The following is a 40,430-nucleotide window of genomic DNA, read 5'->3' as shown; positions in this document are numbered from 1 at the left end:
TCCCTGAAAAATTCCCCGCATTGCCATTGCCAAGGGTCAGATCCCCAATGTCGAATCCGGTTACCGACTCATCAAAGGTGATAGTCACCGGGACAGGGGATGTATTGGTAGGACTGCTCTCTGTGGAGCTGATCACAACACTAGGCGGGGTAGTATCTCCACCAACAGGTACAATAGAAATATTATCAACTTCAACAGTATTGCCCGCTACACCGCCAGAATTGGAATTACCAGTATAGACCCTGATCCGTGGAGTTGTTGAAGTCGCCGTTACATTGAATACATATTCGGTCCAGTTGGTTCCGATAATCCTGGTAGTAAAAAAACCGGACAATCCATTCCAGACCGCAAATGCCGGTCTTGGATCCGCGGAAACCTGTGCACCTTCTCTGGCCCAAATTCGGATGGTGTAATCCTGCCCAATATCGGCATTAAAGAAATAATCCATAGTCCGTCCACCTGCCGCACTTGAAACAAGTCTTAAAAAGAAATTCCCCAATTGAGGGTCCCCCGATTCTGAACTCAAGATTGCGCTACCCGAAGTCCATCCTGTTGTAGCATCTGCTTCATTGATAACTGAAGCTGCATTCGAATCATCATGTAAATCTTGTGACTGTGAATTCCAGATAAGACCGAATAGGAGAATCACTACAAGAGATTGCGTAATATTTTTGCCCAATACAATAAATAATTTTAATTAGTAAATCAGTATGTTTTAACATCAATTAGGTCTGTCTTTCAGATTGGGAAGAAATATTAATTTGAAATTAAGTGAATTAAACATCAAGCAGAGTATCTGGGATCATATTTTCTACGAAATGCAAAAATATCCTATGAAATACAATTTAGATTATGACCATCCTTTTTCAAGTTTTAAATTATCGGGATAATCAAAAGACCGCTTAAACTTTAGTAATCATAAACACTCTCTACGATTGAGACAAATAATATTATTGCTATCGTTCCTGCTGCTGCTGTAATTAAGAAAGTCATATCAAATGGTTTTTAATATTCCTACAAAATTGATGCTACAATTAATTGAATCCTATGAATTAAATCATAGTTCATTAAAACACCAAAAAAGGCCATAAAGTGGCCAAACACTTTTAACACTATGGACTGAATACAGAAGACATGGGTCATTTAATTCAAAATATTGGTGATACTGAGTTTCACTCCTTACTTATCGAATTTAACGGATGAGATTTCTCAAGATATAATGTGATATAAAATAGGATGAGATAATTGATAAAGGAGCGTTTAAATGCGATAACAACTTGGATAGGTATAGTAATGTTCCTAAGGTGATTTAATAGGTTCCGTAAAATGAATGTTAGGTAGCTGAGGCATTCGCTGTTCTAAATTCAAAGTAATACAAGTAAAAAACATATTTTTTCTGTATTTGTGTGGAAAATATGTGGAATAATTAAAATTTAAAAAACACAAGAACCTAATAAATAGATGCTTACTTTTTCATTAAGCAGTCTGGACGGGATTGCTTTCTCGTTCGCACTTGAAACCGGCTATTTTCAGGGCCTGCCAAAGAGTACTATTGGGGGCTCACCACTGGGCTCACCTTTTAATATAAATTAACATCTGTGAAAATTCTGAATTCTAATTATTAACAAAACTGATTAAAAGCTATCCTTTATTTGAACTTTATCGTCAGGCGTATTAAGCGTTTTAATCCTCTGTATTTATTTTTACTTTCAGTGCTGTTTAAATAACTTCTTTACATATTGCCTAGTTGCATTCCAAACTTTTTGACTTTTTCCCAATTGGTATATTCAATTTCTGTATTAACATTTGTTGGCCCTTTGGTCATCCACATAATAAATTGAATCATAATTCTATCAAAATACGGATATTTTTTATAGTCTAGTTTTCCTGCAAATACTTCAACTATAGTAGGTGTCCAATCAATGGTTTTAAAAAATTTTATCACATACGGGTTTGTGGCTGGTGTGCTTTTTTCAGATTTTCTTGCAACCAGATTAACTGAAAAGAAAGCTGTTTTTATACTATCAAGTTGTTTTTTATGGGTGTTTATAAAGTCAATTACTTTTTTATTATGAACTCCGTATCTAATGCTTGCTCCAATAATAAGCTTATCATAATAGGATACATCTTCATTGAAATCATCAATTGAAAATAGAACAATGTTTGGGTTGCTTTGTTGCAAACTGTTTTTAAGCTTGTTGCAAATTTTTAGAGTTTGTCCATCTACGGAAGAATATATTATCGCAGTTTTATCATTCATCTTAATATCAAATAATAGTGAGCTATAAGTATTTACGCCCATCAAATATAACAATTGTGTAAAGGTAATATTTCATTTATCCTGTAAACACTACCAACTGTTTATTTAAACTTTGATTTTATTAGAATTACTTAGTAATAATAATTCAAAAAAAATTTAAGTAGGCTTCTCCTGTTACTTTAAATATAGTCACGGAAGTAAGTACCCTATAAAAAAATATAATAATATCGCTTCAAAAGCAATTTTTGACTATTGAAAAGGAAAAGGATTTGTAAAGTTAAGTAAGGATGAAAACCTGGTTTCGGAGAAAGTACAATTGGTTAATAATAACTATCTCAACACACAAAAAGAGACTTTTACATTTAATCGTTTCACTGATTTATTCTACATAAAATTGGAAAATAAATGTATTAGCTGCGTACAATGTAGCCTATGATATAAATCATCAACCTTCTGAAATCAACGGTTTAACTTAGTACCCTAAAAGAGCAAACAGGATGATCGTATTTGTTTTTGGTTTGCCAGGTACGGGCAAAAGCTATTTTGCTTCAAGACTTGCAAAAATGATAGAAGCCAGCTATGTGAATAGTGATAAGTTAAGGAAGGAATTATTTGCACAAAGAACATATTCCCATAATGAGAAAAAAGTGGTTTATGATACCATGCTCGGCAAGATGAAAGAAGCAATAGCCACGGGTCAAAATCTGGTACTCGATGCCACATTCCATAAAAAAGAAACAAGAGATACTTTTATTAAGCAATTATCAGATCAGGGCGAGGTTTTTTTTATCGAATTACATTCTGCCGAAAGTACGATCAAGGAGCGATTAAAAGAAAGCAGGTCTTATAGCGAAGCTGATTTTGAAGTATATAAACTAATCCAGCAACAATGGGAACCGTTTAATGAGCACCATTTGGTGTTGGAATCAACGAATAATAATATTGAAGAAATGTTGCTAAAAGCTGCACAATACCTAGGTTGGAAGAATGATACAGGAACAGATAAATAGCTTGCTCTTAGAAGGGGAATTTCCGGAAGTTTCAGCAAAAAGAGAATTGATTGAAACCCATATATCTTGGGTGTTTCTTTGCCACCGATTCGTTTATAAAATCAAAAAGCCCATTAAATATTCATTCCTTGATTTTTCTACCCTTGAAAAGCGTGAAAAATATTGCAAAAGGGAAATTGAATTGAACAAGCGGCTAACCAAAGCCATTTACCTGGATGTAGTTCCGATAAATAAATTGAATGACCATTACAAAATTGGAGGAAATGTGGGAACGGTAATCGACTATGCCGTGAGAATGCATAAAATGGATAGGACTAAACAAATGGACCGGCTTTTGGTTCAAAATAAAGTTACGAAATCCGACATTAAAAACCTGGCTAAAAAAATCGCCCTCTTTCATGGGAATACTGTTATAATCTATCAAAAAGACGTGCTGGATATTCAGGGAAAATTCAATGATTTGGAAGGGGAAAAGAAGTATCTGGCAGCGCAATCAGACGGCGGCAAATATGTAACTATTATTGCCAATGCCATAAAAACCTCAAACACTTTTTTAGAGAAAAACAAGGAGTTGTTAGCAGGCAGACTCAGGGCCGGTTTCTTCAGGGATTGCCATGGAGACCTTCATTCAAGGAATATTTTTTTATTACCATCGCCTCAGCCTTTCGATTGTATTGAATTCAATGATGATTACAGGCAAATCGATGTTTTGAACGAAGTGGCCTTTCTATGTATGGATCTCGATGCATTTGGCAAAAAAGATTTATCCGAGCTATTTCTTGAATATTACAATCAATTTTTCCCCTCAATGAAATCGCCGAAAGAGCATCATCTTTTTGTTTTTTACAAGGCCTATCGCGCCAATATACGTGCCAAGGTCAACAGTTTACGGGCAAAGAGTGCGGTGAACAAAAAAGAAAGAACAAAAGCATTGTCTGAAGTAGATAAATACCTTCGGTTAATGGAAAGCTATTTGAAAACCCTTAGTTTATAATAAGGCGTTTTTTAAAAAAGCCCCTCACACTTTTGTGTGAAGGGCTTTATGTTTGCGGTTCGGTCGGGATTGCTTGCGCGCTCTCACTGGAAAGCGGATTAAGGGTTGACCCTGCAAATCAACCACCCTTCGCAAATTGTGGTGGCAGGTTTTTTATTACCTCCTTACAATAAAAAGGCAAACTTTTACATTTAGAAATTAAGAAAAGTTCTTCAGGGCGTATTTTAGACTTAAGATCTATATATTACTATCCCTGCCCTTATACTATAAAGCTTAATACAAATTAGTAGGCGCCCAAATGTTTAAAATAGATAATGGACTCAGCATGCCTAGCACTTTTTTTAGCTTTAAACTTGTTTGTTGGATGCCAATTTTAAATAAGCCATCAAAGTGTTGAGGGTAGTTATTTTTCCATAGTCTTCTTCAGGGGTCGTGATGCCAAATTCCTCATCAAGACCAATTATGAATTGTAGAAAGTCAAATGAGTCGATACCAAATACTTCCCTTATATTGGCATCCATTTCCAATTCCTGTGGATCGATATCAGGTGCGATCTTACTAAGCAATTGAAGAATAGTCGTTTTTAATTCCTGATCTTTCATAAAGCTGCAGGATTTTGTAGATTCTTTTTTAAAGCCATTAAAAACCTTCCTCCCAGATAACCATCTATGGCCCTGTGGTCTGCGGCGAGTGTAACATGAACAACCGGGCGGGTACTTAAGGCACCATTTTCGGCCCAGGCCTCTTCCACGATATTCCCAAAACCTATAATCGCGACCTGAGGCGGGTAGATAATTCCAAATACTTTATCTGTACTTCCTTCCCCGATATTGGTAAGTGTAATGGTGGATTGGCTTAATTCTGAACTTCTCAATTGCAATGCCCTTGCCCGCGGTATCAAATCATTCAATAGCGCCATTAGCTCATTCAGGGATTTTTTGTCTGCCTCCGGTATTGCCGGAATCACAACTCCTCCTTCGCGCAATGAAACCGCAAAGCCTATATTGATGACATTTTTCAATTCCAGGCCATTTTTCCAATAAGCATTGACTGCTGGTACTTCCCTGATCGCCTTAGCAGTTGCCTTAATCAGTAGCACAACAGAAAGCAACCTATCTTTAAGTTCTGTCTGCTTATTTGACTGGCTCAACCAATCGAGGGCTTTTGACATATCTATTCTTGTCTCAAGATAAAAGTGTGGAATCTCTCTGTTAGATCTGCTCATGGCCGAAGCTATTGCCGCTCGCACACCTTCTGCAGCTCTTTCTTTTTTGCCCCCGGTAACTTCTACATGCGATTCTGCTTTCATTGCTACAGCCAGGTCAATATCTTTTTTGACAATGCTGCCTTGCGGGCCACTCCCTTTTATGGTTGAGACATCAATTCCTTTTTCCACTGCCATTCTTTTCGCTAAAGGCGAGATTTTCAGATGATCAATTCCTTTTGTTACCACTCTTTTTACCGCGGGTTTTATGGATTCCTTTTTTATCTTGGATTTAGAAGCCGGTGCAGGTGCTGTCTTGACGTCAGCAGATATTTTTTCTTGCGCCGGAATGATAGTGGCCATTACTGTTCCTACAGGTACTTTTTCCCCTTCTTTGACAATAAGCTCATGGATAGTGCCTTCATCAAAGACCTCTATTTCTATCAAACCTTTTTGGGTGTCTACATCTGCAATGATATCACCCCGTTTAACAAAATCACCGGATTTTACCCGCCATTCTGCAAGCGTGCCATCCTCCATATCGGCTCCTAGACTTGGCATTGTAAATTCAATCATGCTGTATCATTTTTAAAACCGAGTCAACAATATCCTGTTTTTGTGGAATCGATGCATCTTCCAGATGTTTGGGATATGGAATAGGTACCTCAATTCCGCAAAGGCGCTCTACCGGAGCATCCAGGCTATAAAAGGCATTCTCCATAATTCTGGAAATGATCTCTGAGGATATGCTGACCGAACGCCATGCCTCCTCTACGATCAATGCTCTATGTGTTTTAACCACAGAATTTATGATGGTGTCATCATCGATAGGATTAAGAACACGAAGATCAATGATTTCCACATCAATTCCGGATGAAGCCAATATTTCTGCCGCTGCCAAAGCTTTGTATACTCCGGGACCATAGGTAATGATCGAAAGATCTTTTCCCTCCCGTCGTATTTTTGCCTTATCAATATCCACAGCGCCTGAACCGGACCGGATTTCCGATTCCATGTTTAGGAGGGATGTATACTCAAAAATCACAACGGGATCAGGACTCTCCAGGGCAGTTAGGAGCATTCCCCTGGCATCTTCATGTGTGCCTGCAGAAACGATTTTCAGTCCCGGAATATGTGCGTAGAATGGTTCCCAACTGTGGGAATGCTGGGCTGCGAGCTGGTTGCCAATTCCCGAATTCATTCGGATAACCACGGGGACATTTATCTGTCCTCCTGACATATGTAGTAAAGTAGCGGCATTGTTAATGATCTGGTCCAGTGCCAGCAGGCTGAAGTTGACCGTCATTACTTCCACTATTGGCCGCATCCCTGCTAAAGCAGCACCTATACCTGCTCCAACAAAACCCGATTCTGACAGGGGAACGTCCATGATACGATCTTCACCAAATTCGGCAAGAAATCCTTTACTGACTGCAAAGGCGCCTCCATATCGCCCTACATCCTCTCCCATAAGGAATACCTTCTCATTATTGATCAGGGCTTCGTGCATTCCCTGTTTTAACGCCTCCCTATACGTAATTTTCAATGTTGCTGTATCAGTCATGTCGTTTTGTGTTTAATGCGTTTTAATGTGCTATACACATTGTTGTAGCCAGTTTTAATTTATCTTTTCAGCGACCGGGGCTTTCCAGGTTTTCATTTTTTCCAGATCAGGTGCATAGATGCGCAAAATAACATCTAGGTTTTGGTCTTCACGGTTGACAGGTAGCCAATTTTCTAATGGTACGCCTGCCGGTCTTCCAGCCGCTACATGGATTTCGATACCTCCTTCCTCATTCAGCTTGAAGCCTGCATTTTCGCCAACACTATATTTCTTGTAGTCATTAGGAATGAAAAAGCCATTTTTCTGGTCGTATAAGGTTACAGACCAAAAGGCTAAGGCTGGAGGCATTTCTTCTTTGGTCATGCGAATCACATAGTCGTTTTGGGCGTTCATTACTGAACCGTCAGCAACATTCACGGGCCGGTACATAGCCTGATCCATGGGCTGGCCAATTGGGCCTATGACAGATAGGGCTACAATTGTCTTAAGATCGGTTTTTCCTTTTGGTTGGAACATTTTAGGTCCCAACAATTCCATCATAGAAGGATCAAGCATCAATGCCAAACTTTCTTCCTTTATCTTATCGGCCATTGTCCTAAACTTTTTGCCATTGATTTTAACCGCTGTATTTGAATCAAAATTATGGCCTGGCATAATTCCCAGCTCTTCATAAGCTGCTAAAACAGCTCTGTCCATAGCATTATTTTCATCGAACGTAGTATGGTTAAAAACAAATTGCATTACTTCCAGTAAATTGTTTTCAAAAATATCCGCGTCAGTCTCTCCAATAGCTGGAAAGTTTACTTCAGGTGTTCTTATAGCTTCTCCACCTTTATATTCAGACAAGGACATTCCTTCAATCGCATTGATTTGCTCAACGATTTGATCATAGCGTTCCTGTTCCACAGCATGAGGCATTACCCGCATGACCACTGATACAAAATCACAAGTGGCCTCAAAAATGTGATCAATTCCTTCCACCGGTTCCCCCTCATATCCTTTGGTTCTGGAAGAATAAATCAGCATGGTGGTTGGTTTATCAAAATCTCCGTAAATGGTGGACAAAGGTATATTCACATAATGATCATAACCTGTGATCATTAGTGATACGTATTTTGAATTAATGGCTGGGAACTTAAACACCACTGCATCATGCTGCAGGTCAAGCATGGCTGCCTGATAAAGGTTGTCATTGTTAGGCCGCGCAATTGCATTCACAGTATGGTCAAGCAACTCGGTATTAGTAAGTCCTTTATTCCAGCCCCCAGTAGTAAAATTGGTTTTAGGGGAGGCCGCGAATTTGTTATTCACATTGTACATGGCTACATACTGATAAGAGCGCCGAACTATATTCTCGACCTGCTCGTCAGTTAAAAGGGCATATCCGTTTTCATCTGTTTCAACGATAGCTTTTTTTTTGGTATTTGAATTACAGCTTGCTAAAAGCAATCCAAAAAGGATTACCATTAATAAATTCATCTTTTTTATAATTTCTTTCATGTTTAGATATTTATTGTTCATACAATGTTTGAATTCGCTATAATTATGGGCTATAAACAAATTTTTCTAATTCTTCGACAGGTTCAAATGTTCCCGCTTCGGCATAAGCAACGGCTTTTTGTACTTCAGCCCTGACCTTGTCCTCAATAGTATCAATATCATCCCGGGAGATCAATTGATCTCTTAATAATTGCTTGGTGAAAGTTGCAATAGGGTCCCGTCCTTTCCATTCATCAACTTCCTTTTTCTCACGATACAGTTGGGCATCGAACATGGAGTGCGCTCTAAAACGATAGGTGTTGCATACCAGAAAATATGGTTTTCCTGTAGATCTTATATAAGCCGTAGCTTTTTCAACCGCATTTTTCACTTCCAGAACATCCATTCCGTTGGTCTTTGCTGATTCAACCCCGTACGCCTCTCCTTTTTTTTCCAGATCCTGGACAGAATGCGAAAAACGGAGCGCTGTTCCCATGCCGTAAAGGTTATTTTCACAGAGAAATAGTACAGGAACTTTCCATAGGGCAGCCAGGTTCATTGATTCATGGAATTCTCCTTCAGCAATTGCTCCCTCACCAAAAAAACAGCAGGTAATATTCTTCAGATGTTGTTTTTTGGATGCTAGTGCCATACCAACTGCCATCGGTAAATGGCCCCCAACAATTGCATTTCCACCGTAAAATTTTTTGGAGGTATCAAATAAATGCATGGAGCCTCCACGACCCATACTACACCCCTCTTGTTTGCCATACATTTCGGCCATGATGCTTCCCGGTTCAAGGCCTCTTGCCAGGGCATGGCCATGTTCACGATAGGTGCTCAGTATATTGTCTTCATCTGTTAATGATTTCATGGCACCAACGGCAACGGCTTCTTCACCAATATAGAGATGCAGAAAACCACGGATTTTTTCTTTCGTATACAGTTCAGCGGACTTTTCCTCGAACCTTCTGATTAGAATCATCTGGTAGAGAAGCTTGAGACCAAGTTCCCTTGTGATTGCCGGATTAACTTTTATTCCTTCTTTTTCCATATTATTCCAATGTTGATTTGTCTCCTTCGGGTAACCCCAGTTCTCTCGCTTTTAATAATCGCCTCAGGATTTTACCACTTTTTGTCTTTGGCAAACTGTTTGTAAATGTTAATTCTTTAGGTGCTACGGCCGGCCCTAATTTTTTACGGGAAAACCCTTTGATATCCAATTTCGTTTTCTCATTCCTTTCATACCCGGGTTTTAAAACCACAAAAGCCTTAACCAGTTCCCCGACAAGGGGGTCTGGTTTCCCTATGACAGCGGCTTCAGACACTGCGGGGTGCTCCATCAAGGTGCTTTCCACTTCGAATGGCCCTACCATATGGCCAGATGTTTTGATAATGTCATCGGCCCTGCCCACGAACCAGAAATAACCATCTTTATCTTTCTTTGCCAAATCACCCGTAACATACCATTCCCCTTTAAAACATTTCTTATAGCGTTCTTCCTCATCAAGATATGCCCTGAACATTGAGGGCCATCCTTTTTGTAGCAAAAGATGTCCTTGTTCCATGGGTTTTGATAAGAGATGTACTTTGTCCTCAACAAGGTTTCCAATTGCGGCATGAATGCCTGGCAATGGTTTGCCCATAGAACCCGGCCGTACTTCCATGGAGGCATAGTTGGAAATCATTATGCCTCCCGTCTCAGTTTGCCACCAGTTATCGCAAACAGGTATTCCAAATGTCTTTTCACCCCAAATTACTTCCTCTGCATGCAGGGGTTCCCCAACACTATGTATTAGGCGGAGGTTAGACAGGTCATATCTTTCCAGGGGTTTAAGATCAAGGCGCATTAATCTGCGGACAGCCGTCGGTGCGGTATACCATACATTTACACGGTGTTCTTCAAGAATGGAATACCAGCGTTCCGCATCGAATTCTTCTTCATCCACAATATTGGTAACCCCGTTGACCAGAGGAGCAATGATACCATAAGAAGTGCCGGTAACCCATCCCGGATCTGCCGTACACCAGAATATATCCCCGGGTTGGAAGTCGAGGACATATTTTCCGGTAACGTAATGTGTAAGGACCGCCTGATGAACATGTAAAGCACCTTTTGGCATCCCGGTGGTACCACTTGTAAAATGCAGTAAAGCAGGATCTTCGGGCTGCGTATTTTTGATTGCATATTCATCCGGAACTTCATCCATTAGCAGGGACAGGGACAAGACCTTATCGTCTAAATGTTGTTTTACATCCGTCAATAAAATATGCCGAAGCAACGGAAGCCGATGCGTCAATTGTTTTATTTTTTGGTGATATAGTTTTTTTGTAGTTATCAAAACCTTAGCCTTCCCCTTATTTAAACGCTGAAAAGCAGGTTCTGGTCCAAAAACTGAAAACATAGGACAAAATACAGCTCCGGTTTTAAGCGTCCCTAATGCAGCAACATATAAAGAAGGAATTCTTCCAACCAGGGAAAAAATGCTATCCTTCTTTTTAATAGCCAGCTTTTCCAGAACATTTGCGAATCTCGAGGTCTCAATTTTTAAATCGGCATAGGTAAAATCTATAAACGATCTATCCTTCCTAATCCATTTAAGGGCAATTGTATTTGCAAGATGGCTATTGGCGTGCCGGTCTACTGCTTCGTGTGCAATATTGAGCCCGCCCCCTGGTAGCCTCTCTAAATTTTTAAATTCATTCTCCCAATTAAACTGATCACACAAAGAATCATAATCCGGCATATTTGGTGATTCCTTCCTTGCGATGTATAAAGTGTCTTTCATGATAAGTGGAATCAAAAACTATTATTAACGCATCCAATATAGTGCGTAGTTATTGGTTTTGTAATGATCTTTATCAGTGAGAGGACTTATTTTTACATCACATTTTATGTAGACAGATTATACTAATGGATAAGATTACATTCAAAAAACATCTGCAGGAATTAAACAGATATAAAATATATGATGTTTTAACAGATAAGATAATACTAATTCCAGACCAGGGTCAAAGTGTGCTCATTAACCCATTTTACTTTGGTGCCAAACTTTTTCCCTTCCCGGTTCAACACCTTCTCTATCCAATCGCAATCGTTTTTATTGGGTTTGCTTATTTGTAATTTCCTGATTTGTGTGGGAACCAATAGCAGCGAAACAAAATCTCGTTTTGTGCAATCCCACTTAACAAAATACATCAGTCCCAGATCACTGCGGTACGATTCATGGCCACTGATTCCTTCATAATCATTGAGAAAATCACCGCAACCATAAATTATCGGCTTGTTTTTATACACTTCCAATCCTTTGAAATGGTGTGAAGAATGGCCATGGATAATATCGACCCCTGCGTGGTCAATCAGCTTATGTGCAAAATCCCTATGTGGTTCCTGAATTTTATAACCCCAATTACCGCCCCAATGCATAGAGGCTACGACAAGGTCTCCCAGCTGTTTTACTTGTCTGATTTCCTTTTCGATCCTTTTGATGGTCTCCATAGATAAATTATCAAGCACATTCAGCCCCGGGACATCCTCAGTTGCTTTCCAATCAGCTGGTATTCCACTTGAGGATAAGCCGAAAGAGAAGACCAGAACCCTGCCCTTGTCCTTTACGGATAAAATAGCCGGCGCATTGGCCTCTCTGATATTCAGCCCGGCACCGGTATATTTTATTTTTACACTTTCTAAAGTCTCCAGGGTCTCTAATAACCCTTTTTGACCCCAGTCCAATATGTGGTTATTGGCTAAGACACAACAATCAATATTGGCTATGGTAAGGCATGCAATATTTTTGGGATGCATCCTATAATTAATGCCTTTGTTAACATAATCCCCGCTTTTGGTAATACTGGTTTCCAGATTTATTAACCTGATGTCAGCCTCTTTCATGGCTCCTATGGCATAACCCCAGATGTAATCAAAATCTACAGATTGTTTAATAGGACCACTTGCTTTTTCGGCAAGTTTTACATAGTCCTTTGCATTTTTCAGATAGCCCTCGTAAATCACAGGATCATTTGGATTGGGCAATATCTGGTCGATGCCCCGCCCGGTCATTACATCACCACAAAGGAATAAAGTAAACGATTGATCCATATTAAAACAGCCTAAAAAGAAGATTAAAAATAGATAAGCAAGAAGAACAATAGAATGATTCAGATCAGGGGACGTGAAAAGTAATGAAGTACTTTCTGTTGAAACAAATGCTTTTAATAAAAGTTATACCGTTTAATTATTTTGTTATTTCAATGATGCCAAAGGTATTGCCTTCAGTGTCCTTGCATCCGGCAATGTATCCTACGGAGGGTATAGCTGTTTTGGATTCCAATATCTGTCCGCCGAGTTCTTTCACTTTGATTATTGATTTATCTAAGGAGTCTACGTGAATAAAATTTGTAATTTTTTCGTGTTCCTTTTGCCTTTTGGCTATACACCACCAATCCCCTTTTCCCCACTTGCTGTACTGGTCTCTATGAGATAATATTCTACCGGACTTGCTGGAAATTTTTCAATTTTCCATCCAAATAATTGCTCGTAAAAATTCTTTGCCCTTTGAACATCTTCTGCAGAAATGTCAAAATGTATGATAGAAGACATTTTTATCTTTTTTAATTATCGGAGTCCTTTTAAAACCGAAACTGCATATGCGCTGATATTTCAATTGTTTGTGCCAATAGTAACGGTGGCAGTACCCTCAGCTACCATAACAACAACCGCTAATTTTCCCTTCTCCGCAGTGAGATGGCCTCCAGATCCGGCCATGGTAGTGTAATTGATTTTGAAGTCATGGTCTTTAAGGTCTTCCTTATATTTTTCCAGCGCCTCTTTTGGGACATCTTCAAAAATGACCACCCAATTATTAGCCTCGTCTATTTCATGAGTAGTAACGCTAACCACTTTCCCTTCTATGAATTCAGGAATATCGGCAGGAATTTCCTTAGGCCAACTATGAATCGTGGCATCGGTAGTAAAGGTGCCTTCATCAGTTTTTATGGTTAACTTGTCCTCTTCAATGTCTACTTCGGCATCATCACCAATTGATTTTTCAATAGCTTTTTCGCTTGTCTTTTCTGCAGCTCTTTTGCAGGAATAAAATATGGCTAATAATGCAAAGGACAGAATTAATAGCATTACGGACTTTAGATGGGATAAATTAGAACATTTCATTGCATTATATTTTAAAAAGTATTTCTATCTGCATGGAGCTAAAATCTTTATTTCTTTGGCGGCAAAATTAATGTGCCAGCCCGGGGTTTGCAATGATCTATGTCATTGCATGGGTTGACCAATGTCATTTTAATTAGAGAATGTTTTTTTCAACTTTACCGGAATAATGGACATCCTTTAAAATTAAAATTAATGGACACTACAAAAAACCAGCTATTCGCTTTAAATTCCAGTAGGGCTTTTGGGGGAAACATTGCCAAACTCATTGGACTTGACTTAAGTGAACATGAAGAACGGGATTTCATGGACGGAGAACATAAAATTCGTTCGTTAGTCAATGTTCAAAACAAAAATGTATACGTGATATGCAGTCTTTATGGGGAGCCGGGTCTTACGGTAAATGATAAGCTCTGCCGTTTGTTATTTTTTATCGGTTCTCTGAAAGATGCCGGCGCGACGGAAGTAACTGCGATAGTTCCCTATTTGTGTTATTCCCGAAAAGACCGAAAGACCAAAAGTCGTGACCCGGTAACTACCCAATATGTGGCCCGTATTTTCGAAGCCATGGGAACCAATCGCTTTGTTACTTTGGATGTGCATAATTTACAGGCTTTCCAAAATTCTTTTCGTATCCCGACGGTGCATTTGGAAGCCAGGGAATACTTTGTATCCTATTTTACCCCTTGGGCAAAAGAAAAAGAAACTGTTGTTTTGTCACCGGATGCAGGAGGAATCAAACGTGCAGCAGCTTTTGCCCAAGCTCTTGAGAGCAATACAAAAACAATAGTTCCTGTTGGGGTAATGCACAAAACCCGAAGCCAAGGAATAGTAGGTGGTACCGAAGCAATATTTGGGGATGTCGACGGCAAAATGGTCATTATCATTGATGACCTGATTAGTTCAGGTACCACCTTGGTAAGAGCTGCAAAAGCCTGTAAACAAGCTGGAGCAGATAAAGTCTTTGCTGCTGCAACACATGGCGTATTTGCAAACAGAGCAAATGAGGTGCTCATGGATCCGGCACTTGATAAGATTATCATTACCAACAGTATACCTCCCATTCGATTGAATAAAATAGTAGTCGATCAGAAGATCGAGTTCATAAATATTGCGCCCCTGATCGGAAAGCTGATCCAAGATATAATAATCAATTCCCCAACTTATGACGTTGTGTAGTTTTAAAACGGAGGGTTCATTTAGGTAGTTAGAGGCTATCCCAATAATATTTAGTTAGCGGTGCCCGCCGGTATTACTGACTTTATAATTTGCTCAGGTCAAGATTGTTCGGTTTCGAAAATCAAAAAATCCTGTAAATTGATTTATTAATATGAAGGTAAAGCCGCTAGTAAGCGTATGATTTTAGAATTAAAATGGGATAAGCATATTAGTCAGAATTAGAATCTTTGATTAAAAAGTTTAAAAACACGATTTAATAAACTCTCCATATTGCCAATCAATTTAAGGCATTAAAGCATTGGAAAAGGTCAATCCGACATAATTCCTTGACTTAGGATGAACAACCAACTATTTCACATGATTAAATTCTTTAGAAAAATACGTTACGAACTAATGACTAAATTATGTTGCTGCACTATACATAAGAAATAGAAAATAAAATACAGATGGAATGGCAATCAGTGTTGAAATAAACAATACTCCAAGCGAAGAAAGAACCATTTTTGTAGTAGACAATTCTTTCTCTTTACTATTCTTTTTTAAGGAATAAATAACCGTTATAATTATACCAACTATTAAACCAACAGGTACAGCAATCAAACCAGCAATAAATCCCATAACAACTATTTTTTAATCTCCAGGCAATGTATGAAAATTTGGTGATAGGGGTCCGATAACTTTAGCCTTCATTATGATCAACCACTATTAATTCTGTGACTCTATCTAATATAAACATTTAAATGACCCTCTAGGAATACAAAATGCTTTCCGAATATGAGCAGTACGACACTTTATTCGCAAAAGGCAAGTTCCTTGATTGTTATTGAAGGAAACTCTAAGTTTGTCCTCTACGCTATTGATAAGTTCTTTGTTGAGGTTATTTGGGACAATGAAAAGGACGAGATAATAGGTAAAGGAGTATTCAAAGAAGGAAATAGCATGGATAAATACAGCAATGTTCCTAAGGAGGTTTGAAGGAGAAAAGTTAGATTTTGTAAATATCTAAAATACAACTACTTACAAAATAGAGCATATCAAAAGTTGGCTCATATGTTGTACACATAATTAAAAAACCCCGTAAACATTCATGTTACGAGGCTTTATGCGGTCGGGACGGGATTGCTTTCTCCTCACTTTCGTTAAAACTTCAGTGTGTTAAAAGCGGCCGTGGGGGTGGGCCCGCCACAAAGTAACCCACTGCCGGCAAAGCTGGCTATGTCTTTTATATCCTTCGCACCTGGAGTAAGCTCCAAGCTTGGAATAAAAAACCCCTCATACTATGTATGAAGGGTTTACCTTGTGGCGGTCCGGACGGGACTCGAACCCGCGACCCCCTGCGTGACAGGCAGGTATTCTAACCAACTGAACTACCGGACCGTGGCGTTTAGCGTGTGCAAATATACGTTGCTAAATGAATTCCACAAACAATTTTTTTAAAATTCCGTTTGGGCTATAAAAAATTCTGACGTTCAATCATAAAAGTATTCAATACCTTAGTAAAGGGTTCCTTGATATCCACCTCCACATATTTTATGCGATATTGGGCGCATTTGAGTTTTAAGTCAGTCAAGTATTCACCAACTCCACTTTCGTAGGCCTCTTTGATGGTATCTGCATAGAGGTCTATATGGCTGCCTGTTTCAACATCAATAAACCTCTTGGGATTATTTTCAAAGTTAAAATGCAGTTCGGTATCACTATCCAGTAAATGGAATAAGACTACTTCGTGTTTGTTGTATTTTAAATGGCGCAGTGCATCAAATAGCTTTTCATCTGAAGTCGCAGTCTGAAACATGTCCGTAAAGAGGAAAACAAGACTTCGTCTTTTAATCTTCTCGGCTATCTGATGTAAATAGGTATACATCTCCGTTTGTTTGGCAGGTTTCCTGTCAAGGCTTATCTCACTTAGTTTGGCCAGTAACATTTGGTGGTGCCTTTCACTCCCTTTCTCAGAAGCAAAAAATGTATAGGCATCTGAAAATACACTCAGGCCAACGGCATCCCGCTGCTTTTTAAGAATGTTCATTAAAGCAGCAATGGCAAGCACCCCGAAACCAATTTTATTTAAATGATTAATAGAAAGTTGCTTTATTTCAGGATAGTACATAGAAGCCGAATTGTCTAAGATCATATGACACCTGAGATTGGTTTCCTCTTCATACCTTTTTGTATAAAGCTTGTCCGTTTTCGCAAACAACTTCCAGTCTATATGTTTAGTACTCTCTCCTGTATTATAAATTTTGTGTTCGGCAAACTCTGCCGAAAAACCGTGAAAAGGACTTTTGTGGATACCACTGATAAAGCCTTCCACTATCTGGTTTGCCAACAATTCCAGGTTTTGAAATAAGGGTGCGCTATGTATTTCTGACCGCAAATCCATAGGACCAAGATAAACTAAAAAAGGTTTAGCAATTGCTAAACCTTTTTTAAAATTGAAGTTTCTTTTTTATTTAAAGTACCGCTTCAATTGCATCGGTATATACTTTTTTTGGAGATACTCCAACCTGTCTTGTTACAATTTCACCATCCTTAAATACAAGAACCGTTGGAATATTTCTTACTCCGTATTTTGCAGCAAATTCCTGATTGGTATCAACATCAACTTTTCCTACTACGGCCTTACCTTCATATTCAGCACTTACCTCATCTATAATAGGTCCTACCATTCTGCAGGGTCCGCACCATGCTGCCCAAAAATCAACCACTACGGGTTTATCACTTTTTAAAACTACCTCGTCAAAAGTAGCATCGGTTATTTCTAAAGCCATATCGTTTTTATTTATAATTACGCAAATTTAGTCAATTATTCTACCTTTTCATTACTCCAATAGTATTCGTTTTTCTTATTACACTATTGGAAATGTTTATTTAATTTAATTTATAGTGTACGTCCTTTTCTTCCAAAGTGTGTAATAGTTCGCTGGTGATCTCTACTTTTTGTTTTCTGCTGGATAGGTTAACTTTAATTTCTTCGTTCATTTCGTAAACAACAAAATTTAGTGGATGTTTGCCCTTATAGGAGATAAGGGTGTCTTTTAGCTCGTGAATATTTTCTTCTTTAAGCTGGTCAATATTCAATTTTATAGTCAATTTTTTAGCAAAGTTTTCCATAGTTTCCTGCAACAACATAAAATTGACAAACTGTAGCCGTGCATCTCCTTTTTTACCGGTTTCGCGGTTTGTCCATCCTTCACGGACAAATACTTTTACAAATACAAAGGAATTAATCATAAAAAAGTGCCGGAATTTTAAATATTCTTCTCCAAAAATGCGAAACTCAAAGGTGTCTGTATAATCCTCCATGGTAAATATGGCCCATCCCTTACCATTTTTAGATACTCTGTGTTGCACATCCGTAATAACCCCGGCAAAGGAAAGCTCCCTGTTTACATAATCTTCCAAATTATTAAAGAAAGAAACGTTGGCATTGCAAAAGGCATTAATCTCTGTTCTGAAATCATCTAGTGGATGCCCTGAGATATAAATACCAACCACTTCTTTTTCTCTTCTGAGTTTTTCCATGGTACCCCATTCTCCACAGGGCGGTACTTCAGGTTCGGGAATCTGTACTTCGCTGGTATCCCCAAACAGGCTTACCTGAGATGAGTTTTCACTTTCCTGAAATTTGGAGCCGTATTTTATAACCATTTCAAGAAAGGTGCTGCCATCTCCCTCCTTGTGAAAATATTGTGCTCTGTGTGTGTCCCCAAATGAATCGAACCCACCGGCCAGAGCAAGGTTTTCAAATGCTTTTTTATTGGCTGCTCTTAAATCAATTCGTTTGGCTAAATCAAATACTGATTTAAATGCGCCGTTCTCTTTCCGGTTTTCAACAATCGTCTCTACCGCTGAACGTCCTACCCCTTTTATAGCACCCATGCCAAAACGAACTGCATTGTCCTTATTCACCGCGAATTTATAATAGGATTCGTTTACATCTGGGCCCAGAACTTCCAGCCCCATTCGTTTACATTCCTCCATGAAAAAAGTAACCTGCTTAATGTCGTTCATATTGTTAGACAAAACGGCAGCCATATATTCAGCAGGGTAGTGCGCCTTTAAATAGGCCGTTTGATAGGCGATATAGGCATAGCAGGTAGAATGACTTTTATTAAATGCATAGGAAGCAAAAGCTTCCCAGTCTTTCCAGATCTTCTCTAAAATTTCTCTTGGATGACCATTTTTTTCACCCCCGTCAAGGAACTGTGGTTTAAGTTTTTGAAGCAAGGCAAATATTTTTTTACCCATTGCCTTTCTAAGAACATCGGCGTCACCTTTAGAAAAACCAGCAAGTTTTTGTGATAATAACATCACCTGTTCCTGATAAACAGTTATTCCGTAGGTTTCTTTAAGGTATTCCTCCATAACCGGGAGGTCATAGGCAATTTCCTCCTCGCCATTCTTCCGTGCGATAAAACTAGGAATATATTCCATTGGACCCGGACGGTAGAGTGCATTCATGGCAATTAAGTCATCAAAGACAGAGGGTTTCAGATCCTTCAAATGTTTCTGCATTCCCACAGATTCATATTGAAATATCCCAACCGTATCCCCTCGCTGAAATAACTCATAAGTGGGGGCATCATCCAGGGGAAAATTATCCGGATCTAATTGTATTCCATGTAGGGCTTTTACAATTTTAACGGTATCCTTTATGAGAGTCAGCGTTTTTAGCCCGAGGAAATCCATTTTCAATAGGCCTGCATTCTCTACCACAGAATTATCGAACTGGGTTACATAAAGGTCTGAATCCTTAGCCGTGGCAACTGGGACAAAATTGGTTATATCATCGGGAGTAATGATAACCCCACAAGCGTGGATACCAGTATTTCGTAAAGATCCTTCCAATATCCGGGCCATATTTACCGTCTGTGCCTCCAGGTCATCACCTTCTGAAATGTTGAGCAGGCTGTTCACTTTTTCCAATTCATCTGACCGAAACCGCTTTTTAAGGTCAGCTTCAGGAACGCCAAATATTTTGCTCAATTTGGACATATTAGGAATCAATTTCGCAATACGATCCGCATCATTTAAAGGCAGGTCTAGAACTCTTGCGGTATCTCTGATAGAAGATTTTGCAGCCATGGTACCATAAGTGATAATCTGAGCTACCTGGTTGGCACCGTATTTATTGATGACATAATCCATGACTTTTCCGCGTCCTTCATCATCAAAGTCAATGTCGATATCGGGCATTGAAACCCTGTCTGGGTTTAGGAAACGCTCGAACAGCAGGTCGTATTTTAGAGGGTCAATATTGGTTATCCAAAGACAGTAAGCTACAACCGAACCGGCAGCAGAGCCTCTTCCGGGGCCTACAGAAACGTCCATATTTCTTGCTTCCCTGATAAAATCCTCTACAATTAAGAAATAGCCGGGATAGCCGGAGTTCTCTACAGTTGTTAATTCAAAATCAATACGCTCCCTTATTTCATCTGTTATCTCGCCATATCTTTTTTTTGCCCCTTCATAAGTGAGATGTCTGAGGTAAGCATTTTCACCACGTTTCCCGCCATCTGCTTCATCTTCTTTAATCTTGAATTCGACAGGAATTTCAAATTCGGGTAAGAGGACATCCCTGGCCAGTTCAAAAGGTTCAATTTTATCTACTATTTCCTGAATATTCAGAATAGAATCAGGAAGGTCTTTGAACAATTCTTTCATCTCAGAACCGCTCTTAAAGTAGTACTCCTGGTTGGGCAGGCCATACCTGTAACCCCGGCCGCGGCCAATTGGGGTGGCCTGTTTTTCCCCATCCTTTACACATAATAAAATATCGTGTGCATCTGCATCTCCCTTTGCACAGTAATAAGTATTGTTGGTGGCTACTAATTTTACCTGATGTTTTTTGGCAAATTCAACCAGTACTTTATTAGCTCTTTCTTCATCTTCCTGACCATGCCTCATGATTTCTAAATAAAAATCGTCTTTAAAAACATCTTTCCACCATAGCAAAGCCTCTTCGGCCTGATTTTCTCCAATATTTAATATTTTAGAAGCCACTTCGCCATAAAGGTTTCCACTCAGGACAATGATATCGTCTTTATATTGCGCTATAATACTTTTATCAATTCTGGGGACATAGTAGAATCCATCGGTGTAAGCAATAGAAGACATTTTTGACAAGTTGTGATAACCATTTTTATTTTTAGCCAGTAACACCATTTGATACCCATAATCTTTTACATTTTTATTAGAATGGTCATCACAAACGAAAAATTCGCAACCAATAATGGGTTTTATAAAATTTCTTTTTACGGTGTCTTCACTATCTGTTTCCTTAGCCCCGGCTTCTTCTACCATTCTATTATGGGCCTTAACCTCTTTAACAAAATGAAAAGCTCCCATCATATTGGCGTGATCTGTCAGTGCTACTGCAGACATCTTGTTCTCAGAGGCGCTTGCAATCAGATCCTTTATTTTAATGGTAGATTGTAGTACCGAAAACTGAGAGTGGTTATGCAGATGTATAAATTCTGCATCTTCAAGTGACTTTATATTATGGCTCAGGTCCTCTTCGGAAATATCTGCTACATCTAAATTTTTCAGATGTTTGGCTATTTTTTCAGAAGCTTTCTTTAAGTTAATATGTTTTAAGCCTATTAATTGAATTTCCTGTGGATTGGCTTCGGTAAATTTTTCAAAATAATCTGGTTGTACATCCAATTGTTCTTTGGTGTACTGCTTTCTTCTTACCAGTTCCAGAAAACAACGGGTAGTTGCTTCAACATCTGCTGTGGCATTGTGCGCTTCTGCAAATGGAGTTTTAAACAAATATTGATGAAGCTCAGTAAGGGTAGGAAGCTTGAATTTACCGCCTCGTCCTCCTGGAAGAGCACAGAGCGTTGCCGTATGTTCCGTACACGTGTCCAGAACAGGCAATTCTCCTAACAACGTTTTTAGATCTGCCCGATAAAATTCAGCCCCCATAATGTTAAGATCAAAACCAACATTCTGACCGACTACAAATTTGGTTTTAGTAAGGGCGACATTAAATTTTTCCAATACTTCGGCCAAAGGAATTCCATTCTCCTGGGCGAGTTCGGTGGAAATACCGTGAATTTTTTCAGCGTCATACGGAATATTGAAGCCTTCTGGCTGAATGAGGTAGTCCTGCCGGTCCAATAAATTTCCCAATGCATCGTGCAATTGCCAGGCAATTTGAATGCAACGGGGCCAATTGTCCGTATCACTTACCGGAGCATCCCATCTTTTTGGCAGGCCAGTAGTTTCAGTATCAAAAATGAGGTACATATCAGTTTGGTTTCAGCTTGAAAAAAAGTAGCTAAAAATAATTAAAAACAAAATTCATAAATAGCAGAGTTGTCACGAGTTATCAACGCCAGTTCAGATATAAATTTTTAAGTTCTTTCCAGATATACATATCTTTAAAACTGATTAAAGCTTTATAAAAATGAATATTAAGATCAACTTATCAGGTTTACTGGTAATTTTTAGTGTATTGGTTAGCTTAACAGCGATCCAAAAAACCCTAGGACAAGATAAGGATAATAAGCCACCGAACTTTATTATAATTTTTGCCGACGATCTTGGTTATGGAGATCTTGGGGTTTATGGCCATCCCTCTATTCAAACGCCAAACCTGGACCAGATGGCATATGAGGGACAAAAATGGACCAATTTTTATGCTGCGGCCAGTGTTTGTACCCCCAGCAGGGCGGCATTACTTACAGGCAGATTAACGGTAAGAAGTGGCATGTCAAGTAATAAAAGAAGAGTGCTTTATCCGAATTCCAGCAGGGGTTTGCCTGCAACTGAAATCACCCTGGCTGAACAGCTCAAAGAAGTGGGTTATAAAACGGCCTGTATAGGAAAATGGCATTTGGGTCATAAAGAACAATACCTCCCAACCAACAATGGTTTTGATTATTATTATGGGATTCCATATTCCAATGACATGGATAAGGTGGTTGATATTCCCTATTGGGAGTATTGGAAACAACCCAATGACGCAATTAAAACAATTCATTTTAATGTTCCTTTAATGCGGGATACAGAGATCATAGAACGCCCGGCCAATCAGAATACCATTACCGGCAGATATACCAATGAAACTATTTCATTTATAAAGAAAAACAAGGGAAACCCCTTCTTTATATATTTGGCACACAACTTACCCCACATACCCTTATTTGTATCGAAAGAATTCAAAGGCAAAAGTAAGCGCGGATTATACGGAGATGTATTAGAAGAAATTGACCATGGGGTTGGTAAAATAATTGCCACGTTAAAGGAGGAAGGCCTTGAAAATAACACAATAGTTGTCTTTACTTCTGATAATGGCCCCTGGCTCAGCTTTAAGCTTAATGGCGGCAGTGCAGGTGTTTTAAGAGCCGGAAAAGGAACAACATGGGAAGGCGGTATGAGGGAACCCGGAATTTTCTGGGGGCCGGGCTTAATTAAGCCCGGATTGGTAAATGGCATTGGCTCTACTATGGATCTTTTTACCACTTTTAGCAGTTTGGCAGGAGCTAAAATTCCGGAAGACAGAATAATTGATGGATACGATTTAAGTGAAACTTTATTACATGGGGCTCCAAGTCCCCGGAAGAAGCTTCTTTATTACAGGGGGACCGATCTTTATGCAGTACGTTTAGGAGATTTCAAGGCGCATTTTATTACCCAGGGAGAATATGGTCAATTTGGTAAAAAGGAAGTGCACAACCCTCCCATTTTATATAATTTAAGTACTGATCCGGAAGAGCGATTTGATATAGCCAATGAAAATCCGAAGCTCATTAAAGCCATTAATTCGCTTGTTTCTGAACACAAATCGAAATTGGTAATAGGTCAGGATCAATTAGTAGAAATAGAATAAAAGGAAATAGTTTAAAAGTATTGGTGGTTTATAGAAAACACTTATATTTGCACCCCATTTTATAGGGAAAAAAATAAAGAATTAATAATCGAGGGTCGGGCACCCTGCAAAATTAATGTGATATGCCAGTTAGAATTAGATTACAAAGACACGGAAAAAAAGGAAAACCATATTATTGGGTAGTAGCAGCAGATGCACGCTCAAAAAGAGATGGTAAGTTTCTTGAAAAGTTAGGGAGCTACAACCCAAACACCAATCCTGCCACCATTGAATTAAACATTGATAATTCTGTTCAATGGCTTGTAAACGGAGCTCAACCTTCGGATACTGCCAGAAGAATTTTATCTTATAAAGGTGTTTTATACAAGCATCACTTATTAGGGGGCGTTCGAAAAGGTGCTTTAACTGAAGAACAAGCAGAAGCAAAATTCAATGCCTGGGTTGAGGAAAAAGCAAAAGCTATTGCTAATAAAGAGGCCGGATTAGATAAAGAAAAGGCTGAAGCAAGAGCAAAAGCATTAGAAGCTGAAAAAGAAGTAAACGAAAAACGAGCTTTAGCGGCTGCAGAAGCGTTAACTGAAGATGCTGAAGCAGAAATAACTGAAGAAGCTATTGTTGTAACTGAGGAGGCCGGAGCTGAAGCGGAAACAACTGAAGAAGCTGCAACAGAAGAGCCAGTAGCTAAAGAAGCCGCAACAAAAGAGCCAGTAGCTGAAGAAGCTGTTACTGAAGAAGTTGTAGAGGAAGCTGCTCCTGTGGCTAAAGAAGAAGTTGTTGAGGAGGCTGCTCCTGTAGCTGAAGAAGAAGTTGCGAAAGAGGCTGCTCCTGCTAAGGCAGAAGATACTGCTATAGAAGGTGACACAGAAGAAAAGCCTGCTGCTTCTGAAAAGAAAAAATAATTTTTAGAACGAGATGCAAAAGGAAGATTGTTTCTACCTGGGCAAAATCGTTTCAAAACATAGTTTTAAGGGTGAGGTACTTGTAAAACTCGATACCGATGAGCCCGGGATATACGAAAACATGGAATCAGTTTTTGTTTCAATAGGAAACAATCTGGTTCCATTTTTTATTGAAAAGTGTTACCTGCATAAATCGAACCTGCTCCGTATTCGATTTGAAGAAATTTCCAGTGAGGCCGACGCAGATCGCATCATAGGTTCTAATTTGTATCTGCCATTGAAATTTTTACCCAAACTTTCCGGAAATAAATTCTATTACCACGAAATTATAGGGTTTACGGTTATGGATAAGCAACATGGAAATATTGGAGTTATTACTGGGGTAAATGATTCTGTTTCCCAGGTGCTCTTTGAGGTTGAAAAGGATGATAAGCAATTGCTGATTCCTGTCGCTGATAATATCATTCAAAAAGTAGACAGGGACGTTAAAACGATTTATGTAACTACCCCTGAAGGCTTGGTGGACCTTTATCTTTCCTAGTATTTTCAATTGAGATTAGAAAAGTATAGTACTTTTAAACTTCTTTCTTTTTTTCTATCTTTCATCATCCTTTTTATTTTGGGTAAAAAAATGAACATCCGAATTGTTTTCTTTCTTCTGGCTAATGCTTTATTTTTTAGCTGCACATTCGAACATTCGAAATCTATTGAAGGTTTTGAAATACACCCTGATTTTAAAATTGAATTAGTTGCTTCTGAACCATTGGTTTATGATCCGGTGGACATGCAGTTCTCTCCAACCGGCAAAGCCTATGTTTTAGAAATGCCCGGATATCCTCTGCGGGATGAACAAAGCCGGATTATTCTTTTGAAAGATAATGATGATGATGGGGTCTATGATGAAAGGAAAGTCTACGCTGACAGCCTGGGAGTAGCTTCCTCTTTTATGTTTTATAAAGGTGGTTTCCTGGTTGCTTCCCCACCGCATCTTATTTGGATTTCGGACCAGGACTTTGATGGGTTGGCCGACGAACGAGTTCATATTATGGATGGATTTAGCAATGAGAATCTTCAGCATAATTTTAATGGATTGACTTATGGATTGGACAACTGGATCTATGCGGCAAATGGGGGAAACTCAGGAAAACCTTATTTTTTCTCTAAACCTGACGCTATTCTAAATTTAAGAGGTGGCGATCTCCGTCTGGATTTGGAAAAGGAAATTGCTGAAAGGGTAGGGGAATCTTCCGGAGGATTTAAAATTACTTTTGACGAATGGGGTCGATTGTACGAAACTCATAACCTGGAACATGTTTCTCAATTGGTATTTGAGGATCGTTATTTTCAAAATTTACCTGTTACTCCTGGCCATGCATTAACAAATATCTCCGATCATGATGAAAACGGTTTGTCTAGAATTTACCCCATTGGTGAGCAGGAAACCAGGGTAAATCACCCTGAGCAATCCGGGTATTTTTCCGGAGCATGTGGAATTACATTTTATGGGGGAGGAATTTTTCCCGAAGATTTTGATTCGTCTTTATTGGTGGCGGATTGCGTTCTAAATCTCGTTCATATGGACCTATTAACGGAAAACAACGCAGCTTCCAAAGCAAGCAGAGTTGGAGATAAAACCGAATTTCTGGCTTCAAGTGACAGGGCATTCAGACCCGTTAATATGACTGTGGGCCCGGATGGGTCTCTTTATGTTTTAGATATGCACAGGGAAGTCATTGAACATCCTGAATGGATTCCGGATGATATTGAGGCCGAATTGGATTTAAATGCCGGGAGAAAGAAAGGAAGAATCTACCGTATTACCGGAATCCAATATAATTATGACAAACCAAAAGATCTGGAAAGCTTCAGTGAAATAGAACTTGTAACGGCCTTGGGGAACAAAAATCAATGGATAAGGAAGACGGCTCAGCAACTACTCGTAACCCAAAAGAACTATAAATCAGTTCCTTTAATTGCAAACCAATTGGACAGCACTAAAAATCCTTTGGCAAGAATCCATAGTTTATGGACACTTGAGGGTCTGGGTAGTCTAAATAACAAACAATTAATGAAGGCTTTAAATGATCCTTATAGCCCTATTGCCGAAAATGCCCTGAAAATTCTAGAGGCAAGACCAGAAGAAATTGACAAGTTTGTGGAACCATTGCTGAGTTTGACACTGGCAAGTAATCCACGCCTTAGAATGCAGGCTGCTCTTACCCTCAGTACTATCTCAGATTCTTTATATTTTGCACATAGGGGTCAAACCGCGTCCTTAATGAGAAAGGCATTAAGAGAGACTCAATCGGATCAATGGAATAGAATGGCAATGTCATTTGCATTAAGCAGACAGGCCAGCAGTTTTGCAGGTGAAGAATTGACTTATAACCAGGTATTAACAGAAGACCAAAAGCAAGTGCTGGAAATTTTGACCGGAATAATTGGAAAAGAAATGGATGGTCTGAGTATCAAATCAGTTCTGGATGGGATCTATAAAAGTAATATACAAAAATCTTTAAAAGCCGAACTTATTGAATCACTTTCCAAAGGATACATTCAAAGGGTAGATCAATTGGCAGACAAAGACAGTAAGAATTCAATCATACAGGCTTTGAGAACTCTGGAAAATACCAATGACCTCGGAATAATAAAAGCCGCTGGAGAACTCCGCCTGGCCATGGGATTCCCTTCTTCTAAAAAGATCAATGAAATAATGGCGAAATCGCAGAAGGATATTTTAGCACAAAAGGGGAGTATAGATGAGCAATTGTTACAATTAAAATTAATTGGCTTATCTGATTTCGAAAACAGGGCTGCTTTACTTTACAAGCTGCTTGATAGCAAAAGGCCTATGGTTTTGCAAAGGGAATCCCTTAAACAATTATGGAATTCTAACGAAAAAGAAGTGGGGCCAAGACTTTTAAGTATGTGGAATTTTTTAGCTCCGGAAGCCAGAAAGCACGCAACCGATATTCTGTTATATAAATCATTTAATCATGATGCACTTCTAACCGCTATGGAAGATGGTACGGTAAACCTCGGTGAATTTAATCTTGATCTGGAACGCAGGAGAGTGTTATTGTTTTCTGATGATGGAGATATTCGAAAACGAGCCGAGGCATTGTTTTCGGATAGTGGAGTTGTTCAAAGGAAACAGGTACTATTAGAAATGCAACCTGCTTTAGCTCTAAATGGAGATTCAGAAATGGGAAGTATTGTATTTCAAAATTTATGTTCAAGTTGCCATATTTACGGAAGTACAGGCAATGAAGTAGGTCCTGTTTTAACCGAAATAAGCAGGAAAAGTAAGGAGTCCCTGATTCATGAAATTCTAGACCCTAATGCCGCCGTGGATACCCGATATTTAAACTACAAAGTAGTCACGACTGGTGGAAGTATCTATTTTGGACTTGTCAGTAATGAAACAGATACAGAACTTACTTTAAAAATGACAGGTGGGGAAGAAGTAATTATTCCAAAAAATACAATTGAAGCCTTTATGTCTACCGGAAAATCTCTGATGCCGGAAGGACTGGAAGCAGGAATAGATAAACAGGACATGGCCGATTTGCTGGCATTTCTGCAACAAGCGCAATAAAGAATTTAAACTTAAAGTTTCCTAGTTTCTTCCTATATGGAGGTTAAAAGTTATACACTAAACAATCGGGAAATGAGTTTCACCAAACTGTTATAATAGGAACAGATATAAAGGCTTTTTAAGCCAGAGACTTTTCACAATACTTCAGACACTTTTTAACCTCCTCTATAGCGTTTGAACCTTCTGGTATATCGTATTCCAGTTCTATGGTTACTGGAAATTTATATTTGTTATCCCTGATTAATTGCAGGGCCTGGGTTATTGGCGTATCTCCGGTGCCCCATGGAACATTACCTTTTCCATGCCCGGGTGTTTGACGATCTTTGGTATGCATGCTCATTATGCGGTCGTGTTTACTTTTTATGATTTCAAGCGGATCCGTATTTCCAGCTGCTACATAATGTCCTAAATCAAGATTCAATGCGTTGTACTTCGATTGTTTCAATGCCGTATCCCAAAAAGTGGGCGTTTGCTGTTCGTGACCATGGTAGGCCACAAAAATACCGTGTTTTTTAGCCATATCTCCCAGTTTTTGGGTATGAGCATCATCTCCCGGGTGTTCCAGTGTAACATGACTAGCCCCAAGGGTTTTAGCTGCCCGCATGCCCCAATCTATTTCAGCATCAGTATTGTCCTTGCCAAAGGCCCTGGGTTTAAAGGCATATATGGTAACCCCGGCATCATTGTATATCTTTCTTAGTTCGGCAAATTTATCCATGGATACTGTTGAACGCCATTGGGCAACTGCTTTATTATATGCCGCCATTTTTTGCTGCATTTCTGTCATTTCTTTTTGTTGCTCATCACTCAAAACGTCCCCATTCCTTTTAGATCTCATAAGTGTATAATAACGACGCCGGTCTGCGCTATTTTCCGGTTTCCCTGCATAAGATTCGGCCGGATCTCCCATAAGTTCAATGGCACTTATACCGCAATCCAAAATATATTTTAAAGTGGCCTCGGCACTTTGATCGGGCATACTCCTAAAAGAATAAGTGATTACACCAATCTGTACGCCGTTTATTATTGAATTTGGGTTGTTGTTGTTTTTTAGTATTGAAGGAGCCGCAAAAAGTGAAGGACCCGTAATGGCCGTTGCGGCGACAAAACTTGCCGAAGTACCAATAAACCTTCTCCTGCTAAAATTACTGTTGTTATTTTCCATAATGTTGTTTGTTAGGTGTTCCTTTAGTTTAGCAACTTCTCATTTTGAAGCAAACCGAATATTTTCATTTGTCGCATAGACCACGGAATTTCACCTTTTTCCTCTATATCATCAGTTAAGATAATACGTAAGAATTTGGCTTCATTTGGTTCAAACGACAGTATTGTATCCGCACTATCGGATTTTCCTGTTTTTATTGTATTCCAATTGGCCCCATCCAAAGAAACTTGCAAGTCATAGGATCTGGGATAGCTCTGGAACGGAGGTATACGGTCACGATAATTTCCCCGACCTTTAGGAGGCGAATTAAAATGGATTTCCGTGATAGTCCGGGCTTCTGGAAATTCGATTTGAAACCACATTCCCTTTTTCTGTGTTTCCCCTGTGGTCCATCCTTCAAAATTAAACGCACTGGAAGGGGAGTCTGTCCCGCCTATTCTTGTTGGGGCTGTGTGACTTGCAGTTACTTTCCAGTGGTCAGATGGGGCAATATTTTGAGGTACGGATGCCAATAGTTCGTGATATTGGTAAGGCCCTATTTTTGCTTTGCTTTTTAAACGTATCTCAGAAACCTGTTCGGGTGAGATTATTGAAGCGTCATTGGTCAAATTCAAGCGAATGTAGCTTGCAATATCAGCGATCCAGCCATCGGACTGATCGCCCATTCCCACCATGATACTTCCGGGATAAGTCTTACCATCTAAAGGACCTTCCAATCCATGCAGTAGTGTTTTTATAACATATTCAGGATGCGACTGAACTCTCGGAGACCCGGTCAGAGGCGGCGCCATAACTGTTCCGTTTCCTAAAGGGGTGCCTGTGCCATCGAGACCATGGCATTGGACGCATAGTTCATTAAAAATAATGGAACCCCTTTCCATAGCCTCCTGTTGGGAAGCCGTTAATTCCGGAGCCTTATCTATCATCCAACCCCTAATTTCTACTGGATTCAGAATTTGTTCTCCTAATACCTGTATCCCTTTGGCACTGTTAGATGCCATCAATTTGGTAACGTCATCCCGTAAAGATGGTATTTTTAGCAAGTTAGCAGTAAGTATGGCCTGCATGGCAACATCTGTATTTGCATCTTTCATCAACAGGCTATAGTTTTTTGCCAATTGCTTGTCACCGTCTTTATATAATGATTCACTTACGCGAATTGCCTGTATTCTCATGCGAGGATTTTGGTCTTTTAGCAATTGACCGACCAACACTTTATCCAGTGCACCTAAACCTTCCAAACTCCACAATGCGTGAAAACGTGCTAAAAGGTTTTTGTTTTCTCTTACCATTTTTTCAAGCTTAGGTACTACACTTCTATCTTGCGACAAAACAATCAATTGCTGGGCCTTATCTCGCCACCAACCATTTGGGTGTTCCAGATGCCTGACCAAATCTGCCGGACTTTCATCAAACATTCTGGGCTGTGTTTTGTCGCGCTCGTTTCCCTCATGGGTAATGCGCCAAATCCGCCCTAAACCTATTACCTTATCTAATTGGTACTGTTCTATTTTAGTTCTGAGATAAGTGCCTTTTTGTGCCCATTGACCTTCCTGGATGATGCCATGGTACATGTCAGTAACATATAGGGTCCCATCTGGGGCGGTTACCATATCCACAGGTCTAAAAAGTGGATCTGTGCTGCGCAGGAATTCCGACTTATCTTCCTGATAAACATTATGCAGTGTGGTTAGGCCCTCACTAACTACCGGTTTAATCTGACGTACTATCCGGGCCACGGGCTCCCCATAAAACAGTTGGCCGTATAACTCCCTGGGCAAACGGTCTCCTCGGTAAATGTCATTACCTGCAGACCCGGTCACCCTGTTCAAAGAGCCATCAGGTTGGCGAACCTCATCCATACCACCCTGCATATCTGCAATTTTTACCGGGGCACCCCAAGGTATCTCAAAGCCCTCTGCAAATTGATTTTCCACCTTGAAAGTGCCATAGTGAATAGGGAATTGAAAATAGGAAGGTACACCGCTGGCCCCCCCTTGAAACCATAGCTTACCATCGTCATCATGGGTAATGCCCCATTGGGCGCGGTTGTACCCCGTTTTCTCACGAATTACGCCACCTGGAGTTTCTTTGACCCTGAAAGCATTTACCGTGCTGTAAAGCCAATTGTCCATACCCCAGTACATAAAAGCCTGCTGATGTTCCACATTTCCGGAGCGGCCATATTTGTTGGTAAAAAATTCCTTTTTGTCTGCCACACCATCCCCATCTGTATCGGTATATTTATAGACATTATCAGCATCAGACTCCATTGTTAAGATACAATCTTTCCCATAGGGTAAAACAAATCTTGGGAAGATAAGGCTGTCCAGAAAAGTGGTTCCGGTTTCATAGACCCCATCGTTATTTTTATCTTCCCAGCGCGATATTCTGCTAACCGGTTCCAGGGTTCCGTCAGAATCAGCGGTCAGCATATAGGTTCGCAATTCCAATACGTACATCCGTCCGTTTCCATCGAATGAAATGGCTCCTGGCTGTTCTATCTGAGGTTCTGTGAGCACATAGTCGATATGATACCCTTCCGGTAACAGAAACTGTTTAGCCTCCTCAGCCGGGTATGACGGTTTTACAGGCGACTTGGGATCCAAATCTATCCCTTTCCAATTCGGTGCTTCAGGATCAGCATCTTCGGGCAAGGAAATTATAGGCAGACTATCGGTCATAGATCCTATTACTTTCGCGACATTATCGGGCGCGTCTTCTTTTGGGACACATCCGGAGATAAAGCAAATAGTTAAGGAAAGAAAGAATAGCAATACACCAAAGGAGCTGGCATTTACATTAAAATCCAAACGGGGATGAGGCATATTTTCAGATTTAAAGATTGAAAATATGAAAAATTAATTAAATTGACTCTCAGGAACATTTCATTCATTAAAAACGAACATACAACGCAGGAAGCATTATGATCCAACATTCCGTTATTTTTAAATTGAAACATGCCAAGGGTTCCAAAGCAGAAAAACGTTTTATGGAGGCGGCCATGCGCTTGGCCTCAATTCCAGGGGTATTAAACTTTAAACGATTTCGACAAACCAGTAAAAAAAACACTTTTGACTATGGTCTGGTCATGGAGTTTGAATCGACTATCGAATACGAGGCCTATAACCAACATCCGGAGCACCAGGGATTCATTAGGGATTATTGGATGGATAGCGTTGACGATTTTCTTGAAATCGATTATGAGCCGTTGCATTGATTATCTAAATGGCCTTTACCATCGGTTCAACATAAACCTATTGATACCCACATTATAATTGTTAATTTAATGGCAAGTTATGTTCAGAAATAGTTTAACCCTACTTTGTATTGTCTGCGTGCTTTCTTGTAAGAATAATAACGTAGAACCCACTTCAAAGAGGGCCGCCCCACCTAATATTGTGCTTATTTTCACCGACGATCAGGGGTATCAGGATGTTGGCGCTTTCGGAGCTGACGACATCTTAACACCCAACCTGGATCAGATGGCAAGTGAAGGCATTATGTTAAGTAGTTTTTATGCTGCCCAGGCAGTATGCTCGGCCTCAAGGGCGGGGCTGTTAACCGGTTGTTATCCAAATCGCATAGGAATCCATAATGCCTTTATGCCGGATAGCAAAATAGGGCTTAATGCTTCTGAAATCACCATAGCAGAAATGTTCAAAGCAAAGGGATATTCCACCGGTATTTTTGGGAAATGGCATTTAGGGGATCATCCGGATTTTTTGCCAACCAAGCACGGTTTTGATGAGTATTTTGGCATTCCCTATTCTAACGATATGTGGCCTTTGCATCCCCAACAGGGTCCGGTTTTTAATTTTGGACCTTTACCATTGTATGAGAATGAAACTATAATAGATACCTTAACTAACCAGTCTCAATTAACTACACAAATCACGGAGAGAAGCGTAAATTTTATAAACAGGAATAAAGATCATCCCTTCTTCCTGTATGTGCCCCATCCGCAACCCCACGTGCCCTTATTTGTCTCCGAAAAGTTTAAAGGCAAGTCGGGAAGAGGATTATATGGTGATGTTATAATGGAGATTGATTGGTCTGTAGGACAGATTTTAAATGCTTTAAAAGCGAATGATCTGGATGAGAATACGGTAGTTATCTTTACTTCAGATAATGGTCCCTGGTTATCATACGGGAATCATGCGGGAAGTGCTTTGCCATTTCGAGAAGGAAAAGGTACGGCCTGGGAAGGGGGTCATAGAGAACCATTTATAATAAGATACCCCAATGGGTTAAAAGGAGGCCGGAATATCGATACTCCGGTTATGGCCATCGATATTTTACCTACGCTGGCCGAAATAACAGGTTCTGCATTACCTGATCGTATTATTGACGGAAAAAGTGTCTGGAAATTACTTAGTGGGGATAGTAAAGAAAGCCCCCAGGAGGCTTATTATTTTTATTACAGAGTGAACGAACTTCACGGTGTCAGGTATGATAAATGGAAACTTTATTTCCCTCATAATTATAGAACAATGGAAGGTCAACAGCCAGGCAAGGATGGTCTGCCCGGTGATTATGTGTATTTAGATTTAAAAGAAATTGAACTCTATGATCTTTCGGTTGACTTAAGTGAAACTACAAACGTAGCAGGTAACTATCCTGAAGTAGTCAAAAAAATTAAACAACTGGCAGATACGATGCGAAATAAATTAGGTGATTCGTTGAGAGAAATGGAAGGAACTGAAATAAGGCCTGCAGGTACCCTTGAATGAAAAAACCTTTTAAATTTAAACAATTCACTGTAAATCAGGATCGCTGCGCCATGAAGATTGGTACAGATGGTGTTTTGTTAGGTGCCTGGGCCAGTATTTCTGATTTACCGGAATCAATTTTAGATATTGGTGCAGGTACGGGCATCATTGCGTTAATGCTGGCTCAAAGAAGTAATGCCGATACAATAGATGCCATTGAAATAGATGCGGATGCTTTTGAACAATGCGTTGAGAATTTCGAGGCTTCGCCCTGGGCAGATAGGCTGTTTTGTTACCACGCCTCTCTGGGCGAATTTCTTGATGAGATTGATGATAAATATGATCTGATTATTTCTAACCCCCCTTTTTATTCTGAAGATGTACCCAGTGGTGATGGTGCCCGCGATTTGGCCAGGCAGAATAGTTCTCTTCCTTTTAGGTTTCTCCTCAAAGGAGTAATAAAATTGCTATCAAAAAATGGCATATTCACGATAATTATTCCTTTTAAGGAGGAAAAGGAAGTACTGAAAGAAGCGGAAAATATTGGGCTTTATCCGGGACGTTTGTTACGAGTAAAAGGCCATCTTGAATCTGAGGTTAAAAGAAGTCTATTAGAATTTCATTTGAAAAAAACCCCGGTATTGAAAAGTGAGCTTACCCTGGAAAAAGCGCGACATCAGTATACTGAAGATTATATAAATCTGACAAAAGATTTCTACCTGAAGATGTGAAAGTTAGTCTGTTCGGTAGATTGGCCTGGTTAGGCAGGTAGGTCCACCCCCGCCTTTATAACTGATTTCTTCTCCCTTATAAGTATAAACGGTACATCCTGCCTTTTTTAAAGCATTTTCAGTAAGCGGATTTCCCGCTACCATTATGCATTGGCGTGCGTCGGTAGCCAGCACATTGCATCCCATAGATTCGAATTCTTGTTCCGGTACCTCTACAAGGGTAAAGCCACGATGAAGTAGGTCATTTCTGAATGAAATGGGCATCAGTGGGGAATAAACGACTGCCAGATCTTTATCTACCGGACTTAAAATAGACATTAAATGAAATACATCGGTAGCGCTTTTGTAATGAGGAAGTTCGGCAACCAGTACTTCAATTTTATAAGGAGCGAGTAGTTCTTTTAGCTGTGCAATGCCTGATGAATTAGTGCGATAAGTATGCCCAACGGCCAAGGTGTTTTTATCTAACCAGGCCACGTCACCTCCCTCAAGAGTACCGGGAGCTTTAATGGTCCCCAGAATAGGAATATTATTAGCTTCAAAGTATTTCATTTGTGCTGCAGGTTCCATAGCCCTTGCCTGCTTGCCCATATTGCAAATAATCATTCCGTAATCTGTAGCTATGCTGGCATCCCTGCAATAGATGGAATCTATAGTAACAGAATCAGATTTGGGGAAGCAACTTATATGGGGTACTTTTTCGGCAATTAAACTTTTGAAGGCCTTATATTCCTCTTTTGCCCTGGTCAGATCCGGTTTGGAAAGGTAATTAAGGGCAGACCATTCATTAGTTAGCTTCTCCTCATTAATAAACGCTTTCTCCACGGTTTTAATGACAACGAATTCCAATTTTTTGTACTCGGATTGACAGGTATATTGCATCGAATTATTACTATTATTATGTGGAATCTTTATTTCTCCATTTCACAAATACATAAAAGGGTATTCCGACCATCAACAAAATAAATCCCCAAAACACAGCCTTTTCACCTGCCCCGAAAATGGCCCAAAGAGAGTAAGAAAAAGCCAAACTACCCATACCATATATTCCCAACCATGGTTGTGAGGGTAGCTTTTTCTCTAAAAGGATACTTACATAGGCCGCGGCGGTAAAGAGATATGGAACCAAGGCAGTCAAGGTACCCAGTAAAATTAGAAACCTAAATTGCTCTACCAGGCCTTCGGTATAATTCATTAGCATTACCCCAGAGGCCAAGGCACTGCCGATCAGCATTCCATAAACAGGGACACCCCGTTTGTTTTCCTTTTTAAAAATTCCTGGAAAGAGTTTATCCTTTGCGGTCGCCCTTGGTAATTGGCCAACAATTAAGATCCATCCGTTAAGGGCTCCAAAGGCAGCAATTGCTGCTCCACCGGCAACCAGCTCACGTCCTAATTTCCCGGTCATAATCCCCATGGCATCCGCAAATGGTGCTGGCGATACCGCAAGTTCCTGAAGTGGAACCATCCCCATGACCGCCATTGTTCCCAATATATAAACCAAAGTAGTTATAATTGTTCCCAACATGGTAGCTCTTGGTATGGTTTTTCCGGGGTCTTTTACGTTATCTGCAGGAATAGTTGCACTCTCAAATCCCAAAAAAGCATAGAGGGTCATAGTTGAAGTTATAGCTATGGCTTCAAAACTTGATGAATCACTTACATTGAAAGGTATAAAGTTGTCAATATTAAAAAAGAAAAAGCCCCCAACAATAATCATTAGTAAAGGGGTTAGTTTAAGTAAGGTCGTTACAACTTGTATTTTTCCTGATTCCCTGACCCCTCTCGTGTTTACCCAGGTTAGTAACCAAATAGCACCTAGGCCGGTCAAGACCGAAGCGATCGAATTTTCCTCTAACATCGGAAACAACACTGTTAAAGCACTTACAAAGGCAATGGCCATTACTGCCATACCAACCCAAATGGAAATCCAATATCCCCAGGCCACCAAAAATCCGGCAAAGTCCCCGAACCCGGCTCTTGTATAAGCATAAGGCCCCCCACTTTTATTGAGGAACAATTTACTGAGCTTACTGAAAACCAACGCCAATACTAGCGTACCCGCTGAAGAAGCCAGCCATCCAACAATACTGATACCTCCAAAGGCTGCAAGAGCGGCAGGCATTAGAAAAACACCTGCACCAATCATATTTCCAATTACCAGGGACGTACTCATCCATAGCCCAAGTTTTTTTTTATTCTTGCTTTGTTTCATTGGTTTTGGCTGGTTCTGAAAAGAATTATATATTTTTAAATGTACAAATTAAATTACTCGTGACGGAAAAATTTAAAATAGACCCGGATATAACTAAGGCAGAAACTTTACCCGCTTCTTTTTATCGCAATCCTGAATTTTTTGCAGCTGTGAAGGAACGTATTTTTTACAGGTCCTGGCAATGGATTGGCCATGAGGGTTTAGTGGATAGTGTGGAAAAGGTATATCCATTTATTTTACTGGATGACTTCTTAACAGAACCCATGCTTTTAACCCGGGATAAGGAAGACGGGATTTCCTGTCTTACCAATGTGTGCACACATCGCGGGAATTTGGTTGTTGAAAGCACTAAAACTGCTAAAAAACTGATTTGTGGTTACCATGGACGGAGCTTCAATCTGCATGGTAAAATGGAGCATATGCCAGAATTTGAAGATGTTGAGAATTTTCCCAGGCCATGTGACAACCTCCATGAATTTCAAATGCGCAAATGGGGTTCATTTTTATTTGTAGGCCTCAAACCTGCTTTTGAACTGCAAAAAGTATTGGACGCCATGAATGAAAGGGTCGGATTTATGCCTTTGCATGAGTTTAGTCTGGATGAAAAGCGCGGGAAGGACTATTTTATTGATGCAAATTGGGCGCTTTACTGTGATAATTATTTAGAGGGTTTTCATATTCCTTTTGTGCATGAGGACCTGAATGCAGTTTTAGATTACGGAAATTATGATACTGTTCTATATGACCATATGAATTTACAGATAGGCTATGCTGAAGGTACTGAGGAGGTCTTTGATCTTCCGGAAGGCCATCCGGACTTTGGGAAGAAGATAGCGGCTTATTATTATTGGGTATTTCCGAATATGATGTTCAATTTTTATCCCTGGGGTGTTTCAGTAAATTTGGTCCAACCTCTTGAAATGAACAAAACCAAAGTGTCTTTTTACAGTTACGTCTACGACCAATCCAAACTCGAAAAAGGAGCAGGTTCGCAATTAGACAAGGTAGAAATGGAAGATGAAGCCGTGGTGGAAGGAGTACAAAAAGGCATACGTTCCCATTTTTATAAAGCCGGCAGATTTTCACCAACACGCGAAAAAGGAGTACATCATTTTCATCGCCTTTTAGCAGAATTTATCAATTCATAAATCTTCATTTCGGAGTTATTTATTGTTATAAAATGTCCTATCAGGGCATTGGTTTGTTATATTCCTTTAACTACCTTTGACAAAAATTTTACGCATGAGGCCAGACTTATTTGAAGCACCGGACTACTATAACCTTGATGAGCTTTTAAGTGAAGAACACAAGCTAGTGCGGGATGCCGCCCGTCAGTGGGTAAAACGTGATATCACTCCTATAATTGAGGAATTTGCACAAAAAGCGGAATTCCCTAAGCAAATCATAGGCGGACTTGCAGAAATCGGAGCCTTTGGGCCCTACATTCCTGTAGAGTATGGTGGAGCCGGGCTGGATCAGATAAGTTACGGACTTATAATGCAGGAAATTGAACGCGGAGACAGCGGGGTGCGTTCTACTGCTTCAGTTCAATCTTCTTTGGTAATGTACCCCATATTTGCATATGGGACAGAAGAGCAAAGGAAAAAATACTTACCTAAACTGGCTAGCGGAGAATATATGGGTTGCTTTGGTTTGACCGAACCCGACCACGGATCTAACCCTAGTGGGATGGTTACCAATTTTAAAGATAAAGGAGATCATTTTTTATTGAATGGAGCCAAGCTTTGGATCTCAAATTCCCCATTTGCAGATATTGCGGTGGTTTGGGCTAAAAATGAAGAGGGAAGAATTCACGGATTAATTGTGGAAAGGGGAATGGAAGGTTTTTCAACTCCGGAAACCCATAATAAATGGTCTCTGAGGGCTTCTGCAACCGGCGAATTAATATTTGATAATGTTAGAGTTCCTAAAGAAAACCTGTTACCCGGCAAAAATGGGTTGGGAGCTCCTTTAGGTTGTCTGGACTCTGCCCGATACGGCATTGCCTGGGGTGCTATTGGAGCCGCAATGGATTGTTATGATACTGCGCTACGTTATGCCAAGGAAAGAATCCAATTTGGAAAACCCATCGCGGCAACTCAATTGCAGCAAAAGAAATTAGCGGAGATGATTACCGAAATAACCAAGGCTCAGCTTCTGGCATTCCGTCTGGGGCAATTAAAAAATGAAGGGAGAGCCACCACAGCACAAATTTCTATGGCTAAGCGCAACAATGTTGAAATGGCTATTAAAATTGCCCGAGAAGCGAGGCAGGTTCTGGGGGGTATGGGAATAACAGGCGAGTATAGTATCATGCGCCATATGATGAACCTGGAAAGTGTAATCACCTATGAAGGGACACACGATATTCACTTGCTAATTACAGGTGCGGATATTACAGGCCATAATGCCTTTAAGTAAACCCCGGGCTTTAAAAAAATTTCTTAGTTATTACTTCCTGCATGTAATCCATATGCTCTGTAGCTTTTTTAGTAAAGGCAAACAGGCTAAGGCACCGATCCAGATTCTGGGTTTCATAAGTCACTTTATAGTAGATATTTCCTTGTAAATAATCTGTTAACGCCCTGATTCCATGTAAAAAAGGCATTAATTTAACACCAAAAGGCAAATACTGAATTTCTGCTTTAGTCAGGAAACCTGAGTTCATGCTCAGGCCATCAATAAAAGCCTCAAAGAGCCCTTTGTTAAATGTTATTTTACTGAGATCTTTTTCGTCTTCGTCCACAGTATTGACTATAGTACGCACAGCATCACCAAAATCGAAAAGAAAATATCCTTTCATTAAGGTATCAAGATCAATAAGACATAAAGCTCTTTTATCATTCTTATCAAAAAGAATATTATTTAGTTTGGTATCATTATGACATATTCTAAGAGGTAAGTTCCCGGGATCATAAAAAGCGAGTTCATCAAGGGTCATTTTTGCAAAAAGAATCGCCTTCTCTGCATCCTTTAATTTGTCAGGTGTTGCACTTTTCGAGGCTTCTTCAAACTGTTGCGCACGAAATGAAAGATCATGAAAACCGGGGATGGTGTCCTGGAAGATATCGAGAGGAGCCTCTTGCAGCAGGGAATGGAATTTACCAATAATTTTGCCTGCTTCTAAGGCGATGCCCTCATCTTGTGTAGTATCAAAAGCAATACTACCGGGAACCATTGTAAACATTCGCCAGCAGTCACTTTTATTTATTTTCAAATAAGGCTTGTTATCAATGGTCCTTATCAGGGATATTTGGTGGTAGTTTTTATCCTTTAAATAAAGATGTGCATGATGGATGTTCTGCATTAATAAGTCAATATTGCTAAAGACCTGCGTATTTAGCCGCTGTAAAATATAGTAAGATGCACCATCCTGCAGGAGAGCGAAAGTGTCATTGATATACCCTTGACTTA

32 protein-coding genes, 1 tRNA gene and 2 pseudogenes (1 of these 35 cut by a window edge) are annotated in these 40,430 nt (G+C 39.8%); 14 read left to right on the top strand and 21 right to left on the bottom strand.

Annotated features, from left to right (window positions below):
* Window positions 1–679, bottom strand: a 679-nt coding sequence (locus Q0874_RS15640; protein WP_299164456.1) for an Ig-like domain-containing protein, incomplete at its 3' end; no start/stop codon positions are given.
* A 782-nt stretch (window positions 680–1,461) separates the two neighbouring features.
* Between Q0874_RS15640 and Q0874_RS15635 the strand changes: the two genes are divergently transcribed.
* Window positions 1,462–1,593, top strand: a complete 132-nt coding sequence (locus Q0874_RS15635) for a hypothetical protein (protein ID WP_299164455.1) — start codon at window positions 1,462–1,464, stop codon at window positions 1,591–1,593.
* Window positions 1,594–1,732: 139 nt separating this feature from the next.
* On the opposite strand, the gene hemG is transcribed toward Q0874_RS15635, so the two are convergent.
* Window positions 1,733–2,260 carry a menaquinone-dependent protoporphyrinogen IX dehydrogenase gene (gene hemG, locus Q0874_RS15630; protein ID WP_299164454.1) on the bottom strand — a complete coding sequence of 176 codons (528 nt, stop codon included), beginning with the start codon at window positions 2,258–2,260 and terminating at the stop codon, window positions 1,733–1,735.
* Between the two features lie 491 nt (window positions 2,261–2,751).
* On the opposite strand from hemG, the pseudogene Q0874_RS15625 reads away from it, so the two are divergent.
* A pseudogene (locus tag Q0874_RS15625) lies at window positions 2,752–3,270 on the top strand (AAA family ATPase); the annotation flags it as partial.
* Window positions 3,248–4,264, top strand: coding sequence for a hypothetical protein (locus Q0874_RS15620; protein WP_299164453.1), 1,017 nt, complete (start codon window positions 3,248–3,250; stop codon window positions 4,262–4,264). The pseudogene Q0874_RS15625 and the gene Q0874_RS15620, both read left to right, overlap by 23 nt.
* A 347-nt stretch (window positions 4,265–4,611) precedes the next feature.
* On the opposite strand, the gene Q0874_RS15615 is transcribed toward Q0874_RS15620, so the two are convergent.
* The 9 genes from Q0874_RS15615 to Q0874_RS15575 all read right to left on the bottom strand — a co-directional run bounded on the left by Q0874_RS15615 (window position 4,612) and on the right by Q0874_RS15575 (window position 13,681).
* On the bottom strand, window positions 4,612–4,866 hold the full coding sequence (locus Q0874_RS15615; protein WP_299164452.1) for an acyl carrier protein: 255 nt from the start codon (window positions 4,864–4,866) through the stop codon (window positions 4,612–4,614).
* A complete protein-coding gene (locus Q0874_RS15610; protein WP_299164451.1) occupies window positions 4,863–6,044 on the bottom strand; it encodes a dihydrolipoamide acetyltransferase family protein in 1,182 nt (393 codons plus the stop codon). Before Q0874_RS15610 ends, Q0874_RS15615 begins: the two co-directional genes overlap by 4 nt.
* Complete coding sequence (locus Q0874_RS15605; protein WP_299164450.1) at window positions 6,037–7,032, bottom strand: alpha-ketoacid dehydrogenase subunit beta; 996 nt, start codon at window positions 7,030–7,032, stop codon at window positions 6,037–6,039. Before Q0874_RS15605 ends, Q0874_RS15610 begins: the two co-directional genes overlap by 8 nt.
* Window positions 7,033–7,086: 54 nt before the next feature.
* Window positions 7,087–8,532, bottom strand: a complete 1,446-nt coding sequence (locus tag Q0874_RS15600; RefSeq protein WP_299164449.1) for a DUF1214 domain-containing protein — start codon at window positions 8,530–8,532, stop codon at window positions 7,087–7,089.
* Window positions 8,533–8,575: 43 nt separating this feature from the next.
* Window positions 8,576–9,565 (bottom strand): pyruvate dehydrogenase (acetyl-transferring) E1 component subunit alpha, encoded by a 990-nt coding sequence (gene pdhA / locus Q0874_RS15595; RefSeq protein ID WP_299164448.1) that lies wholly within the window; start codon window positions 9,563–9,565, stop codon window positions 8,576–8,578.
* A gap of 1 nt (window position 9,566) precedes the next feature.
* On the bottom strand, window positions 9,567–11,300 hold the full coding sequence (gene acsA, locus Q0874_RS15590; RefSeq protein WP_299164447.1) for an acetate--CoA ligase: 1,734 nt from the start codon (window positions 11,298–11,300) through the stop codon (window positions 9,567–9,569).
* 206 nt (window positions 11,301–11,506) lie between these two features.
* Complete coding sequence (locus Q0874_RS15585) at window positions 11,507–12,610, bottom strand: CapA family protein (protein WP_299164446.1); 1,104 nt, start codon at window positions 12,608–12,610, stop codon at window positions 11,507–11,509.
* A 330-nt stretch (window positions 12,611–12,940) separates the two neighbouring features.
* Window positions 12,941–13,111, bottom strand: a complete 171-nt coding sequence (locus tag Q0874_RS15580) for a VOC family protein (protein WP_299164445.1) — start codon at window positions 13,109–13,111, stop codon at window positions 12,941–12,943.
* A gap of 60 nt (window positions 13,112–13,171) precedes the next feature.
* A complete protein-coding gene (locus Q0874_RS15575; protein WP_299164444.1) occupies window positions 13,172–13,681 on the bottom strand; it encodes a hypothetical protein in 510 nt (169 codons plus the stop codon).
* 192 nt (window positions 13,682–13,873) lie between these two features.
* Between Q0874_RS15575 and Q0874_RS15570 the strand changes: the two genes are divergently transcribed.
* Window positions 13,874–14,857, top strand: coding sequence for a ribose-phosphate diphosphokinase (locus Q0874_RS15570; RefSeq protein WP_299164443.1), 984 nt, complete (start codon window positions 13,874–13,876; stop codon window positions 14,855–14,857).
* 402 nt (window positions 14,858–15,259) lie between these two features.
* Here the strand turns inward: Q0874_RS15570 and Q0874_RS15565 are convergent, their stop codons facing one another.
* Complete coding sequence (locus Q0874_RS15565) at window positions 15,260–15,475, bottom strand: hypothetical protein (RefSeq protein WP_299164442.1); 216 nt, start codon at window positions 15,473–15,475, stop codon at window positions 15,260–15,262.
* A 156-nt stretch (window positions 15,476–15,631) separates the two neighbouring features.
* On the opposite strand from Q0874_RS15565, the gene Q0874_RS15560 reads away from it, so the two are divergent.
* Entirely contained in the window at window positions 15,632–15,832 is a 201-nt protein-coding gene (locus tag Q0874_RS15560) for a hypothetical protein (RefSeq protein ID WP_299164441.1), read from the top strand.
* A 325-nt stretch (window positions 15,833–16,157) separates the two neighbouring features.
* Here the strand turns inward: Q0874_RS15560 and Q0874_RS15555 are convergent.
* From Q0874_RS15555 to dnaE, 4 genes are all read right to left on the bottom strand, one after another.
* Window positions 16,158–16,234, bottom strand: a tRNA-Asp gene (locus Q0874_RS15555).
* Window positions 16,235–16,307: 73 nt separating this feature from the next.
* On the bottom strand, window positions 16,308–17,237 hold the full coding sequence (locus tag Q0874_RS15550) for a DUF58 domain-containing protein (RefSeq protein ID WP_299164440.1): 930 nt from the start codon (window positions 17,235–17,237) through the stop codon (window positions 16,308–16,310).
* 70 nt (window positions 17,238–17,307) lie between these two features.
* Window positions 17,308–17,625: a thioredoxin gene (trxA, locus tag Q0874_RS15545; RefSeq protein WP_299164439.1), complete on the bottom strand. Its 318-nt coding sequence runs from the start codon at window positions 17,623–17,625 to the stop codon at window positions 17,308–17,310.
* Between the two features lie 100 nt (window positions 17,626–17,725).
* Complete coding sequence (gene dnaE, locus Q0874_RS15540) at window positions 17,726–22,111, bottom strand: DNA polymerase III subunit alpha (protein WP_299164438.1); 4,386 nt, start codon at window positions 22,109–22,111, stop codon at window positions 17,726–17,728.
* Between the two features lie 160 nt (window positions 22,112–22,271).
* Between dnaE and Q0874_RS15535 the strand changes: the two genes are divergently transcribed.
* The 4 genes and pseudogenes from Q0874_RS15535 (at window position 22,272) to Q0874_RS15520 (ending at window position 28,193) form a co-directional block, all read left to right on the top strand.
* Window positions 22,272–23,696 (top strand): sulfatase, encoded by a 1,425-nt coding sequence (locus Q0874_RS15535; protein WP_299164437.1) that lies wholly within the window; start codon window positions 22,272–22,274, stop codon window positions 23,694–23,696.
* A gap of 122 nt (window positions 23,697–23,818) precedes the next feature.
* Window positions 23,819–24,415, top strand: a pseudogene (locus tag Q0874_RS15530) (30S ribosomal protein S16); the annotation flags it as partial.
* 193 nt (window positions 24,416–24,608) lie between these two features.
* Entirely contained in the window at window positions 24,609–25,136 is a 528-nt protein-coding gene (gene rimM / locus Q0874_RS15525; RefSeq protein WP_299164435.1) for a ribosome maturation factor RimM, read from the top strand.
* Window positions 25,137–25,226: 90 nt separating this feature from the next.
* A complete protein-coding gene (locus Q0874_RS15520) occupies window positions 25,227–28,193 on the top strand; it encodes a PVC-type heme-binding CxxCH protein (protein ID WP_299164434.1) in 2,967 nt (988 codons plus the stop codon).
* 118 nt (window positions 28,194–28,311) lie between these two features.
* Here the strand turns inward: Q0874_RS15520 and Q0874_RS15515 are convergent, their stop codons facing one another.
* Window positions 28,312–29,358, bottom strand: coding sequence for a TIM barrel protein (locus Q0874_RS15515; RefSeq protein WP_299164433.1), 1,047 nt, complete (start codon window positions 29,356–29,358; stop codon window positions 28,312–28,314).
* 23 nt (window positions 29,359–29,381) lie between these two features.
* The gene (locus Q0874_RS15510) at window positions 29,382–32,186 is read right to left on the bottom strand and encodes a discoidin domain-containing protein (protein WP_299164432.1); all 2,805 of its coding nucleotides are present in this window, start codon (window positions 32,184–32,186) and stop codon (window positions 29,382–29,384) included.
* Between the two features lie 98 nt (window positions 32,187–32,284).
* Here Q0874_RS15510 and Q0874_RS15505 point away from each other — a divergent pair, with 98 nt between their 5' ends.
* From Q0874_RS15505 to Q0874_RS15495, 3 genes are all read left to right on the top strand, one after another.
* On the top strand, window positions 32,285–32,578 hold the full coding sequence (locus Q0874_RS15505; RefSeq protein ID WP_299164431.1) for a Dabb family protein: 294 nt from the start codon (window positions 32,285–32,287) through the stop codon (window positions 32,576–32,578).
* 79 nt (window positions 32,579–32,657) lie between these two features.
* Window positions 32,658–34,091: a sulfatase gene (locus tag Q0874_RS15500; protein WP_299164430.1), complete on the top strand. Its 1,434-nt coding sequence runs from the start codon at window positions 32,658–32,660 to the stop codon at window positions 34,089–34,091.
* Window positions 34,088–34,801 (top strand): methyltransferase, encoded by a 714-nt coding sequence (locus Q0874_RS15495; RefSeq protein WP_299164429.1) that lies wholly within the window; start codon window positions 34,088–34,090, stop codon window positions 34,799–34,801. Before Q0874_RS15500 ends, Q0874_RS15495 begins: the two co-directional genes overlap by 4 nt.
* Before the next feature lie 3 nt (window positions 34,802–34,804).
* Here Q0874_RS15495 and Q0874_RS15490 read toward each other — a convergent pair whose 3' ends face one another.
* On the bottom strand, window positions 34,805–35,683 hold the full coding sequence (locus Q0874_RS15490) for a dimethylarginine dimethylaminohydrolase family protein (RefSeq protein WP_299164428.1): 879 nt from the start codon (window positions 35,681–35,683) through the stop codon (window positions 34,805–34,807).
* Between the two features lie 16 nt (window positions 35,684–35,699).
* Entirely contained in the window at window positions 35,700–37,016 is a 1,317-nt protein-coding gene (locus tag Q0874_RS15485) for an amino acid permease (protein ID WP_299164427.1), read from the bottom strand.
* A 59-nt stretch (window positions 37,017–37,075) separates the two neighbouring features.
* Here Q0874_RS15485 and Q0874_RS15480 point away from each other — a divergent pair, with 59 nt between their 5' ends.
* Window positions 37,076–38,164 (top strand): SRPBCC family protein, encoded by a 1,089-nt coding sequence (locus Q0874_RS15480; RefSeq protein ID WP_299164426.1) that lies wholly within the window; start codon window positions 37,076–37,078, stop codon window positions 38,162–38,164.
* Between the two features lie 94 nt (window positions 38,165–38,258).
* Window positions 38,259–39,437: an acyl-CoA dehydrogenase family protein gene (locus Q0874_RS15475; protein WP_299164425.1), complete on the top strand. Its 1,179-nt coding sequence runs from the start codon at window positions 38,259–38,261 to the stop codon at window positions 39,435–39,437.
* 10 nt (window positions 39,438–39,447) lie between these two features.
* Here Q0874_RS15475 and Q0874_RS15470 read toward each other — a convergent pair whose 3' ends face one another.
* Window positions 39,448–40,430, bottom strand: partial view of a phosphotransferase enzyme family protein gene (locus tag Q0874_RS15470; protein WP_299164424.1) — the 3' portion only. Its footprint extends 73 nt past the window's final position; the window shows 983 of its 1,056 coding nt (coding positions 74–1,056); the start codon falls outside the window, past its right edge — the gene reads right to left on this strand; it ends in the stop codon at window positions 39,448–39,450.

Source organism: uncultured Eudoraea sp., assembly GCF_947490415.1.
In the GTDB taxonomy this organism is placed as follows: Bacteria; Bacteroidota; Bacteroidia; order Flavobacteriales; family Flavobacteriaceae; genus Eudoraea.
Note: the sequence above shows the minus strand (reverse complement) of the source record. Positions and strands in the feature narration are given on the sequence as shown.

What these genes read in the sequence shown, in the direction of transcription:
- Q0874_RS15635 (WP_299164455.1), top strand. Translation starts at nt 1,462, where the DNA reads ATGCTTACTTTTTCATTAAGCAGTCTGGACGGGATTGCTTTCTCGTTC.
- hemG (WP_299164454.1), bottom strand. Translation starts at nt 2,260, where the DNA reads ATGAATGATAAAACTGCGATAATATATTCTTCCGTAGATGGACAAACT.
- Q0874_RS15620 (WP_299164453.1), top strand. Translation starts at nt 3,248, where the DNA reads ATGATACAGGAACAGATAAATAGCTTGCTCTTAGAAGGGGAATTTCCG.
- Q0874_RS15615 (WP_299164452.1), bottom strand. Translation starts at nt 4,866, where the DNA reads ATGAAAGATCAGGAATTAAAAACGACTATTCTTCAATTGCTTAGTAAG.
- Q0874_RS15610 (WP_299164451.1), bottom strand. Translation starts at nt 6,044, where the DNA reads ATGATTGAATTTACAATGCCAAGTCTAGGAGCCGATATGGAGGATGGC.
- Q0874_RS15605 (WP_299164450.1), bottom strand. Translation starts at nt 7,032, where the DNA reads ATGACTGATACAGCAACATTGAAAATTACGTATAGGGAGGCGTTAAAA.
- Q0874_RS15600 (WP_299164449.1), bottom strand. Translation starts at nt 8,532, where the DNA reads ATGAAAGAAATTATAAAAAAGATGAATTTATTAATGGTAATCCTTTTT.
- pdhA (WP_299164448.1), bottom strand. Translation starts at nt 9,565, where the DNA reads ATGGAAAAAGAAGGAATAAAAGTTAATCCGGCAATCACAAGGGAACTT.
- acsA (WP_299164447.1), bottom strand. Translation starts at nt 11,300, where the DNA reads ATGAAAGACACTTTATACATCGCAAGGAAGGAATCACCAAATATGCCG.
- Q0874_RS15585 (WP_299164446.1), bottom strand. Translation starts at nt 12,610, where the DNA reads ATGGATCAATCGTTTACTTTATTCCTTTGTGGTGATGTAATGACCGGG.
- Q0874_RS15580 (WP_299164445.1), bottom strand. Translation starts at nt 13,111, where the DNA reads ATGTCTTCTATCATACATTTTGACATTTCTGCAGAAGATGTTCAAAGG.
- Q0874_RS15575 (WP_299164444.1), bottom strand. Translation starts at nt 13,681, where the DNA reads ATGAAATGTTCTAATTTATCCCATCTAAAGTCCGTAATGCTATTAATT.
- Q0874_RS15570 (WP_299164443.1), top strand. Translation starts at nt 13,874, where the DNA reads ATGGACACTACAAAAAACCAGCTATTCGCTTTAAATTCCAGTAGGGCT.
- Q0874_RS15565 (WP_299164442.1), bottom strand. Translation starts at nt 15,475, where the DNA reads ATGGGATTTATTGCTGGTTTGATTGCTGTACCTGTTGGTTTAATAGTT.
- Q0874_RS15560 (WP_299164441.1), top strand. Translation starts at nt 15,632, where the DNA reads ATGAGCAGTACGACACTTTATTCGCAAAAGGCAAGTTCCTTGATTGTT.
- Q0874_RS15550 (WP_299164440.1), bottom strand. Translation starts at nt 17,237, where the DNA reads ATGGATTTGCGGTCAGAAATACATAGCGCACCCTTATTTCAAAACCTG.
- trxA (WP_299164439.1), bottom strand. Translation starts at nt 17,625, where the DNA reads ATGGCTTTAGAAATAACCGATGCTACTTTTGACGAGGTAGTTTTAAAA.
- dnaE (WP_299164438.1), bottom strand. Translation starts at nt 22,111, where the DNA reads ATGTACCTCATTTTTGATACTGAAACTACTGGCCTGCCAAAAAGATGG.
- Q0874_RS15535 (WP_299164437.1), top strand. Translation starts at nt 22,272, where the DNA reads ATGAATATTAAGATCAACTTATCAGGTTTACTGGTAATTTTTAGTGTA.
- rimM (WP_299164435.1), top strand. Translation starts at nt 24,609, where the DNA reads ATGCAAAAGGAAGATTGTTTCTACCTGGGCAAAATCGTTTCAAAACAT.
- Q0874_RS15520 (WP_299164434.1), top strand. Translation starts at nt 25,227, where the DNA reads ATGAACATCCGAATTGTTTTCTTTCTTCTGGCTAATGCTTTATTTTTT.
- Q0874_RS15515 (WP_299164433.1), bottom strand. Translation starts at nt 29,358, where the DNA reads ATGGAAAATAACAACAGTAATTTTAGCAGGAGAAGGTTTATTGGTACT.
- Q0874_RS15510 (WP_299164432.1), bottom strand. Translation starts at nt 32,186, where the DNA reads ATGCCTCATCCCCGTTTGGATTTTAATGTAAATGCCAGCTCCTTTGGT.
- Q0874_RS15505 (WP_299164431.1), top strand. Translation starts at nt 32,285, where the DNA reads ATGATCCAACATTCCGTTATTTTTAAATTGAAACATGCCAAGGGTTCC.
- Q0874_RS15500 (WP_299164430.1), top strand. Translation starts at nt 32,658, where the DNA reads ATGTTCAGAAATAGTTTAACCCTACTTTGTATTGTCTGCGTGCTTTCT.
- Q0874_RS15495 (WP_299164429.1), top strand. Translation starts at nt 34,088, where the DNA reads ATGAAAAAACCTTTTAAATTTAAACAATTCACTGTAAATCAGGATCGC.
- Q0874_RS15490 (WP_299164428.1), bottom strand. Translation starts at nt 35,683, where the DNA reads ATGCAATATACCTGTCAATCCGAGTACAAAAAATTGGAATTCGTTGTC.
- Q0874_RS15485 (WP_299164427.1), bottom strand. Translation starts at nt 37,016, where the DNA reads ATGAAACAAAGCAAGAATAAAAAAAAACTTGGGCTATGGATGAGTACG.
- Q0874_RS15475 (WP_299164425.1), top strand. Translation starts at nt 38,259, where the DNA reads ATGAGGCCAGACTTATTTGAAGCACCGGACTACTATAACCTTGATGAG.